General features: G+C 50.1%; 46 protein-coding genes and 10 pseudogenes. 34 read left to right on the top strand and 22 right to left on the bottom strand.

The window, feature by feature from the left end; all coding sequences use genetic code 11:
- Nucleotides 1-167 precede the first annotated feature (167 nt).
- Complete coding sequence (locus KIU71_RS17340; RefSeq protein ID WP_156087399.1) at nucleotides 168-1187, top strand: IS110 family transposase; 1020 nt, start codon at nucleotides 168-170, stop codon at nucleotides 1185-1187.
- A 410-nt stretch (nucleotides 1188-1597) separates the two neighbouring features.
- Here the strand turns inward: KIU71_RS17340 and KIU71_RS17335 are convergent.
- From KIU71_RS17335 to KIU71_RS17300, 10 genes and pseudogenes are all read right to left on the bottom strand, one after another.
- Nucleotides 1598-2578 (bottom strand): annotated as a pseudogene (locus KIU71_RS17335) (IS5 family transposase).
- A gap of 63 nt (nucleotides 2579-2641) precedes the next feature.
- Nucleotides 2642-2728 (bottom strand): annotated as a pseudogene (locus KIU71_RS18185) (hypothetical protein); the annotation flags it as partial.
- 148 nt (nucleotides 2729-2876) lie between these two features.
- Nucleotides 2877-3221: an IS66 family insertion sequence element accessory protein TnpB gene (gene tnpB, locus KIU71_RS17325; RefSeq protein WP_156087400.1), complete on the bottom strand. Its 345-nt coding sequence runs from the start codon at nucleotides 3219-3221 to the stop codon at nucleotides 2877-2879.
- Nucleotides 3218-3508, bottom strand: coding sequence for an IS66 family insertion sequence element accessory protein TnpA (tnpA, locus tag KIU71_RS17320; RefSeq protein ID WP_156087401.1), 291 nt, complete (start codon nucleotides 3506-3508; stop codon nucleotides 3218-3220). The genes tnpB (KIU71_RS17325) and tnpA overlap by 4 nt, the downstream gene beginning before the upstream one ends.
- Before the next feature lie 364 nt (nucleotides 3509-3872).
- Complete coding sequence (locus tag KIU71_RS17315) at nucleotides 3873-4847, bottom strand: AraC family transcriptional regulator (protein WP_214132575.1); 975 nt, start codon at nucleotides 4845-4847, stop codon at nucleotides 3873-3875.
- Nucleotides 4848-5037: 190 nt separating this feature from the next.
- Complete coding sequence (locus KIU71_RS18165) at nucleotides 5038-5259, bottom strand: ATP-binding protein (protein ID WP_390881945.1); 222 nt, start codon at nucleotides 5257-5259, stop codon at nucleotides 5038-5040.
- Nucleotides 5256-5840: an ATP-binding protein gene (locus KIU71_RS17310; protein WP_390881944.1), complete on the bottom strand. Its 585-nt coding sequence runs from the start codon at nucleotides 5838-5840 to the stop codon at nucleotides 5256-5258. Before KIU71_RS17310 ends, KIU71_RS18165 begins: the two co-directional genes overlap by 4 nt.
- The gene (locus KIU71_RS17305) at nucleotides 5837-6661 is read right to left on the bottom strand and encodes a Mu transposase domain-containing protein (RefSeq protein WP_231506617.1); all 825 of its coding nucleotides are present in this window, start codon (nucleotides 6659-6661) and stop codon (nucleotides 5837-5839) included. Before KIU71_RS17305 ends, KIU71_RS17310 begins: the two co-directional genes overlap by 4 nt.
- Nucleotides 6642-7037 (bottom strand): hypothetical protein, encoded by a 396-nt coding sequence (locus KIU71_RS17915; protein WP_231506618.1) that lies wholly within the window; start codon nucleotides 7035-7037, stop codon nucleotides 6642-6644. Before KIU71_RS17915 ends, KIU71_RS17305 begins: the two co-directional genes overlap by 20 nt.
- A 177-nt stretch (nucleotides 7038-7214) precedes the next feature.
- Nucleotides 7215-7454 (bottom strand): phage integrase N-terminal SAM-like domain-containing protein, encoded by a 240-nt coding sequence (locus KIU71_RS17300; protein ID WP_231506619.1) that lies wholly within the window; start codon nucleotides 7452-7454, stop codon nucleotides 7215-7217.
- Between the two features lie 218 nt (nucleotides 7455-7672).
- Here KIU71_RS17300 and benA point away from each other — a divergent pair, with 218 nt between their 5' ends.
- The 14 genes from benA to KIU71_RS17230 all read left to right on the top strand — a co-directional run bounded on the left by benA (nucleotide 7673) and on the right by KIU71_RS17230 (nucleotide 19761).
- The gene (gene benA, locus KIU71_RS17295; protein WP_156087404.1) at nucleotides 7673-9013 is read left to right on the top strand and encodes a benzoate 1,2-dioxygenase large subunit; all 1341 of its coding nucleotides are present in this window, start codon (nucleotides 7673-7675) and stop codon (nucleotides 9011-9013) included.
- A 2-nt stretch (nucleotides 9014-9015) separates the two neighbouring features.
- Complete coding sequence (locus tag KIU71_RS17290) at nucleotides 9016-9510, top strand: aromatic-ring-hydroxylating dioxygenase subunit beta (RefSeq protein ID WP_156087405.1); 495 nt, start codon at nucleotides 9016-9018, stop codon at nucleotides 9508-9510.
- A 155-nt stretch (nucleotides 9511-9665) separates the two neighbouring features.
- Nucleotides 9666-10679: a benzoate 1,2-dioxygenase electron transfer component BenC gene (gene benC, locus KIU71_RS17285; RefSeq protein WP_231506620.1), complete on the top strand. Its 1014-nt coding sequence runs from the start codon at nucleotides 9666-9668 to the stop codon at nucleotides 10677-10679.
- Between the two features lie 10 nt (nucleotides 10680-10689).
- Entirely contained in the window at nucleotides 10690-11475 is a 786-nt protein-coding gene (locus KIU71_RS17280; RefSeq protein ID WP_156087406.1) for a 1,6-dihydroxycyclohexa-2,4-diene-1-carboxylate dehydrogenase, read from the top strand.
- Nucleotides 11476-11604: 129 nt separating this feature from the next.
- Nucleotides 11605-11934, top strand: coding sequence for a 2Fe-2S iron-sulfur cluster-binding protein (locus KIU71_RS18160; RefSeq protein ID WP_156087407.1), 330 nt, complete (start codon nucleotides 11605-11607; stop codon nucleotides 11932-11934).
- A 5-nt stretch (nucleotides 11935-11939) separates the two neighbouring features.
- A complete protein-coding gene (locus KIU71_RS17270) occupies nucleotides 11940-12863 on the top strand; it encodes a catechol 2,3-dioxygenase (protein ID WP_156087408.1) in 924 nt (307 codons plus the stop codon).
- Nucleotides 12864-12909: 46 nt separating this feature from the next.
- Nucleotides 12910-14370, top strand: coding sequence for a 2-hydroxymuconic semialdehyde dehydrogenase (locus tag KIU71_RS17265; RefSeq protein ID WP_156087409.1), 1461 nt, complete (start codon nucleotides 12910-12912; stop codon nucleotides 14368-14370).
- A 7-nt stretch (nucleotides 14371-14377) separates the two neighbouring features.
- Nucleotides 14378-15250 (top strand): alpha/beta fold hydrolase, encoded by an 873-nt coding sequence (locus KIU71_RS17260; RefSeq protein ID WP_156087410.1) that lies wholly within the window; start codon nucleotides 14378-14380, stop codon nucleotides 15248-15250.
- Nucleotides 15250-16035, top strand: coding sequence for a 2-oxopent-4-enoate hydratase (gene dmpE / locus KIU71_RS17255; protein ID WP_156087411.1), 786 nt, complete (start codon nucleotides 15250-15252; stop codon nucleotides 16033-16035). Before KIU71_RS17260 ends, dmpE begins: the two co-directional genes overlap by 1 nt.
- Before the next feature lie 23 nt (nucleotides 16036-16058).
- Nucleotides 16059-16994, top strand: coding sequence for an acetaldehyde dehydrogenase (acetylating) (locus KIU71_RS17250; protein WP_156087412.1), 936 nt, complete (start codon nucleotides 16059-16061; stop codon nucleotides 16992-16994).
- Nucleotides 16995-17007: 13 nt separating this feature from the next.
- Nucleotides 17008-18045, top strand: coding sequence for a 4-hydroxy-2-oxovalerate aldolase (dmpG, locus tag KIU71_RS17245; protein WP_156087413.1), 1038 nt, complete (start codon nucleotides 17008-17010; stop codon nucleotides 18043-18045).
- Nucleotides 18042-18836 carry a 2-oxo-3-hexenedioate decarboxylase gene (gene dmpH, locus KIU71_RS17240; RefSeq protein ID WP_156087414.1) on the top strand — a complete coding sequence of 265 codons (795 nt, stop codon included), beginning with the start codon at nucleotides 18042-18044 and terminating at the stop codon, nucleotides 18834-18836. Before dmpG ends, dmpH begins: the two co-directional genes overlap by 4 nt.
- 9 nt (nucleotides 18837-18845) lie before the next feature.
- The gene (locus tag KIU71_RS17235) at nucleotides 18846-19037 is read left to right on the top strand and encodes a 2-hydroxymuconate tautomerase (protein WP_156087415.1); all 192 of its coding nucleotides are present in this window, start codon (nucleotides 18846-18848) and stop codon (nucleotides 19035-19037) included.
- A 37-nt stretch (nucleotides 19038-19074) separates the two neighbouring features.
- Nucleotides 19075-19761 carry a hypothetical protein gene (locus KIU71_RS17230; protein WP_156087416.1) on the top strand — a complete coding sequence of 229 codons (687 nt, stop codon included), beginning with the start codon at nucleotides 19075-19077 and terminating at the stop codon, nucleotides 19759-19761.
- A gap of 398 nt (nucleotides 19762-20159) precedes the next feature.
- On the opposite strand, the gene KIU71_RS17225 is transcribed toward KIU71_RS17230, so the two are convergent.
- Entirely contained in the window at nucleotides 20160-21140 is a 981-nt protein-coding gene (locus KIU71_RS17225; RefSeq protein ID WP_197044463.1) for a DNA-binding protein, read from the bottom strand.
- Nucleotides 21141-21355: 215 nt separating this feature from the next.
- Between KIU71_RS17225 and KIU71_RS17220 the strand changes: the two genes are divergently transcribed.
- The 6 genes and pseudogenes from KIU71_RS17220 to KIU71_RS17200 form a co-directional block, all read left to right on the top strand.
- A complete protein-coding gene (locus KIU71_RS17220) occupies nucleotides 21356-21535 on the top strand; it encodes a hypothetical protein (protein WP_156087418.1) in 180 nt (59 codons plus the stop codon).
- Nucleotides 21525-22253: a tyrosine-type recombinase/integrase gene (locus tag KIU71_RS17215; protein ID WP_231506621.1), complete on the top strand. Its 729-nt coding sequence runs from the start codon at nucleotides 21525-21527 to the stop codon at nucleotides 22251-22253. Before KIU71_RS17220 ends, KIU71_RS17215 begins: the two co-directional genes overlap by 11 nt.
- Before the next feature lie 176 nt (nucleotides 22254-22429).
- Nucleotides 22430-22603: a hypothetical protein gene (locus tag KIU71_RS17910; RefSeq protein WP_250207616.1), complete on the top strand. Its 174-nt coding sequence runs from the start codon at nucleotides 22430-22432 to the stop codon at nucleotides 22601-22603.
- Between the two features lie 7 nt (nucleotides 22604-22610).
- A pseudogene (locus tag KIU71_RS17210) lies at nucleotides 22611-22850 on the top strand (DUF4158 domain-containing protein); the annotation flags it as partial.
- A gap of 325 nt (nucleotides 22851-23175) precedes the next feature.
- A pseudogene (locus KIU71_RS17205) lies at nucleotides 23176-23304 on the top strand (IS66 family transposase); the annotation flags it as partial.
- A 57-nt stretch (nucleotides 23305-23361) separates the two neighbouring features.
- Nucleotides 23362-24171, top strand: a pseudogene (locus tag KIU71_RS17200) (IS3 family transposase); the annotation flags it as partial.
- Between the two features lie 9 nt (nucleotides 24172-24180).
- On the opposite strand, the pseudogene tnpC (KIU71_RS17195) reads toward KIU71_RS17200, so the two are convergent.
- A pseudogene (gene tnpC / locus KIU71_RS17195) lies at nucleotides 24181-24738 on the bottom strand (IS66 family transposase); the annotation flags it as partial.
- A 601-nt stretch (nucleotides 24739-25339) separates the two neighbouring features.
- Here tnpC (KIU71_RS17195) and ltrA (KIU71_RS17190) point away from each other — a divergent pair.
- Nucleotides 25340-26635: a group II intron reverse transcriptase/maturase gene (gene ltrA, locus KIU71_RS17190; protein ID WP_156087420.1), complete on the top strand. Its 1296-nt coding sequence runs from the start codon at nucleotides 25340-25342 to the stop codon at nucleotides 26633-26635.
- Between the two features lie 103 nt (nucleotides 26636-26738).
- Here the strand turns inward: ltrA (KIU71_RS17190) and tnpC (KIU71_RS17185) are convergent.
- The 4 genes and pseudogenes from tnpC (KIU71_RS17185) to KIU71_RS17170 all read right to left on the bottom strand — a co-directional run.
- A pseudogene (gene tnpC / locus KIU71_RS17185) lies at nucleotides 26739-27683 on the bottom strand (IS66 family transposase); the annotation flags it as partial.
- A gap of 281 nt (nucleotides 27684-27964) precedes the next feature.
- Nucleotides 27965-29644 carry a group II intron reverse transcriptase/maturase gene (gene ltrA / locus KIU71_RS17180; RefSeq protein ID WP_156087421.1) on the bottom strand — a complete coding sequence of 560 codons (1680 nt, stop codon included), beginning with the start codon at nucleotides 29642-29644 and terminating at the stop codon, nucleotides 27965-27967.
- Nucleotides 29645-30191: 547 nt separating this feature from the next.
- Nucleotides 30192-30515, bottom strand: a complete 324-nt coding sequence (gene tnpB, locus KIU71_RS17175; RefSeq protein ID WP_156087422.1) for an IS66 family insertion sequence element accessory protein TnpB — start codon at nucleotides 30513-30515, stop codon at nucleotides 30192-30194.
- A gap of 170 nt (nucleotides 30516-30685) precedes the next feature.
- Nucleotides 30686-31198, bottom strand: coding sequence for a hypothetical protein (locus KIU71_RS17170; RefSeq protein WP_214132574.1), 513 nt, complete (start codon nucleotides 31196-31198; stop codon nucleotides 30686-30688).
- 167 nt (nucleotides 31199-31365) lie between these two features.
- Here KIU71_RS17170 and KIU71_RS17165 point away from each other — a divergent pair.
- Nucleotides 31366-31605, top strand: a pseudogene (locus tag KIU71_RS17165) (transposase); the annotation flags it as partial.
- Here the strand turns inward: KIU71_RS17165 and KIU71_RS17160 are convergent.
- Complete coding sequence (locus KIU71_RS17160; protein WP_156087424.1) at nucleotides 31521-31850, bottom strand: transposase; 330 nt, start codon at nucleotides 31848-31850, stop codon at nucleotides 31521-31523. The pseudogene KIU71_RS17165 and the gene KIU71_RS17160 overlap by 85 nt on opposite strands.
- On the bottom strand, nucleotides 31807-32718 hold the full coding sequence (locus KIU71_RS17155) for an IS1380 family transposase (RefSeq protein ID WP_336132191.1): 912 nt from the start codon (nucleotides 32716-32718) through the stop codon (nucleotides 31807-31809). The genes KIU71_RS17160 and KIU71_RS17155 overlap by 44 nt, the downstream gene beginning before the upstream one ends.
- Nucleotides 32719-33371: 653 nt before the next feature.
- Here KIU71_RS17155 and KIU71_RS17150 point away from each other — a divergent pair.
- From KIU71_RS17150 to KIU71_RS17125, 6 genes are all read left to right on the top strand, one after another.
- The gene (locus tag KIU71_RS17150; protein ID WP_214132573.1) at nucleotides 33372-34817 is read left to right on the top strand and encodes a benzaldehyde dehydrogenase; all 1446 of its coding nucleotides are present in this window, start codon (nucleotides 33372-33374) and stop codon (nucleotides 34815-34817) included.
- Nucleotides 34818-34911: 94 nt separating this feature from the next.
- Complete coding sequence (locus KIU71_RS17145; RefSeq protein WP_156087426.1) at nucleotides 34912-36003, top strand: alkane 1-monooxygenase; 1092 nt, start codon at nucleotides 34912-34914, stop codon at nucleotides 36001-36003.
- Between the two features lie 296 nt (nucleotides 36004-36299).
- Nucleotides 36300-37352, top strand: a complete 1053-nt coding sequence (locus tag KIU71_RS17140; protein WP_156087427.1) for a 2Fe-2S iron-sulfur cluster-binding protein — start codon at nucleotides 36300-36302, stop codon at nucleotides 37350-37352.
- 122 nt (nucleotides 37353-37474) lie between these two features.
- Nucleotides 37475-38575, top strand: a complete 1101-nt coding sequence (locus KIU71_RS17135) for an NAD(P)-dependent alcohol dehydrogenase (RefSeq protein WP_156087428.1) — start codon at nucleotides 37475-37477, stop codon at nucleotides 38573-38575.
- 179 nt (nucleotides 38576-38754) lie between these two features.
- Entirely contained in the window at nucleotides 38755-40149 is a 1395-nt protein-coding gene (locus KIU71_RS17130; RefSeq protein WP_156087429.1) for an OmpP1/FadL family transporter, read from the top strand.
- Nucleotides 40150-40188: 39 nt separating this feature from the next.
- Nucleotides 40189-40542 (top strand): hypothetical protein, encoded by a 354-nt coding sequence (locus KIU71_RS17125; RefSeq protein WP_156087430.1) that lies wholly within the window; start codon nucleotides 40189-40191, stop codon nucleotides 40540-40542.
- A gap of 97 nt (nucleotides 40543-40639) precedes the next feature.
- Here KIU71_RS17125 and KIU71_RS17120 read toward each other — a convergent pair.
- Nucleotides 40640-40747: pseudogene (locus KIU71_RS17120) on the bottom strand (transposase); the annotation flags it as partial.
- A 239-nt stretch (nucleotides 40748-40986) separates the two neighbouring features.
- Between KIU71_RS17120 and KIU71_RS17115 the strand changes: the two are divergent.
- Nucleotides 40987-42201 carry a PAS domain S-box protein gene (locus KIU71_RS17115; protein ID WP_197044465.1) on the top strand — a complete coding sequence of 405 codons (1215 nt, stop codon included), beginning with the start codon at nucleotides 40987-40989 and terminating at the stop codon, nucleotides 42199-42201.
- On the opposite strand, the pseudogene KIU71_RS17905 reads toward KIU71_RS17115, so the two are convergent.
- Both KIU71_RS17905 and KIU71_RS18155 read right to left on the bottom strand, forming a co-directional pair.
- Nucleotides 42198-42836, bottom strand: a pseudogene (locus KIU71_RS17905) (IS3 family transposase); the annotation flags it as partial. The gene KIU71_RS17115 and the pseudogene KIU71_RS17905 overlap by 4 nt on opposite strands.
- Nucleotides 42815-43036: a J517_1871 family lipoprotein gene (locus KIU71_RS18155; protein WP_156087434.1), complete on the bottom strand. Its 222-nt coding sequence runs from the start codon at nucleotides 43034-43036 to the stop codon at nucleotides 42815-42817. The pseudogene KIU71_RS17905 and the gene KIU71_RS18155, both read right to left, overlap by 22 nt.
- A gap of 856 nt (nucleotides 43037-43892) precedes the next feature.
- On the opposite strand from KIU71_RS18155, the gene KIU71_RS17100 reads away from it, so the two are divergent.
- The 3 genes from KIU71_RS17100 (at nucleotide 43893) to KIU71_RS17090 (ending at nucleotide 48640) form a co-directional block, all read left to right on the top strand.
- Nucleotides 43893-44306, top strand: a complete 414-nt coding sequence (locus KIU71_RS17100) for a hypothetical protein (RefSeq protein ID WP_156087435.1) — start codon at nucleotides 43893-43895, stop codon at nucleotides 44304-44306.
- Nucleotides 44307-44346: 40 nt separating this feature from the next.
- The gene (locus tag KIU71_RS17095; RefSeq protein ID WP_156087436.1) at nucleotides 44347-45531 is read left to right on the top strand and encodes a KAP family P-loop NTPase fold protein; all 1185 of its coding nucleotides are present in this window, start codon (nucleotides 44347-44349) and stop codon (nucleotides 45529-45531) included.
- 130 nt (nucleotides 45532-45661) lie between these two features.
- A complete protein-coding gene (locus KIU71_RS17090) occupies nucleotides 45662-48640 on the top strand; it encodes a Tn3 family transposase (RefSeq protein WP_214132572.1) in 2979 nt (992 codons plus the stop codon).
- Between the two features lie 68 nt (nucleotides 48641-48708).
- Here the strand turns inward: KIU71_RS17090 and KIU71_RS17085 are convergent, their stop codons facing one another.
- Nucleotides 48709-49386 (bottom strand): PIN-like domain-containing protein, encoded by a 678-nt coding sequence (locus tag KIU71_RS17085; protein ID WP_156087439.1) that lies wholly within the window; start codon nucleotides 49384-49386, stop codon nucleotides 48709-48711.
- Between the two features lie 543 nt (nucleotides 49387-49929).
- On the opposite strand from KIU71_RS17085, the gene KIU71_RS17080 reads away from it, so the two are divergent.
- Nucleotides 49930-50097, top strand: a complete 168-nt coding sequence (locus tag KIU71_RS17080; protein WP_250207615.1) for a hypothetical protein — start codon at nucleotides 49930-49932, stop codon at nucleotides 50095-50097.
- The last annotated feature ends 42 nt before the right edge of the window (nucleotides 50098-50139 follow it).

Raw genomic sequence — 50139 nt, 5'->3', positions numbered from 1 at the left:
AGGATAGAATCAATGATTGCGGGTCGGAATGTGCGGATAAAGTCGGGTCAGGCGATATAAGAAGTCAGGCCGCTACAGGTACTAGGGAAATGGGATGGACTCCCCTCATAATCGGCATCGATGTGCCATGATTAAGGTGAATATCGTTAATCAATGAGGAGAGTCCTATGACTATTATGCGTATTGGGTTGGATTTAGCCAAGAATGTTTTTGATGTGCATGGTGTTGATGAGCAAGAAAAACCAGCACTTCGAAAGACGATTAAACGTTGCGACCTTTTACCGTTTTTTGTTCATTTGCCGCCTTGTATTGTCGCAATGGAAAGTTGCGGCAGTGCCCATTACTGGGCCAGAGAATTAATAAAATTAGGCCATAAGGTGAAGTTGATAGCCCCACAGTTTGTTGCACCGTATCGCAAAGGTAATAAGAATGACCAGAATGATGCTCAGGCAATATGTGAGGCTGCTTCCCGGCCTGATATGAGGTTTGTAGCGATAAAAAACGAAGAGCAACAAGCCATATTGGCGATGCACCGAATTCGCGCCCTTCTGGTGTCCGAACGCACAGCGTTGGTCAACCAGATACGGGGGCTATTGATGGAATTTGGCGAAGTGCTGCCTCTGGGACGTGAAAAGCTACGCATGCTACTGCCCGAGTTGCTGGAGGATGCAGAAAATGGATTGCCACACCTGCTTCGAACATTGATCCACAGACAATATAGACGCCTGTGTGACCTGGACCGTGAAATTGCACAGTATGAGCGTGATATTACAATACAGGTGCAACAAGATGAGGACGCAAGACGCTTGATGGAAATTGAAGGTGTGGGACCGCTGACTGCATCTGCGTTGTTAGCCAGCGTGGGTGATATTGGGCAATTTAAAAACGCCAGACAGTTTACCGCATGGTTAGGATTGGTTCCCCGGCAATGGTCTTCAGGAGGAAAAAATCGTTTAGGCAGAATTACAAAACGAGGCGATGTTTATTTGCGAACCTTGCTGGTACATGGAGCTCGTGCTGTTATGCGATTTGTGGAGAAGAAAAGTGATCGAAAGAGCTTATGGGTCAAAGCAGTTAAAGAACGACGTGGTTTTAACAAGGCAGCCGTAGCGCTGGCTGCTAAACATGCAAGGATAATTTGGTCAATATTGTCGAATGGCACCGCATACCGCGTTATGCCAGCGTGATAAACACAAGTTAAAGCAGTCGATGCGGGGTATAGAGTAAAGAGTTGCAAAGAGTATGACATGATGGCACAACAGGTTGAACCGACGACAGCTAAACCAGCGTTCGCAGCGGGCCATAATAGGCCGTTAGGGAAATTAGGCGCTGTCGAGCGGATCTCCATCAGGGTCCCTGTCGAGAAAAGACAGATTATGAGGCCGGATACAAGCAAGCAGTTAAACCGATAGTGCCAGCAGTTATCTCTTGCAAAACGAGGGGAGTCCATACAAAACTGCGAATAAGTCCTGCAATTTAGTTCTTGAACCAGTCTTTGCACTTACCGTCTAATTTTTGAACGCTAAATTTTCAATTTCGGCAAATATACTGCCGTTTTAGGCCTGATTTCGGCCTTATTCCGGGTTATTCCAGGATTTCAGATAGTTCTTGGCTGTCGCCTTAACATCTGGTCTACTTTAAACAGGTTCGCCAAGGTGAATAACATGGCTAACTGTGAGTCATTTTTCATCAGTCCTTTATAGCGTGCTTTGATAAAGCCAAACTGACATTTGATGATCCGAAACGGATGCTCCACTTTTGCTCTGATGCTGGCTTTTAAGTATTCGATGTTAATGGCCGTTTTGTTTTTGCGAGGATGCTTTTTCAGTGCCCGGACTTTTCCGGGGCGTTCAGCAATCAGTTATTCCACATTCGTATCTTGCAACTCTTCCCGTTTCTCTGCGCCCTGATAACCGGCATCGCCGGAAACGAATTCTTCTTCGCCATGCAACAGGTTCTTCAACTGGTTCAGGTCATGCTCGTTTGCGGCGGTGGTCACCAGCGTATGGGTGAGGCCACTCTTGGCATCCACACCAATATGGGCTTTCATACCGAAGTGCCATTCATTGCCTTTCTTAGTCTGATGCATCTCCGGGTCACGTTCATTCTTTTTGTTTTTAGTGGAGCTGGGCGCTTCAATAATCGTCGCATCCACCAATGTTCCTTGCGTCATCATCACACCGCAGTCAGACAGCCATTGGTTGACCGTTTTGAATAATTTGCGAGTCAGCTTGTGCTTTTCCAGCAAGTGCCGGAAGTTCATAATGGTAGTGCGGTCTGGAATGGCTTTATCCAATGACAGTTGCGCAAACTGACGCATCGAAGCAATTTCATATAACGCATCTTCCATCGCTTCATCACCAAGGCTATACCATTGCTGCATACAATGAATGCGAAACATGGTCTCAAGCGCATACGGACGTCTGCCATTGCCTGCTTTAGGATAAAAGGGTTCAATCACTTCCAGCAGTTGAGACCACGGCAGCAGGTTATCCATTCTGGATAAGAATATCTCTTTAAGGGTCTGACGGCGCTTACTGGAAAACTCGCTATCAGCAAAGGTTAACTGTTGGCTTATGGGCGGTAACGTTTATGATTTACTATGCAGCTATGCTCTCACATCGGGGACTTAATCGCATCTTCCCAAGCTGTCCTGTTCTGGTAGGTCATAAACCTGCTTCTCGGATTTGGGGCCGAACAGCTGCTTCTTGAACCAGTCCAACTGATGGGTCAGTTGGCGAATGGACTCCGCCTGAGCGCCCAACTGCTCCCGCAACACGGCATTCTCCTCGGCCAGGGCCGAGTAAGAAGGTGCGTTGGAAGAAGGAGTGGAAGCCGTTGAATTCATGGCCGTTATTATACCCGAAGTCCACTCTCTATACCCCTCGAAAACGCTTGAACTGCCGGCATTTTTGCACTTCGATACCATCGATCAGCAGTTGCAGATCCGTCAGGGTCAGGGCCCGCTGACCAGAGGCAGATAACGGCACCCGGAACTGTCCCTGCTCCAGGCGCTTGGCCCACAGGCAATAACCGGTGGCGGTAAAGTACAGCATCTTCATCTGAGTCTTTCGACGGTTGACGAAGACAAAATACTGGCCGCTAAGTGGGTCGTGCTTCAACTGATTCCGGACCAGGGCGCTCAAGCCCCCGAATGATTTGCGCATGCCGGTGGGCTCGGTGCACAGCCAGATGCGCGCCTGGCTATCGAGCCCGATCATCCGTTCTGGCTCAGCCGCAGTTCCACGCCGTTGCCGAGGCTAAGCACAATGTTCCAGCCTGGGCCGGAGGATGGAGAGTTGCTCATCAACGACGAGAGATCCAGAAAACCGGCTTCACCGGGACCTGACGACTCATCAGTCGACGGATCGGACAGGCGCTTGCGCCAGTTACAGAAGCTGGCGCAACCGATCTCCTCCTGTTTACAAAACTGCGGCGCTGACAAGCCGCAGGCGCGCTGCTGATCAACCAGGGTCTGCCACTGTTCTGGAGTACGGTGCTTTCTCATAAGGGTAACCTCGTGCTGGGAAATGTGAGGTTACTGTAGGGCGAAATTTACTGGGGTGGCAGGACGTCGCGGAATGAACGTGTATGGACAACCTGTGTTGTTTCTACTGTGACTACTTACCGTACCTGAACGTGGCGGGGAGCGCCGTTTACGATATCAACGTCCACATCTCATCGGCCGCCAGCCTGATAGGGATGGCCTGCGATACTGACATCACCCCGGGTTCACCGCCACGGCAACAGCAGATAGGCTTGCGTAAAAACGGTCACGGATAAGATCTGCGGTCAGTCACAACTGAAACGGCACGTCTGAATCATTCGTGCCGCTCAGATTAACCAACTGAGCTACCACTTGGTCGGATCCATTAGCTTCGGCGACTGCGCTGCAACGTTTCCGACGGCAGCTCACCAAACATCTTACGATAGTCGGATGAAAAACGCCCAAGATGGGTAAAGCCGTAGTTCAAAGCGCCTTCCGTCACATTCCGAATAGCCTTGCCACCAGCCAGTTCTTTACGCAGGCTTTGCAGCTTGGCTTGCTTGATGAACAGCTTCGGCGTCACACTGAAATACTTGGCAAACAGGTTGTAGACGGTGCGGGTACTTACATTTCCCACCTGCGCCAGCTCTTCAATGCTCAGGTCAGCGCGGATATTGGCCTCAATGTAAGCCAAGAGGCTGGAAAAACTGCAATCATTGGCGTGTAGGTCACGCTCTGAGGCAACATTGCTGCTGAACTGTTGCAGCAGCTTGCGGATCAGAATTTCACGGTAGGGCCGCTCCACATGCTCCGGACCCAACAACTCGCTGCCATCGGCCTCAGTTAACAGCGCATCCAGCAACTTCATGAGACATGTCGATTCACTCAAGTTTATAATGTCAGATGAAAACATGACCCCTTCACGAGGCAATGAGCCTACCTGATCAAGGCATATTTCGTTGATCAGCGCTTGAGGCACTGCAATAATAACTTTTTCACAATCAGCAGAATACGTTAGCGACACTTGCTCATAGGCATTAACCATAAGTGCTTGACCAGGCAACATCCGAATGTGCTTGTCCTGGAAGCGCCAACAACACTCACCTCGGACCACAAGCTGAAAGTGGTAGATCTCTCGAGGTTCGGAGCAACGAATATTCACCTGATCACCGTAGCGGATGAGTGACAGCCCGAGGCCAGCAAAATCACGGTAATTGAGGTAAGCGGCTTGGGTGAGACTGCGTACCCGATCTGCAGGTTCCAGCATGTGGTGTCCGACATGACGCTTGAAGTATTCGGATACTTCAAGCGGGTCTGCCTGAGCAAAAATCACGGAATTAATGAGCACATTTGATAACATGGTTTGCATCGTATGATATAATTTTTATAGTTAAACTAAGATTAGTTAATATTTTGTAAGATTAGTTAATATTTTGTAAGATTAGTTGATATTTTGTAAGATTAGTTGATACTTGGGGGGAATTCAACCGCTTTCTTTGGTTCATCGCGGGTTAGAGTGAAAAAGTAAGAGACGGGCTTTCTGGCGTCAACTACCTTGTCCGGTCCGCGACAATTATGATGGCCGGTTGGGTGGTCTTACTTTTTACTCTTTCCAGCCTGCTTAAGCTGTTGCTGTGTCGTCGGTAGCTTTCCCCCTCTAATTCGATAATCGTCGCGTGGTGTATGAGTCGGTCTACGGCGGCTACGGTCATCATGCTGTCCGGGAAGATTTGATCCCACTCGCTGAATGGCTGGTTGGCAGTGACGATCAAGCTGCCACTCTCATAGCGGTGAGCGATGAACTCGAACAGTACCTGGGTTTCTGCATCCGTTTTTTAACGTAGCCAATATCGTCAATGATGATGACCCGGTACTTGTCCAGTCGTGTCATGGCGGTCATCAGATCAAGGTCGCGCTTGGCTTGCTGCAAGTGCTGAACCAGGGCTATCGCCGGGAACAGTTTGCAGCGCACGCCCTGTTCGGTGAGTTGATGGCCCAGGGCATTGGCAATGTGGGTTTTGCCAGTGCCGCTAGGGCCGATCAAGAGCACATTGTCGGCATGGTGTGCCCAGTCATTGTCTTGTTGCAGCTTGGCCAGTGCGGCGTTGCAGGGGCGACTAAAACGGCTTTGATCCAGCGCAGAGAAGGTTTTGTTGGCCGCAAGCTTAGCCTCTCGTAGCCACTTCTGAGTTCGACGCTGGTAGCGATCTGAGAGTTCGTATTCACACAAGGCTGCCAGGTAATCCGTATGTGACCAGTTCTTTTCAATGGCCGTTTCCCAGAGCGATTGATAGTGACGGTGGAAGGCCGGCAGACGGAGTTCTTTAAGCAGTAAGGCGACGGAGTCAGTCATATCGACGCCTCTTGGCTGCGGATCGAAGTCAGCAAGTCGTCATAACTGACCAGGGTGTGTTGATTTGAAGCTGAGAATTCGAGGTCGGGATTGCCACGAAGGTAGCGTGACTGGATCTCGGTAATTGACGCGAACCGGCCGACCCGGGCTTCTATCAACAGGTCTTCCCCCAGCGACTGTTCATCATCATATTCACTGGCCAGCCGAAGGACGGTCACGATCCACTTGCAGGCTTCACGGGGGTCAAGATGCTCATCCGCGAGTTGCCAGAGTTCGCGGTAGTTGTCGTCTGGAAGCAGGTCATCACGCAACTGAGAGTAGCGGAAGGCCTGTGGCTTTGAGGCCAGCGAGCAGATCACGTGCCGGTAATTGACGCTGCGGGCACGGTTCTCACTCGTCTTGGGATAAACGCGTGGCAATGTCACAGCCGGTTGCTGACCAACGAACAGCACCAGCTTGTCGTGGTGCAGGCGGATTTGGACCGACTCTCCAATCAGTCGCGATGGCACGGTGTAGACAACGCGGCGGACTTCGATCGTTGAGCTGCGCGTCACCTTGAGATGGAGGGTCTGATACTCGGCGGCTGTAAACTCCGACAGTGGCTGCAAGGCGGTCTGCTCTTCAAGCACACGGGACCGGTTGCGCCGATTGAGTTTGTCAGCAGCGCAATCGATAAACTCCTGGTACTGCTCGATACTCTCGAAGTCATTGTGGCCGCGCAGTAACAGCTGTTGTGCCAGGCGCTTCTTGAGCGAGCCATTGGCACACTCCACCACACCGTTCTCATGGGACTGCCCCAGATTATTTCGGGTGGGCGTCATGCGGTAATGCTGGCACAGCTCGCTGTAGGGCTCGCTGCAATCCCGTCGCCAGAGCCGCATAACTCTCACCGCCCTGAACCACGGTAACCGAGCGCCAGCCACTGTAGGCCAGACGGAACTGATAGAGCAGATGTGGAAAAGCCTTGGACTGAATCGTCACAGGGTTATCTGGGTGGGTAAAATCCGAAAATCCCTGCTGTGCCAAAACGGCCTGTTGGCGAAAAATGACCTCGCGTTCCGGCCCATACAGTGCTCGCCATTGCTTCACCCGACATTGCAGAGTGCGCAAAATGGTCTGGTCGTAGTGCTCAGGGTATTGCTCTTGCAAATAATCCAGCAGGGTTGTTCCGGTCAAGTCAGGCTTGGCTTCTAGCAAAGGGAGTAACTCTGTCTCCCAAACGGCTTCCAGTGGATCTTCTCGGGTGCGCCACTTTGTCGGTGCTGCATGTACAGCTCCTCTTGTCAGTTGGTTATGTGTTGGCCTGGCACCCTTTGCTCCACCATGGAAAACAAGGGGCCAATTGTTACACCCAACCGGCCAAGATAGTTGTCGCTAACCGGTCATCCTAATTGTCGCCGAACACTTCCAGGAGCGGTGCTCGACCAGGTGCATGAAATACTGCCTGAGCTGATCGGTGCTAAGCTGGTCGGGAGAGGTGTCGAAGAAGTCGCCGACCTGCCGCAGGCAGCGGGCGTACATATCGATGGTCTTGGGGCTTTTGCCCCGCAGGGTGAGTTCGGTGAGGTAGCGTTGGTGCAGGGATTGGAAGCGAGCGTGTTCGTTGGCGTTCATGGGGTGTCTCCTCTGGTCCCCTTCCGGGCTGGAAGGGATCAGAGAAGTACAGACGAATTACGCCTCTGCCGCGTAGCGGCTTCGTTCAACTACTCAATTGAACATAAGATGCAATGCAAAACCGAGTCTTTGCAGCCCTAGGATAAAGAGTGCACTCACTGGATAGTTATTCCTAGGGCTGCCCTTCAATATGTATAAAAAAAAAAGGAGGGTAGTCTGTGCATAATAATCTGATAGCAAAAGTAGGCGGTCTGATTGAAACCGATGAAAAAAAAGGCCTGTATCGTAGTCGACGCGACATGTTCACTGATCCTGAGCTGTTCGAGATGGAGATGAAGTACATTTTCGAAGGAAACTGGGTTTATTTGGCGCATGAAAGCCAGGTTGCAAATGCAAACGACTATTTTACCGGTTATATCGGACGCCAGCCCATTGTTATTACCCGCAATAAAAATGGCGAGCTGAACTGCTTTATCAATACCTGCACCCACCGTGGCGCTATTCTTTGTCGCAAAAAGAAGGGTAGCAAGGCAGTTTTAACCTGTCCTTTCCACGGCTGGAGCTTCAATAACTCCGGAAAGTTGATCAAGGTCAAAGATCCCGACGATGCTGGCTATCCGGATTCCTTTGACTGCAGAGGCTCTCATGACCTAAAAAAGGTGCGCATGGAAAGCTACAAAGGCTTCCTTTTTGGCTCGCTGAATGATGATGTCAAGCCGCTGACTAAACATTTGGGCGAAGCAGCCAAAATCATCGACATGATTGTCGATCAGTCACCGGAAGGTCTGGAAGTGTTGCGTGGCTCATCGACTTACATCTTTGACGGCAACTGGAAATTGCAGGCCGAGAATGGAGCCGATGGGTACCACGCATCTGCTACTCATTGGAACTACGTTGCCACTGTGGCTCGTCGTAAGGCCGGCATGTCCGCTGATGATGTTAAGGCGATGGACCTGTCCACTTTTAACAAGCAAACAGGTGGATTCTATGCATTTGAACATGGCCACATTCTGCTGTGGATGGAGTGGCCTAATCCGGAGGATCGCCCACTGTACGAGCGCCGAAACGAGCTGGTCGAAAAATTTGGCGCTCATCGTGCCGACTGGATGATAGGGAAGTTGCGTAACCTTTGCCTGTACCCGAACGTATTCCTGATGGATCAGATGAGCTCCCAGATTCGTCACTTCCGTCCAATCTCCGTGGACAAGACCGAAGTCACCATTTATTGCATCGCGCCCAAGGGAGAAAATGCTGAAGCGCGTACCCACCGCATCCGTCAGTACGAAGACTTCTTTAACGCTTCCGGCATGGCGACCCCGGATGACCTTGAAGAGTTTCGCGCATGCCAGCAAGGTTTTAAGGCCATGAAACTGCCTTGGAATGACCTGAGTCGTGGTGCTGCTCACTGGATCGATGGGCAGGATGAAGAGGCGATGACTATCGATTTGCACCCTGTGATGAGTGGTAAGAAGACTGAAGATGAGGGTCTGTTCATTGTTCAGCACCATTACTGGCAACAAATGATTGCCGAAGCGGCGCGCAAGGAAAAGGGAGAGTAACCATGACAATCAGTTACGACGAGATTCGTGATTTTCTGCATTCTGAGCAGCGTGCGCTGGACGATAAGGATTATAGCCATTGGCTTGAGCACTATGATAAGAACTCTGAATTCTGGGTGCCGTGTTGGGATGTGGACGGCGAGCTGACGGACGATCCGCAGTCAGAGATGTCATTGATTTATTATGATAAACGGGATGGAATTGAGGATCGTGTTTTCCGCATCCAGACAGAGCGCTCCAGCGTCAGTTCAATGCCGGAGCCGCGTACCCAGCACATGCTGAGCAACCTGGAGGTGCTCGCTGTATCGTCCAGTGATGCAAAAGTGCGCTACAGCTGGATGACCCACAGCGTACGTTATGACAATGTAGATACCTATTTCGGTACCGCGTTTGTCAAGCTGATTCGTGGTGAAGACGGCAAGCTGAAAATCAAGAGCAAGAAGGCTGTGCTGAAGAACGACTACATCCACCACGTTGTGGATATCTATCACCTTTGAATTCGTCCGGATATATAAGCCTAATGGCTTCCCTGTCAGTCAGGAATAGCCACGAGGCTTCCATCCGGATTCCCGGATCTGAATTAACCAGTTTAATAACAAGTGCCTCTCGGTGTGTCGTCGGCACCCTTGAAATGGGCCTGAGGTATCAACCAGTGTATAAAGTAGCGCTCAATTTTGAAGATGATGTAACTCGATTTATTACCACGTTACCGATGGAGACGGTGGCCGACGCCGCTTATCGTTCGGGAATCAATATTCCGCTCGACTGCCGTGATGGTGCCTGTGGTACCTGTAAGTGTCACTGCGAATCGGGCAGCTATAAGATGGATGGTTATATAGAGGATGCGCTGTCCGTTCGGGAAGCCGAACAGCGCTATGTTCTGACTTGCAGCATGATTCCGGAGTCGGATTGTGTCGTTACCGTGCCGGCCACGTCAGAAGTCTGTGTGCGTAGCCAGCAAGCCGACGTACATGCCAGGTTGACTGAGATTAACCATCTGTCTGACTCCACCCTGTCCTTTGCCGTTTCCGGTGATCAAGTGCGGGCCATGCATTTTCTGCCGGGGCAGTATGTCAATGTACAGGTACCGGGGACTGACCAATGGCGCGCCTATTCCTTCAGCTCCATAGTTAACCAGGCGAACGAATCGGTATCTTTCCTGATCCGTGCGGTTCCCGGCGGGCTGATGAGTACCTATATGGCAAACAAGGCGAGCGTAGGTGACAGTATAACCCTGCGAGGTCCCTTTGGCAGCTTTTACCTGCGTGAAGTGAGGCGCCCGGTACTGATGCTGGCTGGGGGAACGGGGCTGGCGCCCTTCCTGGCGATGTTGGAAAAGATTCAGCAGGACGGAAGCGCTCATCCGATCCACCTAATCTACGGCGTTACGCACGATATTGATCTTGTCGAGCTGGACAAGCTTAAAGCCTTCGCCGTGGCCATCGATAATTTCACATTTGATGTCTGCGTGGCCTCAGAAAATAGCAGTTGGCCGCAGAAGGGTTACGTCACAGATTATATTGAACCTAGTGATTTGAATGATGGTGATGTTGATATCTATCTGTGTGGTCCGCCGCCGATGGTCGAAGCTGTTAGCAGCTTTATGCAGGAAGTGGGTATTCAACCGGTCAGCCTCCACTACGAGAAATTTACGACCAGCAAGTGAGGAATTCTAAATGAGAGTCGAACGTTTTGAAAACCGCGTCGCTATTGTGACTGGTGCTGCCCAGGGCATCGGTCGTGCCGTTGCCCTACAGATGGCTGCTGAAAAAGCCAGCCTGCTGCTGGTGGATCGCTCCGATATTGTCAAAGAGGTGGCAGAGGAGGCCCTGGCCGCCGGCGCGGCAAGCGTCCAGATCAGCGTCGTTGATCTGGAGCGGTATGCGGATGCCTGCAAGGCAGTCAATTTGGCGGTAAGTCATTTTGGCCGCATCGACATTTTGGTTAATAACGTTGGCGGTACGATCTGGGTCCAGCCTTATGAAGTCTACGAGGAAGAGCAGATCGAAGCCGAGATTCGTCGCTCCTTGTTTCCGACCCTTTGGTGTTCCCATTCAGTTTTGGCACAGATGCAAAAACAACAAAGTGGAGTGATCGTGAATGTGTCATCTCTAGCAACCCGAGGTTCTAACCGTGTGCCCTATTCGGCGGCCAAGGGGGGTGTAAACGCTTTGACCGTGTGTATGGCGTTAGAAAATGCCAAATATGGGATCCGTGTCAACGCAGTAGCTCCTGGTGGTACTGATGTTGGCCAGCGGCGGATTCCGCGTAATAGTAAAGCCATGAGTCAATTGGAGAAGGGGTGGTATCAGGCTATCGTTGATGAGGCTACCGAAATGAGCTTCATGAAGCGCTACTGCTCACCGGAAGAGCAGGCCAATGCCATACTTTTTTTGGCGTCTGACGAGGCTTCCTATATCACAGGTACGGTGCTGCCGGTGGGTGGCGGGTATCAGGGGTAACCCTCTTGCTCCAATTAAGAGCTTTACACGGAGTACTCCGGTGGTTGAGTAGAATGATTGGCACCGGCTGACGTCGCGCTTGAAATGTAACGTTGGGATCTTCAAGGAAATCTTAAGGGGAGAGGAGGTATGGCTCGATTTCAGGTGTATAATTGCACAACGGGCGACGATTTTACCTGCCAAGAAGGCCAGAGCGTCCTCAAGGCCATGGAGCAATGGGGCCTGAAGTGCGTGCCTGTCGGTTGCCGAGGCGGTGGCTGTGGCATCTGCAAGGTCCGCGTGATTGAGGGTGAATACAGGTGCGGAAAGATGAGCCGCGTACATGCCCCGCCCGAAGCCATTGAACAGGGGGAGGTCCTGGCCTGCCGGATCTATCCAGTCACCGATCTGACTATTGAGTGCCTGGAGCCATCGGCTCCGGGCGATACGAGCGAGCAAACAACAAGAGCGTTGAGGTAACTGTTATGAAAAAAGGTGTAATGCGTCCCGGCCACGTACAGATCCGGGTTCTCGATATGGGCGAAGCCGTCAAACACTACACCGAGCTGCTGGGCATGATCGAAACCGATCGTGACGACCAGGGCCGGGTGTATCTCAAAGCCTGGACCGAGGTGGACAAGTTCTCCCTGGTGCTGCGTGAAGCAGACGAGCCCGGCTGCGATTTTATGGGCTTCAAGGTAGTGGACGAAGACACTCTGGTTCAGCTGGAAAAAGACCTGGTGGCCTACGGTGTTGAGGTGGAACAGGTGCCGGCCGAAGATCTGAAGGATTGCGGTCGCCGCGTCCGCTTTACCGTGCCCTCCGGCCATGCCTTCGAGCTATATGCCGACAAGAAGTACACCGGCAAGTGGGGCGTTTCCAGCGTGAACCCGGAAGCCTGGCCCCGTGGCCTGCAAGGCATGAAAGCCGTCCGCTTTGACCACTGCCTGTTCTACGGCCCTGAGTTGGCTGCTACCTATGACATTTTCGTGAACGTGCTGGGCTTCCATCTGGCCGAACAGGTACTGGACCCCGAAGGCACCCGCGTAGCGCAGTTCCTGACGGTCTCCATGAAGGAGCACGACGTGGCCTTCATTCATCACGAAGAGAAAGGCAAGTTCCACCACGCGTCCTTCTTCCTGGATACCTGGGAAGCGGTCCTCCGGGCGGCGGATCTGATCTCCATGACCGATACCTCCATCGATATCGGCCCGACCCGTCACGGCCTGACCCACGGCCAGACCATCTATTTCTTTGACCCGTCCGGCAACCGCAATGAAGTGTTCTGTGGCGGCGATTACTTCTACCCGGATCACAAGCCGGTGACCTGGCAAGCGGAGCAGCTTGGCAAGGCGATTTTCTACCACGATCGCCAGGTGAACGAACGCTTCATGACGGTATTGACCTGATTTTTCAACCGTTCGACAGGCCTATCTATAACAGGATTAGTCAGCAATGAAAGACATCAAGCACTACATCAACGGGCAGTACGTTGGCTCCGCCAGCGGCAAGCTGTTCGACAACGTCAACCCGGCCAACGGCAAGGTGATCAGCAAGGTTCACGAAGCCGGTCGGGACGAGGTGGACGCCGCCGTTAAGGCCGCAAAAGCGGCCCTGCGCGGCCCCTGGGGAAAGATGACGCTGGAGGAACGCACCAGCATCCTGCATAAGGTGGCGGACGGCATCAATGCCCGTTTCGACGAGTTCCTGGAGGCGGAATGCCTCGATACCGGCAAGCCGAAATCCATGGCGAGCCACATCGACATCCCCCGGGGTGCGGCCAACTTCAAGGTATTCGCGGACATGATCAAGAACGTGCCCACGGAGTCCTTTGAAATGCCCACGCCGGATGGCACCGGCGCGCTGAACTACGCCGTACGCCGCCCCAAAGGCGTGATTGGTGTAATCAGCCCCTGGAACCTGCCCCTGCTGCTGATGACCTGGAAGGTCGGCCCCGCCCTGGCGTGCGGCAACACCGTAGTGGTTAAACCTTCCGAGGAAACCCCCACGACCACAGCGCTATTGGGCGAGGTGATGAAAGAGGCCGGTGTGCCGGATGGTGTTTACAACGTGGTGCATGGCTTTGGCGGTGATTCCGCTGGTGCCTTTCTGACTGAACACCCGGACGTTGATGGTTTCACCTTTACCGGCGAAACCGGCACCGGCGAAATCATCATGAAAGCAGCTGCCAAAGGCATCCGGGACATCTCCCTGGAGCTTGGCGGCAAGAACGCCGGCCTGGTGTTTGCCGACTGCGACATGGACAAGGCCATCGAAGGCACCATGCGCTCGGCCTTTGTGAACTGTGGCCAGGTGTGCCTGGGCACCGAGCGCGTCTATGTCGAACGGCCCATCTTTGACGAGTTTGTGGCCCGTCTCAAAGAGGCAGCTGAGGGGCTAAAAATCGGTCCGCCAGACGATGCTGAAGCCAACCTGGGACCACTGGTCAGCCTCAAACATCGTGAAAAAGTCCTTTCCTATTATCAGAAAGCCGTGGATGACGGCGCCACTGTGGTTACCGGTGGTGGCGTTCCAGAGATGCCGGACGAACTGGCCGGTGGTGCCTGGGTTGAACCCACCATCTTTACCGGGTTGTCGGAAGATTCCGCGGTGATTACGGATGAGATCTTCGGCCCCTGTGTCCACCTGTGCCCGTTCGACACCGAAGAGGAAGCCATCGAGCTGGCCAACAGTCTTCCCTACGGACTGGCGTCGGCAATCTGGAGCGAGAACATCACTCGTGCCCACCGTGTGGCGGGCCAGGTCGAAGCTGGCATTATCTGGGTCAACAGCTGGTTCCTTCGTGACTTGCGCACACCCTTCGGGGGTAGCAAGCAGTCCGGCATTGGCCGCGAGGGCGGTGTGCACTCCCTGGAGTTCTACACCGAGATTAAAAACATCTGCGTAAAATTGTGAGACGATCATGACAGCATCTGAAAAAAGCCCCGAAATCGGGCGTGAGATAACCGCTGCCGGGTACCGCACTAACGTGCATGACCATGGTGGCGACAATGGAAAGAGTGATGTCCCGGTGATGATGATCCACGGCTCCGGCCCCGGCGTGACGGCCTGGGCCAACTGGCGCCTGGTGATTCCGGAACTGGCAAAGCACCGTCGTGTGGTGGCGCCGGACATGCTCGGCTTCGGTTACACCGAACGCCCGGGAGACAACACCTACAACCGTGAACGCTGGGTGGCCCATGCCATCGGCGTTATGGACTCGCTGGATCTGGAGAAAGTGGATCTGATAGGCAACTCCTTCGGGGGTGGCCTGGCCCTGGCCTTGGCGATCGAACACCCGGAGCGGGTTCGTCGCCTGGTGCTGATGGGGTCTGTAGGTGTCAGCTTCCCGATCACCAAGGGCCTGGACGAAGTCTGGGGTTACCAGCCCTCGCTGGAAACCATGCGTCGGTTGATGGATGTATTTGCCTTCAACAAGGGGCTGTTGACCGACGAACTGGCAGAAATGCGTTACCAGGCCAGCATTCGCCCCGGTTTCCAGGAGTCTTTCGCGGCCATGTTCCCGGCACCTCGCCAGCGTTGGGTTGATAACCTGGCCAGCCGGGAAGAGGACATCCGCGCGCTGCCCCACGAAACCCTGCTCCTGCACGGCCGTGAAGACGAAGTGATTCCGCTGGAGGCTTCCCTGAAGCTGGCGGAGCTGATTGACCGCGCCCAGTTACACGTGTTTGGCCGTTGTGGCCACTGGACCCAGATTGAACATGCTGGCCGCTTTGCCCGGTTGGTTAACGACTTTTTTGATGAGGCCGACAAAGCGGCTTCCGGAGACGCCTGATGGAACCGCAAAAGATCCAGATGCTCGGCGACGAGCTGTACCAAGCCATGATCGCTCGGGAAGCGGTATCCCCACTCACCAGCCGTGGCGAAGACATCAGCATTGACGACGCCTATCACATTTCCCTGCGCATGCTGGAACGCCGGCTGGCGGATGGAGCCTCCATCATCGGCAAGAAGATTGGCGTCACCAGCAAGGCCGTGCAGAACATGCTGAATGTACATCAACCGGACTTCGGGTACCTGACCGACGACATGGTGTTCAACAGTGGCGAAATCATGCCCATCAGCGACCGACTGATTGCGCCTCGCGCCGAGGGCGAAATCGCCTTCATCCTGAAAAAAGACCTGATCGGTCCCGGCATCACCAATGCTGATGTACTGGCGGCGACCGAGTGTGTCATGCCGTGCTTCGAGATTGTCGATTCCCGCATTCAGGACTGGAAGATCGCCATCCAGGACACGGTGGCCGACAACGCCTCCTGTGGACTTTTTGTATTGGGCGACCAGGCCGTGTCTCCCCGCAAGGTGGACCTGGTGACCTGCGGCATGGTGGTGGAGAAGAACGGCAGCGTGCTGAGTGCTGGCGCCGGCGCTGCTGCTTTGGGTTCCCCGGTGAACTGCGTGACTTGGCTGGCCAACACCCTGGGCGAGTTCGGCATCACCCTGAAGGCCGGCGAAGTCATCCTGTCCGGCTCCCTGGTTCCGCTGGAGCCGGTCAAGGCCGGTGATTACATGCGCGTGGATATTGGTGGCATCGGTAGCGCCTCCGTGCGCTTCGCCTGATCCGGATCAGAGAGGACAACATTATGAGCAAGAAAATCAAAGCAGCCATCATCGGCTCGGGCAACATCGGCACCGACCTGATGATCAAGATCCTGCGCAATGGCCAGCACATCGAAATGGGCGTGATGGTCGGGATTGATCCCGAGTCTGACGGCCTGGCCCGTGCCGCCCGCATGGGCGTGGCCACCACCCACGAGGGTGTGGACGGCCTGGTGAAAATGCCGGAATTCGCCGACATCGACATCGTCTTTGACGCCACCTCCGCCAAGGCCCACATGCACAACGAGGTGTTCCTGCGCGGTCACAAGGAAAACATCAAGATCGTCGACCTGACCCCGGCGGCCATCGGTCCTTACTGCGTGCCGGTGGTGAACCTGGAACAGAACCTTCAGGAAGGCAACGTCAACATGGTCACTTGCGGTGGCCAGGCCACCATCCCGATGGTAGCGGCGGTCTCCCGGGTCGCCAAGGTGCATTACGCCGAAATCGTGGCGTCGATCTCCAGTAAATCCGCCGGCCCCGGTACCCGCGCCAACATCGATGAGTTTACCGAAACCACCTCCAAGGCTATCGAGATGGTCGGCGGTGCCCAGAAGGGCAAGGCCATCATCATCCTGAACCCGGCCGAGCCGCCCCTGCTGATGCGCGACACTGTCTACGTGCTCTCCGACGCCGCCGACAAGGTGGAAGTGGAAGCCTCAGTCGAGGAGATGGTCCAGGCCGTGTCGTCCTACGTGCCGGGCTACCGCCTGAAACAGAAGGTGCAGTTCGACGACATCCCCGAAGATCAGCCCATGAACGTCCCGGGCCTGGGCCGCTTCAGCGGCCTGAAGACCTCCATCTTCCTGGAAGTGGAAGGCGCCGCCCATTACCTGCCGGCCTACGCCGGCAATCTGGACATCATGACCTCCGCGGCACTCGGTACCGCCGAGCGCATCGCTGAATCGCTGGTCAACTGAGGAGGAACAAATCATGACCTTTAATCCCGGCAAGAAACTCTACATCTCCGACGTGACACTGCGCGACGGCAGCCACGCCATCCGCCACCAGTACTCCATCAAGAACGTGCAGGACATTGCACGGGCCCTGGACAAGGCCAAGGTCGACAGTATTGAAGTGGCCCACGGCGATGGCCTGCAGGGCTCCAGCTTCAACTACGGCTTCGGCGCCCACACCGACCTGGAGTGGATCGAAGCGGTCGCCGAAGTCACCGAACACGCCAAAATCGCCACCCTGCTGCTGCCCGGCATCGGCACCGTCCACGACCTGGACAATGCCTACAGCGCTGGCGCACGCATCGTACGAGTGGCCACCCACTGCACCGAGGCGGATGTCTCCAGGCAGCACATCGAGCATGCCAGAAAGCTGGGCATGGACACCGTGGGCTTCCTGATGATGAGCCACATGCAGACCCCACAAGGGTTGGCGGAACAGGCCAAGCTGATGGAAGACTACGGCGCCACCTGCCTCTATGTCGTTGACTCCGGCGGTGCCATGAACATGAACGACATCCGCGACCGCTTCCGGGCCCTGAAAGATGTGCTCAAGCCGGAAACCGAAACCGGCATCCACGCCCACCACAACCTGGCCCTCGGTGTGGCCAACTCCATCGTGGCGGTAGAAGAAGGCTGTGACCGTGTTGATGCCTCCCTGGCCGGCATGGGCGCCGGTGCGGGCAACGCGCCGCTGGAAGTGTGCATCGCCGCCTTCGACAAGATGGGCTGGGAGCATGGTACCGATGTGTACGCCCTGATGGACGCCGCTGACGATATCGTTCGGCCGCTGCAGGACCGTCCCGTCAGAGTGGACCGCGAAACCCTGGCCCTGGGCTACGCCGGTGTCTACTCGAGCTTCCTGCGCCACTCCGAAGTGGCGGCGCAGAAATACGGCCTGAAGACCGTGGACATTCTGGTAGAGCTTGGCAAACGCCGCATGGTGGGTGGCCAGGAAGACATGATTGTGGATGTGGCGCTGGATCTGCTGGCGGCACAGAAGGAGCAAAACGCATGAGCAAGACATTAAGTCGCGAACAAATGCTGGCCCTGGCTGAACACGTGGAAAACGCCGAACTGCAGGCCCACGACATCACCAAGGTCACCAACGACTTTCCGGATATGACCTTCGAGGACGCCTACGACGTGCAGTGGGAAATCCGCCGCCGCAAGGAAGAACGGGGCAACAAGATCGTGGGCATGAAAATGGGCCTGACCTCCTGGGCCAAGATGGCCCAGATGGGTGTGGAAACACCGATCTACGGCTTTCTGGCGGATTATTTCAGTGTGCCGGACGGTGGTGTGGTCAACACCAAGGAACTGATCCACCCGAAGATTGAAGCCGAAATCGCTTTTGTTACCAAGGCACCGCTTAAAGGGCCTGGCTGCCATATCGGCCAGGTACTGGCAGCAACGGACTTCGTGATCCCCGCCGTGGAGATCATCGACTCCCGCTACGAGAACTTCAAGTTTGACCTGGTGAACGTGGTCGCCGATAACGCCTCGTCGACCCGCTTTATCACTGGTGGGCAGATGGCCGAAGTGGCGGATGTGGACCTGAAAACCCTGGGTGTGGTGGTCGAGAAGAACGGCGAAGTGGTGGACGTGGGTGCTGGCGCGGCTGTGCTGGGTCATCCAGCCTCAAGCGTCGCCATGCTGGCGAACTTGCTGGCGGAGCGGGGCGAACACATCCCGGCAGGCACCTTCATCATGACCGGGGGTATCACCGCGGCCATCACCGTCGAACCCGGTGACAACATCAGCGTTCGCTACCAGGGCCTGGGAACGGTCACGGCCCGGTTCGTATAAGGAGGTTTTATGCCCGTTGCCCAAATCAACATTCTGGAAGGTCGCACCGACGAGCAAAAAGAGATGCTGATCCACGAGGTAACAGACGCTATTGTCCGCTCCCTCGGAGCGCCGGTTGAAAGTGTTCGCGTCATTCTCAACGAGATGCCCAAGCAACATTTTGGCATCGGCGGGCAGTCAGCAAAAAGACTGGGGCGGTAAGCCCCGGCAATATTGCCGGATTATTTGGATAAGACACATGACAAAACTTCCGGCGTTATTTGTCTCCTGTGACGCTGACAACATTCAGTCCAGTGGACAAGCCTGTTCCGGGCCAGCGCGGATGATCTGGGGCAAGCACTACAAAAGCGTGGTAATAATCAGCTCACGGTGTGATCACAAAACCCCGGAAATCCTTCAGCTTAAAGGTGACGGTGGCACTGCTGGCAGGATAAAGGCACTGCTCTCAGGCCATGGCTTTGAACCGGAAGTGTGTTCACGGGATGTATCGAGCCGGCACCAGCTGTTCCGGGTGCTTTTGGCAGAAGAACCCGGGGAGTTAACGGAGCTCATCCTCAATACCGGTATGAGTGAGTTGGAGTACCGTCCAGTCGGGCGGTGTCTGGAGGTGTTGCGGAAGCAGGATGTTCTTGTGATCTGTCTCGATGACAAGGCATGCCATAGGGAAGCTGATGGTATCTCCCTGCATGACCGGCATTTAAGGGAGTTGCTCAGTGCCTGGGCGCAGGATCAGCGGTGGGGTACAGCGATGTCGTTCAAGGGTGATGCTGCCGGCCCAGCCCAAAATACTCGTCTGGATGACCCGACGGTGTGCCTGCTCAATACCGCGTTTACCCTTGGGGGCTCGCAGTTTCCGCAAAGGATGTTCAGTAGTGGGATGAACAATGTTGCACAGAAGGTCACTGGTTTTGGATGGTTGCAATAATCATGGCAGACGATAACCAGAAACCGCTTGTTCAACGGGGGTTTTTATTGACTGAAACCGCCGCATTGCGCCTGTTGACATTCGTAAAAATTGGCAGAGCTGATTTTTTGTCCAAACGAATTTGCAAAACGATACATGTTTCATTAAATGGATGCGTTTTGGTAAGAACTTGTCCCTAGACGATGAAAAAGCAGGGCAACACGCCGCCCTAAATCCGTCATCCAAACCACTCGGGCTCCCCCAATGAGAAACACCTGAGACTTGAACCACAATAGAACTGCAGTAGGCTCTAAAGCATAGTCAGGAGGATTTCAAGAAACGGGGTATCTTAATTTTGTGTCGCGGTCAAGAGCAATATGCTCCTTTTCGTCAACAGGCCGTGTGACTTTTCGAATGCATTAAGGGGTCTTTCTGATCGTCTCGTCGGAATCGTTGTCAGCGCTCAAGCGATCCAACAGCTCATTCTTCACGCTCAGGTCGGTTTCAAGCTGCTGCACCTTCGCTTTCAGTTGGTCGTTCACGCGCTGCTGCTTTTCAAAGGCAGCCTTTCGTTGGCGTAACGCTACTGTTTGCTGCTCTAGCCGCACCGTTTTGTCGGCCAGACGACGATTTTCGCGATCCCGCTCGTCCAGTTGCTGGATCAACTGATCCGACTGCTTTCGAGCTTCAGTCACCTCCGTGAACACCCGGGTGATCTCCCGGGTGGCCTGGGTCTGTTCGTCGCGTTTCACGGCCAGGGCTTGTTGCAGGTGGCGTTGCTCTTCCTGGACCTGCTGCTCATGCCGACGCTGATCCTGTTCGCGCTGCTCTTTCACGGAGCCGCGATAGTGCTCCAGCGCCTGCCGAGCATGCTTGTGCTTTTCTTCGAGTGAGTTCACCTGGCGTTGCTTGTCCTGAACCTGCTCAGTCAAACTTTCAATGCGCTGGGCCTGTGCGCGGTTATCGCCTTCGAGTTTCGAGAGCGCCTCACGCAGCCCATGGATCTGCGCCTGTAAATCATCCCGCGCCGGAGCCAACACGGTATTTTGCGCCTGGTTTTGCCTGGTCTCAGCGGTCTGTGCCGTCAAGGCTTCCTGTAAGCTGACCACCTCGGCCTGATGGCGGTATCCCGCCTGCTCAATGGTCTCCTGCGCGTCCTGGCGTAATTGCCGAGCCAGTTGGCCTACCAAGTCGGTTACGTGGTTGCTCAGAAGCGCTTCGTCGTCCAGACGGGTGCTTTCACGCGCCTCGATCGCTTTCAGGTGGTTGCTGATGGTGGTCTTTGAGGCGGTGTTGCCCATCTCGGCTCGTATGGCGTCGATGGAGGGGTAAACATTGCGAGCCAGAAGACGTTTACGGGCGTTCTCGACCAGGGGTTGGGTGATGCCACCTCGGGCCATGATCGTGTCCTCATGTTTATTTCGTACTGTAGTACGTATTATGTTATTACGTACTATATACACCAGAAAGATAGTTGGAAAGCACCTCTGTAAAGACATGTGATAATCCAGAGTTATCCATTGTGATACCCATTTCGATAACGATACTAACCAAAGCTCGGTACGATATGACTCGATTTACCGCCCCGGATCAAGGCCGCACCAGGAGATCAAGAATGCACAAACAAGCCGAACCACTCGATCAACCCGTGCGCGATGCAATGGCTAAGACGTCCAAAAAGATGGTTTCAAAGGCAGACAATGAGGCCGTGTGCGAAGCGGCCGAACGCTGGATAAGAGAAGCGACAAGAGCATTGCCGAAATCGGACGACGCTGGTGGACCCAATGACGGTTGATCGGTACGTTCGGGCTGCTACCCGCGACAATACCCGACGAAGCTACCGATCCGCAGTCGAGCATTTTGAGGTGAACTGGGGCGGTTTCTCGCCCGCAACCGCCGACAGCGTCGCTCGCTATCTGGTCTATCATTCCGAAAGGCTTTCTGCCGCCACTCTGAAGCAGCGTCTGGCGGCGCTGGCACGCTGGCACCGGGACCAAGGTTTTCCAGATCCGACGAAAGCTCCTTTAGTACGCACGGTTCTGAAGGGCATTCGCGAAGAGCATCCCTACCGGCAAAAACAAGCAAAGCCGCTGGCCCCCGCTGCCGGTATGTCCTTGTACTTACGGAGGAGCAAGGGGGATCGTCAGGCCGAAGGTCGCCTATACAAGGTGCCAGCTCTGAGGCAGTGCTGTCCCGTGGAGGCCTGTCAGGATTGGTTGGACTTTTTGAACCAGCCCAGCGGTGCGCTATTCAGGGCGATTGATCGCTGGGGAAATATTTCCAATACTTCATTGCACCCGAACAGCATCGTGCCGCTACTGCGCCAGCTTCTGGCCGACGCAGACATTGACGCTGTGGAAGCGTTCAGCAGCCATTCGCTGCGACGCGGTTTTGCCACCTGGGCCAGTGCGTCCGGCTGGGAAATCAAAGCGCTTATGGAGTACGTCGGTTGGCAGGATGCCCAGACTGCCTTGCGATACATGAAGCTAAATCGCCGTTCGAGCAGGCCCTGATGCAAATCCCAACCGAAGTGGCGTCTTCTGTCGGCCAGCCACGCCTGGCGAGCGTATCCGAACCGCGACACCGGGCATTAACCGTCCAGCTCACCCTGGAGCCGCAACGCCCTCGCAGCCGGAAACCCCACCAGGCCCGCACGGTAATCGAAGCCCACTGCCTGAAACCGTTCGAGATGGAACAGCAGAACAATGGAGACTACCACATTGAGGTGCCTGCAACGTCGGATGAGCAGCTGGACGAAATGATGGACGACTTGATCGATGAGACACACCGCATTGCGTCCGACAAAGCCTGCTGGGTGGAGACACTGATCACGGACCCGGCCACCGGGCAAGCATGGGATTGAGCCGGTTATGAGTGCTATTCAGGGAACAGCCTATCCACGGTTTCGGACGGATATCCCGCAACAGGAGCTTGATGCGGTTTACACGCCCACGTCCGGTGAACAGCGCTGGGCTCGTCGGCGCACCAGACAGATCCTGGAGCGCTTCTTTTTACTGCTTCACCTGAAGGCGTATCAGAAACAGGGGTTCTTTTCCTCGTCGGTCGATTTGCCGGGCGATTTGCGCCGTCACATTGCGCAGTGCCTTGGTCTCGACAAACAGCCGACCATACCTGCATCAACTTCTTTTAACACCCCTATGATTTGACATTCTGTATAGCGTGATTTTTTCATAGTCGTCTCCTACATTAATCATTGCAGAAAACTCCAATTAAGTCTGTCTCAGTTTAGGGGAAGTGGACAATGTGGATTGATGAATGTTTAACTTAAAACTATGGGATAGAGCAAAATCGAGCCCAATAGTTGAATCTGAAAAAGCCAACAGCTATATGTGGCTGTACGCGAGTGGCGCTGACTCGCTTAACGGTAATATACCCGATTCAGTGATACCTAATATCGTGCTTTACGACTATCACAATAGTCGCGCTGAGCGCGCGATTAAACCGTTCGTCATCGGCAGAAAAAATTGGCTGTTTAGCCAAACCGCCACGGGCGCAAATGCCAGTGCGGTGCTTTATAGCATCATTGAAACCGCAAAATCCAACTGTAAACCTCCCCTAAAATAGCGGCATACCTTTTTAGAGTTCTTCGGCGTAAACTGAGCCAAGAATGGTGGTATGGAAGCGTCTGATATCAAAAGACTGAAGGATCTTGAAGACGAAAACCGCATGCTTAAAGCGATGTTCGCTGACTTAAGTCTAGAACACCGGATCCTCAAAGATATCGTCGAAAAAAAGCTGTAAAGCCAGCGATAAGGCGTGAGCTTGTTAATTATGCGCGAGAGCAGCATGGTGCCAGTTTACGTCTTGCATGTCGCGCTGTTGGCATCAGTGATTCAGTTTATCGTTACCAGCCTGATCAAACGCGGGATGATAAGGTCATCGCCAAACTAATTGAAACCGCTGAGCGCTATCCGGCCTACGGATTCAGCAAGCTGTACAAAATCCTGTGTTGTTGGGGCCATGGCTGGAATCATAAGCGTGTTCACCGGATTTACTGCAAGCTCAAGCTGAATAAGCGACGCCGTGGAAAGAGCCGTCTGCCAGCCAGAAACCCCGAACCACTGGCCGTTCCGGTTCAGGCTAATCATTGCTGGTCAATGGATTTTATGTGCGACAGCCTGCAATGCGGCAGACGCTTCAGAACGTTCAATCTGGTAGACGATTTCAACCGTGAAGCACTGGCCATCGAAATTGACCTGAATCTGCCATCGCAGCGCGTAGTCAGAGTGTTGGAGCGTATCGTTACCTTTGCGGGGTTATCCCAATAAACTTAGCATGGACAACGGGCCGGAATTCATCTCTGTCACTCTGGCAAGTTGGGCAGAAGAACATGGTATTGATCTGGAATTTATTAAACCCGGTAAACCTACTCAGAATTCCTTTATCGAGAGATTCAACGTAAGCGTCCGGTAATCCCACCTAGCGCTTAGCAAACTGCCATAGTAGTAGCTGCTCGATATCGGCTTCAGGTTTGCTGAGCTGCTCCAAGCTGTCCATGACATACTCGAACACATTGAGGTCGTTAGCTTTCGCCGTTTCAATAATGCTGTAGAGGTTGGCGCTGGCATTGGCACCGGTTGCAGTCTGGCTGAACAGCCAGTTCTTTCTGCCGATGACGAACGGTTTGATTACGCGTTCTGTACGGTTATTGTCGATGGTAAGGTATCCATCGAGTGTGTAACGAACCAACTTATGCCATTGATTGAGGCAGTATTGTATTGCCTCACCCAGTTTGGTTTTCGGTAACACCTGTTGAGCTGATTTTGTCAGCCAGGTTTCAAGCTGATTAAGCAGCGGCAGGCTCTTTTCCTGACGTTGCGCATAGCGGTTTGCCGCGGTTTCTTCTTTTAACTGTGTTTCTACACGGTAGAGTTTCTGGATGTGGTTCAGTGCCCAGTCTGCTTTGCCACTGCCCTTACTGCCCGCGCCTTTTTTCGCCTCCATAAACTTGCGTCTGGCATGGGCCCAGCTTGCGACAGGCTAAGCCTGAGAATAAAGGAGGTAACTATGCTGTAACCAAAATTATTCGTTGAATTCCAGAGGGTTCAACTCCCTCCCGGTAAAAGCTAACCACTGGCCGGAAGCGAGTCTTGCATGGACAACGGTAACGTTATTCGTGAAGCGTAGACAGCAGGTGCTAAAGCCGCGGGATTGAGTCTCGATATCATGTTCACGTTGGAGGCTTCATTTTGTTGGGAATGGGGTCAGTACAGTACATATCGTAATGGTAAGAGATGTATTGTCCGACCGGGATCTATGGCCGGGGCAAAGGTACAGGATGGAATTCTCAGGAACCTGTGAGATCCAGTATTGACCTGAGTATTAATAAGCGTTTGGCTTTAGCTATTAACAAAGCCGGGCTGTCTGGTAACGGCTTCTAATCAGACAGAGCGAACATGAAGCACGCTCAGGAGCTTAAAAGCGAATCCATAAGTGATTAGGTAGTAGATGCTGGAAGTCTTAGTGCGCCATAGTACTGTTGACTTGGGGGAACTCTGCTCAGGAGGACCCTAACGAGGAAAGGGCGCACCATAACTTTTTAACTGTTGATGGGAAACATAAAGGTGCTCAGAAACCGATGATTGTGTCAACGAAACAACAACAGATAGCCAAATTGGCTAAAGAGAAACCGAAACTAGTATTCACATCACTCAATCATCAGCTGGATATTGAGTGGCTATATGAAGCGTATCGGCTCACACGTAAAGATGGCGCAGTTGGCATAGATGGTGAAACAGCACGTGACTATGAACAGCACTTGGATGCAAATCTGCAATCATTGCTTGAACGAGTCAAGTCTGGACGCTATCGAGCGCCTGCTATTCGTCGCGTGTTTATTCCCAAGGGCGATGGCAAGCTGCGTCCACTTGGGATCCCCACATTTGAAGACAAGCTTGTTCAACGTGCTGTTGTAATGCTACTGGAGCCAATATACGAACAGACGTTCTATGACTGTTCATTTGGTTTTCGACCGGGCTACTCTGCGCACCAAGCGCTACAAAGTCTTCGTAATCACATCATGGATGACGGGGGGAAGTGGGTACTAGACGTGGATATACAGCAGTATTTCGATACCATTGAACATACTCAGTTGAGAAACTTTTTAGACCAACGAGTGACGGATGGCGTTATTCGTAAAATGATAGACAAATGGTTAAAAGCCGGTGTGATGGATGGGAGTAAACTAAAGAAGTCTGTAATCGGGACGCCACAAGGCGGTGTTATTTCTCCTTTGCTAGCAAATATATACTTGCACTATGTATTGGATGAATGGTTTGCCAATACGGTTAAACCTCGCATGCGTGGGCGTTCAAGTTTGACTCGGTTTGCGGACGATTTTGTTATGGTGTTCGAACATTACGAGGATTGTTATCGTGTTCAACAAGTCTTAACCAAACGCTTTACGCGTTATGGGCTGACACTGCACCCTGACAAAACTCGCCGCGTAGATTTTCGATTTCGGTATCGAAAAACGAATATCCAACGCGGTAAGTGCGTTAATTTTGATTTTCTAGGCTTTACCCATTACTGGGGGCGGTCTCGACGTGGTCACTTTGTTGTTTGTCAAAAGACAGCGAAGAATAGGCTCGCTCGAACACTAAAGGCATTTAATGTGCTGTGCCAAAAGATGCGCCATAAACCGCTGGATTTGCAGTGGGAATGGTTAAATCGAAGGCTAGTGGGACACTTTGTCTACTTTGGGATCACTGGAAACATAAAATCACTTAAACGTCTCCACCATAAAGTGGAGCGTCTGTGGCATAAGTGGCTAGGTCGCCGTTCTAGGAAAAGTTACATTCCTTGGGTACGATTCACGCTATTGCTTAAACGCTTCCCATTGGCGATTCCAAGGATCTATCATCGTTATGTTTAATGAGCTACGCAGCGAATAAACTGTTATGAAGAACCGGATGCGTTAATTGCGCTCGTCCGGGTCTGTGAGGGGTGAGGGCAGTAATGTCCTCATCTACTCGGAAGCCCACTAAGGTGGCTTGTGTTTGTTCATAGCCCTGATAGCCATCCACTTGCAGGTAACCGTGATAACCGCCAAGGAAGTCCACGGCACATTGTCCGGCACGACTATTGTGATAATCGTACAGCACGATATTATGTATCGCTGAACCGGTAATGGTCGCTTGCGGTGAATCTACACCAGTAGCATACAGCCACATGTAGCTCGTCGATTTACCGGAATCGACAACCTTCAGCGTGGTTTCATCCGCCTGGATAACCGGTTGTTGTATCAGGTGTTGATGAAGCCAGTCGTAGAGCGGTTTAAATAGCTCAGCACAACGGATTATCCAGTCCGCCATGGTCTTGCGGCTTATTTCGATACCGTGTTGTTTGAACATGGCTTCCTGCCGGTAGAGCGGCAGACCATACTGGTATTTGCTGGTGATTATCTGACTTAACAGGCTTGTTGCATAGCCTTTGGGAATAACACAGTGTGGCACTTGCGCTTGCTTTAGCGTGTTGCTGATACCCTCTTTTTCGCAGGAGCGACACGCATACTTCGGACGTACATGCTCAATCACCTTCACCTGAGCAGGGATAAACTGAAGCTTCTCAGATTTATCTTTGCCGATGCAGTGCAATGTACCTGCGCAGCAATCGCAGACTTTATCTTCATCGGGAATATCATGGATGATAACTTCACGCGGCAAGTCTTCAGGCAACGGGTTGCGCTTAGGTTTACTGCGTGTGTAGCTGATAGTTTCCTGCTCTGCCGACACATTCTCAGCAGCCAGTTCCTCCACCTCATTAAACAGTTCGCCCTGACCAGGGTGGCCTTCGGTGCTTTTACCGATCTGTTTATTCTGGGCAATGCGGAACTGCTCTTCCAAATAAGCAATTCTAGCGTCTCTTTCTTCAAGAAGCGCCTCTAATTCAGCGATGCGGTGTTGATAATCATCGGTAGTCATACAGATATTATCGCGCATTAAAGCACTGATTACATGACATTATTCAGATTGTTTTGTGATCGATAATCGCTGCTTATGGTCACCGGTTATAAGCCGGATATCGTTTAATTCAAAGCCTGAAAATAACCACTGCAACTGTTGTTCACTCAGGTGCATGTGCTGTAATTCAGCATCACTTGGCCATTTAAAGCGGTGCTTTTGTCGAGTAGCCAGACCCGATTACTCGAGCCCAGCCCTCTAAGAACGGTACGTGCGAGTTTCCCCGCATACCGCTCAAGTCGTTATAACGCCATGTAGGATGGCGCAGCAGTATTTTTACTTTTATGAATGCTGTTATGGCAAGAAGGGTGTACAACCACGGTATTACTCGTCTTATTATCACCACCTAAATATAAAGGCACTAGGCGGTGAATATTCCAACCAGTTTTAGCCGTTATTTTCCTTTTGCAATACAAACACTCACCATTTTGACGTGATAATAATCTATGCAGGCGTTCTTTGTTGCGAGAATTTATTAACACATCAAGCCGAGATTCAAAGTAAGTTTCATGTGTCGGATCGTAAGGGTTTGCATCGGAATTGATTTTTGGATGTCGCACAATCGGTATTGCTGCTAACCGAAATAAGGCTATTTGTTTATCACCGGTGCAGAATGTCCAATTACGCGCACCAACAGAGTGGAAGTATCTAGCCCTAATCCAGTGTTTTCCTTTTCTAGGATGTCTACGACATGCCCATTTCCAGAGTAGCAACCATATATCAGAGTCAATCTTGCAAAATACTTCCTTTGCGACACTGTGTCGGTGATAATTACACCAACCTCTTAATATTGGATTAAGCTGAAAGATTAGCCTGTCTTGTCGAGTAGAGCGATATTTGGTGATCGTAAGTCTCAACTTATTCATCAAATGTAGAACGCTTTTGCTACTGGGTTTGACCAGTAATTTGCCATTATACTTTCTGAGATTTTGACCAAGAAAATCAAAACCCTCTGATATATGCCTAACGTGCGTTTTTTCTGGCGATAATGCCAAACCACGTTGGGACATAAATTCATTAATACAAGGCAATATTGTATCTACCAAAAACGCTTGAGAATGAGCCGTTACAACAAAATCATCAGCATATCTGATTACAGAGACTCTCTTAACATTAGAACGAATTTCACGGTGCTTACCTCTTTTAACACCTGAAGCTTCTTCAATTGTTCCTTGCAGTTGATTCAATACCATATTCATTAACGTCGGCGAGATTATCCCTCCTTGCGGTGTTCCTGCAAGTGTTGGATATACCTTGCCAGACTCCATGAAGCCGGCATTCAACCACTGTGAAAGGATTGGTTTGTCAATGTTTAAGTGCTTTAGCATCCATTCATGGCTGATATTATCGAAGCATCCTTTAATATCTGCATCAAGCACCCATTCTCCCGCACCTTTGCGACACAATACTTTGAAGCATTGTTCGATCGCATCAGCGCAAGATCTTTGTTTTCGAAAACCAAAAGAATTGCCGTCACTGTTTGTCTCCACTTCTGGCTCAACGGCTAGCAAATACAGTGCTTGCATCCCACGATCCAGCATTGTGGGGATACCGAGAGGTCTTCTCTGCCCATTCGACTTTGGAATAAAGACTCGCCTTAATGGACTTGCCTTGTATCCAGAGCGTTTGAGCGATGAGATTGCTCGCCATTTTTTAGTAGCACTTTGCCATGTTTCGCCATCAATACCAGACGTTTTACGCCCTTTGTTCTCCGTTACTTGTTTAACCGCAAGGGCTTTCGCATAAAAGGAATGAGTCAATAACCATTGCAGACTTTTAACTTTCCCTTTTCTCCCTTGCTTTACTGCTTTCACAATACGCGCTTGCAATGATCCTACGTAGCGCTTTGCAGCCTTCCAATCGATGTTAGACCAGCATTGCGCTTCGTTTATAGGTGCACATTGTTCATAAGAGCAATTCATTTGCATTCCTAAGCTAAAATCTTATTACAAATTTCTTGTGATTAACCACTCGATGGAAGTGGGCTATGCTTTCGCATGATGTCACGTTCAATACATCTATCCTTGCCATTACAGCAAGGCATTCGCTTTCTCCATCGTCCTTTACCCGCATGCCCGTCATTCATTCTTACGAAGAAACTACCTCAACGAGGGAGCATACGGGCTTACCAAGTTCCACTTTATTCACATAATGGGTTAGTGTCAGTCAATCCGCCGGGGGCACATTAAATTGCGTAACATGAGACTAGAGCATGTTAACTTGTCCACCACACCTTTTGGTTCAAGCTTGTCAGCATCTTTAGCTTGTTTATAATGACGACAGTTAAAACTGTTCAGTTAATTACACATACCATTAATTCCTAGGGCCCAACCGCATGATGCTTGCAGTTTGTTCAACATCACTGTTGAACTTAAGGCTACATTGTCTTTCGAGCTTCACACCTCACCATTGCTAGTAACGCATGTCGAAATAGGAAACCTTCGGCAATACGAAGGGTTGAATCAAAGTTCAACAGTAAACAAAGCGACTTCTTGTCGCACCAAGACGCTTATACCACAGGGCAAAGCCGGTTTTATCCCAGTACAACACCTTCAGTTTATCCCGCTTTTTATTACAGAAGACAAACAGTGCATCTCGGAACGGATTGAGTTCCATCTGTTGCTCAACCACCACAATCAGAACGTTAATAGATTTACGGAAGTCGACATTATCCAGATAAAGATAAATGTCAGAAGGCTCGACGAACATCCTCATTCGTTCAGCGCCTTCATCAGGCTGGCCAGCCAGTGGGGGCTGACATTGACGGGTAGACGCAATGTCGAAGAGGCGCATTCCAGCGTTAGCGCCTGAAGGTCATCTTCGACACGGGACTCATAGGTGGTGACTTCGCGCTTAACGCGAACAAACTTATTGTTGGTTACCCACACTCACGGTTTAATTCACTAATACCACAGGCCTAAAGAAATAATAAACGTATTAATTATTTAAACGTTTCTACGCGCCTACCGGACATATCTGTGGGGGGAATATATAGAAGCGGACCTAATTGCCGGATGACCAATAACCTCTGTCCAATAACGTCGAACCGTTCTCTCGCTCCGGCCACAAATCGCAGCTACAGATACTTGAGTAGGGGTGACATTTTGAGTTAGAAGCTCCCTAGCAGCGCGTAGGATTCGACTTAGAGTTGATTCAGCTTTCTTCTTGGCCGTTGACTCAGCCGCAGCTTGTCTAGCGGCCTTAACTTCTTCAGGATTGAGTTTGGCTTTGTCCTGGTATAGAAATGAAACATCCATACCCAGTTGGCGTTCCAGATAGTCTGCTATCGAGTCCTTTTTGTATTTGTACAGCGTTGTTTTCGCCGTCTTCAGGTACTTATTGAGCTCTTCATCCGTTAGGCCAATATGACGTTCATTGAGTTGTCTCACGCGCTGATATGCAGCTTCCTCATCCTGAATGTGTCTTAGCGCCACAAATAATATAAATGCCGTACTATCGCGCATACCCTCTTTCACAGGGTTCGCATTTATATGTTGAAGAATGTGCGTATATATCTTGAACCACCACTGTCCAATAGTATGTTTACCGCTATTAGGCCTCTTATATTCATTAAGGTCTTTGTGACGTGCTCCAATAGATTCACACACCCAGTTAAGAGATAATTCTCACAACTGGAGTGTATATGAAAACGCGAAAAAGCTATTCAAAAGAATTCAAATTAGACGCCGTGAGTTTGGTCACTGACCAAAACTACAAAATTGCTGAGGCAGCACGAAGCCTAGGGATCAGTGCCAATATGCTTGGTCGTTGGGTTAAAGAGCAGGATTCTGAAGGAGCTCACGCTTTCCGCGGAAATGGCAGGCTTACACCTGAGCAAGAGGAGATCCGCCGTCTCAGGGAAGAAAACAAACGCCTGAAAATTTCTTTCTCCATGCGCAGGGTTTTGACTTCCTGACGAAGCCGCTTCAGCTCTTCAAGCTCTGTTTCTGTAGGCTTCGACTCACTGGCTGATTGCTCCTGTTTTTCCTTCCACCGGTAGAGCAGGTTGGTGGCAATACCCAGAGACTTCGCAGCCTCTGGTACTGTGTAACCTTGCTCGGTTACGAGCGCAACGGCTTCTTCCTTAAATTCTGGCGGATACTGCTTGTAACTGCGTTTCTGACTCATGGTTAGCACCTCTGTTATTGAAGAGTTTATCTCTTCTTGAGGTGTCCGGGATATTCAACCAGAACAGTTTCTTCAGGCGGCTGTTGCCGGTCAGGCCGAACAGAAAATCCGTGTACGGATCGTCAAGCGCCAGCTGCATCAATTCCACGTTGGCAAAATGAGCGTCACCACGCAGCAGGATGCGGGTCTCGTGCCAGTGCTGGCGCAGCCGCTTGAGCACCCGCTTAAGGATCATCGCGTTTTCTGCCCCCTTCGGGCGCTTGCCGGGGCGCAGTGCAGCGGTAATGAACTTGCCCGACAGGCCTTCGAACAGAAACAGCGGCAAGTAGCAGTGGCTCTGGTAATGGTGATTGTAAAACGCCAACTCCTGCTGGCCATGAGTCCGGTCTTCGGAGTGATCCATGTCTAGCACGATCATCTCTGGGGGCTTGCCGTAGCTGGCGACAAACTGCTCTACAAAGGCCTCGGCCAGGCGGTAAAGGTCGCGGGTGTTAACGGCATTTTCCAGACGCGAGAACGTGGGTGCGCTGGCCAGGTCCTGCTCTGCCTCAAGCGGTTTGCGCTCGGCGCCGAGCTTGAACATCGGGTCACGGCGCAGCGCGTTGGCGTCATTGGCATCGGCATAGCCGCAAGCGATCTGGAAGATCCGCTGGGTCAGCAGATCATCAAGCGAGTGGTCGATGTAAGAGGCGTGACGGCGGTCGTCGATGGCCTGGGCCAGTCGATGAACCAGGCCGATCTGCTGGTCCACCCCGCGCAGCAGCAGGGGGCCAAAGTCGGATGACAACGCTCCGCCCTCAAAATCAGCGCGTATGGTAAAGCCGGCAAAGGGAGGAAAGCGCAGTTGAGTTGGGATAGAATTGGACATGGGCGAACCTTGTTTAGCTTCTTCCGAAGCGTTATTGGCGTAACTCCCATTATATCAATGGGTTAAGCAAGGTTCGCCTTTTTTATGAATTTTTCGGGCTAGGAAATTTTACTGAATGACAACCTGACTTGGTCACTTTCCGCCATACATCGCTCATTTCATTGAATTCTTATCCGGGCCTCAGGGAGCAGTTCAGGCTCTTGCCTGGATGCCGTAGATAGTCCTATGCTTTCGAAAATATGGACGTTGCAGTATCCGGACAAACGATGCACTGTCCGGATAGTCATCCCCTGGGAACTTGCACCACAATCAAGACAAATAAAGAACCCACGCAAGGCAATCCAATAGCAAAAGCAGGCAGCGTTATCGAAGGCTACGACGAAAAACACCTTTGTTGTGACCGTTGGGGCATGGCCGATGGCCCTGAGTTGTTGGAGTAGAGGCGTATACGGAAAGTCTGTCCGGCGCATGGAAGCTGGGAGCGCAATTCCAGTGGTTAGTTACAAGTTAGTCCAAGGCGCCTATCTGGTTATAAGGCTAGGCAGTGGTGCGTTCTATTACTCCGGGTTCGAAATATATTCGGTGCGGGCGCAATAAATAATAATTATTTTATGTCGAGGAGAAGACTGATGCAGCAAGAAAGAAAAAAAGAGGTGCCTATTTGGTCTGGAAAAGTGTTCAGCTCTGGGTGGGTAGAAGCGCGGGGTGGTGCCTCTGACGTTACCGATCCATCTAATGGTGATCTGCTTGGTGTTGTGGGCATTGCAAATGGTGAAGATGTCGCAGCTGCTGCACAGTCAGCCAGGCGAGCTCAAAAGGAGTGGGCTGCAATACCCTTCAGTGAAAGAGCCGAGATTGTCCGAAAGGCTGCGGAAAAACTGAAAGAGCGCGAAAATGAGTTCGCCGATTGGAACGTGCGGGAATGTGGCGCGATTCGGCAGAAAGGCTTGTGGGAGGCCGGGATTACCTATCAGCAAATGCATCAGGCTGCGAGCCTAGCGTTCTTGCCTGACGGTACGTCATTGCCATCGACTGTTGCAGGGCGCCTGAATCTTTGTCATCGAGTTCCTGTTGGCGTGGTCGGCGTGATTGCTCCGTGGAACTTCCCACTGTTTCTGGCGATGCGTTCGGTAGCGCCAGCGTTGGTGTTGGGGAATGCAGTAATTCTAAAACCCGACCCTCAGACTGCGGTCACTGGAGGCGCGCTCATTGCTGAGATTTTCTCCGAGGCTGGTATACCAGATGGCGTTATTCATGTCCTTCCTGGAGGGGCAGAAGCAGGCGAATCAATGGTGACGAATCCGGGCATCGACATGATTTCCTTTACTGGATCAACCGAGGTGGGCCGGCTAATTGGAGAGAAGTGCGGAAGAATGTTGAAAAAGGTTGCGCTTGAGCTCGGTGGAAATAATGTCCACATCATTTTGCCTGATGCAGATCTTGATGGGGCCGCCAGTTGTGCAGCATGGGGTACGTTCCTGCACCAGGGCCAGGTGTGTATGGCCGCCGGGCGTCACTTGGTTCATCGTGATATTGCGCAAGAATACGCAGAGAAGCTTGCGCTGCGTGCTCGGAATTTGGTGGTTGGAGATCCGAAAACGGATCAAGTACACCTCGGTCCTCTTGTCAACGATAAACAAGTGGCCCACGTCCATGCGCTCGTAGAATCTGCGCAAAAGGCCGGCGCAAAGATCTTGGCGGGAGGTACCTATCAGGATCGCTACTACCAAGCTACCGTGCTCATGGACGTAACGCCGAAAATGGATATTTTCGAGTTGGAAACTTTCGGCCCGGTGGCGCCAATCACTATCGTTGACAGCGTAGAGGAAGCCATCGGATTGGCAAACAGTTCGGAATATGGCTTGGCTGCGTCTATTCACACTAAGGACTTAGCGGCGGGTCTGGAGATTGCGAGGAATTTAAAGACAGGGATGGTTCATATCAATGACCAGCCGATCAACTGTGAGCCACATGTTCCTTTTGGAGGCATGGGAGCCTCAGGTAGCAGTGGAAGGTTTGGCGGGCTTGCAAGCATTGATGCATTTACTCAGTCTCAATGGATCAGCATGGTTGGGAAGCCAGCTACTTACCCATTCTGATCTAATTAGATAGATTAGTTTCAATGATACCCTTGATGATTAATATCTTTGAGATATCTGTAATCAAAATAAGTAATAAGATGAGGAAAATAATATGGATGCCATTCGTTACTACCTGATTCCACTAGTGACTGTTTGCGGGGCATTGGGGTTTTATTATGGCGGAAATTGGGTTTGGCTCGGGGCTGCAACCTTTCCCGTGCTGATGGTGCTAGATATCGCTTTGCCCAAGGATTTTTCAGAGAGAAAGGTAAATTCTTTTTTTGCAGACCTTACTCAATACCTGCAATTACCATTAATGATTGCTATGTATGGGTTTTTTATTTTCGGCGTGAGGGAAGGCCTGATAGACCTTGGTGAACCCATGCTGTTTTGGGGAAGCATTCTTTCTTTGGCTTGGCTTAGTGGAGTACCTACGCTTCCAGTTTCGCACGAATTGATGCACCGCCGGCACTGGTTTCCGAGGAGAATGGCGCAATTACTGGCAACATTTTATGGTGACCCAAACCGAGATATTGCTCATGTCAATACGCACCATCTAGAACTCGACACGCCTCTCGATAGCGATACCCCAATCCGCGGCCAGACAATGTACAGTTTCGTGGTCAGTGCAACTGTTGGTTCCGTCAAAGATGCAGTAAAAATTGAAGCTGAGACCTTACGTCGAAAAGGAAAGTCGCCGTGGCATTTGTCTAACAAAACGTATCAGTATGTCATGCTTCTGATCGCTCTGCCTGCCGTGGTAACTTATTTTGGAGGGGCGGATGCGGGGCTAGTTACAATTATTTCAATGCTGATTGCGAAAGCGCTTGTTGAGGGGTTCAATTATTTTCAACACTATGGGTTAATACGCGAAATCGGTCAGCCTATCCTCTTGCACCACGCCTGGAACCACATGGGGATGATCGTCCGCCCGCTGGGATGCGAGATCACGAACCATATTAACCATCACATTGACGGCTATATACCGTTCTACGATTTGCGCCCGGAAAAGGAGGCTCCTCAGATGCCCTCACTCTTCCTGTGCTTTCTGCTTGGACTTGTTCCGCCTCTTTGGGAGAGTCTCGTTGCAAAGCCGAAATTGAAGGATTGGGATCTGCACTATGCCACCCCCGGTGAGCGAAAGTTGGCCGTTGAGGCTAATAAAAATGCCGGATGGTCACAGTGGATACCGCAGGCAGATTGATGACTACATTAAACTGGTGGCATTTCACGTTTGGCAATCTCAACTGAAAACATTGGGATTTCTGGGCCCTGATAGTGAGGAAGGGCCATTAGAACCTAATAGCAGTCAACGTGTTGAATTTTTGATGTTGGCCGGAAGCATATAGAGAAAATTGGCTCTACGGCCTTTTTTATCAGGAGAATTTGTGTGCCGACTGACGTGTCATTTTCCTGCTGCCATAAACGCCTGGAGCAAAGGTGTCGTTCTGGAATTTACACAAGTAAAGACCAATAAATTTTAATGATGGACGTTTGAATATGTTTAAGAAAATCTTTGGCCTATTTGCTCCTCCTCGGGAACTAACTGTTTCTGTGAGAGGGCAAGGAGTGGAATTTAAAGTTCCACGAGGTCAGACGATTCTGGAAAGTGCGCTGCATCAAGGGCTGGCGTTTCCACATGAGTGTAAAGTCGGAACCTGTGGTGCGTGTAAATATAAACTAATCTCGGGAAAGATAAGCGAACTGGCATCATCTGCTATGGGGCTAAGTGGTGGTTTATATCAGTCTGGATATCGGTTGGGTTGTCAGTGTATACCTAAAGAAGACCTTGAAATTGAACTGGATGCCAAACTCGGAAGGGCCATTGTTCCTAAAGAGACCACAGCCGTGATCAGTGAACAGAAACCTCTGGCACACGATGTAATCGGATTGACTCTAATGCCAGAAAAACTAATAACTTTTAATCCTGGTCAGTATGCTGATATTGAATTTACAGAACTGTCGGCTGTAAGAAGCTATTCGTTTTCGACTATAGGCCAAGCGGACGGCAGCCTGAACTTTCATGTCCGCCTAGTCCCAGGAGGGGTTTTCAGTGGTTGGCTATTTGGTGGTGATAGAACTGGGACCACCGTTACGTTGCGAGGCCCGTATGGACAGTTTGGGTTTAATGAGAGCGATGACGTGATGGTCTGCGTGGCTGGAGGAACGGGGCTCGCACCCATTAAATGCATTTTGGAGAGCATGACCGGAACCCAACGCGAGCGTGATGTTTTCTTATTTTTTGGGGTGCGGCAGCAGCGTGATTTATATTGCCTTGAAGAAATGCAAGCGCTTCAACGGGATTGGGGTGGAAACTTCGAGCTTATTCCAGTGTTGTCCGAAGAACCGGCAACGTCCTCCTGGAAAGGAAAGCGAGGCTTGGTGACTGAATGTTTTCAAGAATACCTGCAGGGGCGGTCGTGTGAAGCATACCTCTGCGGGCCACCACCGATGGTTGATGCTGCTGAAACCGAACTTCTTCGACTTGGTGTGGCGCACGGATCTATATATGCAGATCGTTTTTATAATCGAACCTCTGCGACCACGCCGTAATGCTGGGAGTGAAGGGATAGAATTTCTTTTTTGGTTAAGCTCACCCGAAAAAATTTGTTGAGCCTAGCGAGAAATGATTAGTGTTTATTAAACTGTGTGACGATTCAAAAACGGAGACAAAAATGAAAATAAAAGCAGCAGTTGTTCGTCAAAAAAATGGTCCATTTGGACTCGAAAATGTAGTCCTTAATGAGCCCGCTGAAGATCAAATTCTTGTTCGAGTAGTTGCGACTGGAATGTGTCATACCGATCTGATTTGTCGTGATCAGCATTACCCGGTTCCGCTTCCGATGGTGTTTGGGCATGAGGGAGCTGGCGTGGTTGAGAAGGTTGGATCTTCTGTCAAAAAAGTACAGCCGGGCGATCATGTTGTTTTGACTTTTTATACTTGTGGTGGTTGTGAAGCATGCCTTTCCGGTGATCCCACAAGTTGTGCCAACTCTTTCGTTCCCAATTTTATGGGGCGCTCAGTTGCCGGTGAGTGCACCATTCATGAACACGATGGCCAGGAAGTTGGGGCGAGTTTTTTCGGGCAGTCTTCCTTTGCGACTTATGCTTTGTCTTACGAACGCAACACAGTGAAGGTCACTAAAGACGTCCCGCTTGAACTCCTTGGGCCGCTTGGCTGCGGCATTCAAACTGGCGCAGGGTCTGTTCTCAATGCACTGAAACCTCCTGCGGGCTCGGCTATCGTGATCTTCGGTGCTGGGGCCGTAGGTCTTTCAGCAGTGATGGCTTCCGCCGTGGCCGGATGTACGAAAATCATTGCTGTCGATGTCAAGGAAAATCGACTGAAATTAGCTCGTGAGGTTGGAGCGACCCATGTGATTGATGCAACCAATACTGATCCAGTTGAGGAGATCAAGAAATTGTGCGCTGATGGGGCTCCGTATGTTCTGGAAACCAGCGGTTTGCCTTCTGTGCTTTCGCAAGCGATCTTGAGCTCCTCCATAGGCGGTGAGATTGGTATTGTTGGTGCGCCACCAATGGGGACTACAGTCCCTGTTGATGTTAATTTTTTACTATTTAACCGTAAGCTCCGAGGAATTATTGAGGGTCAAGCTGTTTCGGATATCTTTATTCCACGATTGATTGATTTGTATCGCCAAGGAAAGTTTCCCTTTGATAAATTAATTAAATTTTACTCATTCGATGAAATTGATCGAGCCGCTGAAGATTCGGAAAAAGGGATAACACTTAAGCCGGTAATTCGTATCGCTTAATAAGGTATAAGAGAACCTTTAGGTTTCGGTGCGCTGTTCTTGCGGACGGCGTACAACCTCCTCATAAGCTGAAAAGCTTATAAATATAAATTTTGCTATTTATGCCAAAAGGAAGCATAAGAGGATTGATTATCTGAAATGCTGGGCCATTAATAAAACAAAAAAGAAGGTGAGAGAGAATGCAATTTAAAAAATTAAATAAATGCATTATTGGTCTGTTCTTGTATATGATCTCATTCTATACGGTAGCGACTTACGGGTTGTTCCTAGAAGGTTTTGGATCGATTTCGAGGGGTATGGGAGGAACGGCCGTATCTCATTATGTTGGGCCTGCGTCAATGATGGTTAATCCGGCGACGATGAGTTTGTCTGATACGACAGGTGAAGTGTTGCTAGGGTTCGACCTGATTACTACGGATATTAGCGCGACGAATCTTGGCACAGGAGAAAAGGTGTCATCGAGTACGCGCTCAAATAATCGAGGGCCATATGTAGCTCCTCAGTTTGCTTTTACCAGTAAAGTTTCAGATTGGACTTTTGGGGTGGGCATGTTTGCTCAAGCCGGAGTGGGCGTTGAATATGGTAGGTCTAGCTTTTTGTCGCGCGGAGATATTGGTGAGACGGGCTATGCTGCCGGTGCTGATACGGGGCTCGAGAATGCAAGTCGTCTGTTTATTCTCGACATACCGTTTTCTGCGAGTTTTAAGGTTAATGACGATCTCTCCGTCGGTGCTACCCTGGATGCAAAGTGGACGGGTTTAAATCTTGATTATTTGTTTGGGAATAAACAGTTGGCTAGTCTCGGTGGGGATGGGCGGGCGTCCGGGTCGCTACTGGGATTGCTCGGGACATTACCTGATCCACGGGGAGTACACATAAGCGTTAGCGAAAACAAAGAAATCTCAAGTGGTGTTGATGGTTGGGGATACTCGGGTAGATTAGGTATGTTGTACAAGATGGCGCCCAAAACAAATTTGGGCATTTCCTACATGTTCGAGAGTAAAATGAATGATTTGAAAGGGAACGGAACAGTCACTGCGGTTGACGGTATCGCCGGAAACATACCTATTGAAGGACAAATACGAGTTTTGAATTTTAATACTCCTGCCAAATTGGATGTAGGAGTGAGTCATCAATTCAGTGACAAATTACTGCTCGCTTTAGATGTGTCTCGGGTTTTCTGGAAAGATGCCCTGAAGGATATTAAGGTGGGGTTTACCAGTGACGCCGGAGATGTTGATCTAAGGCTTCCTCAGAATACGAAGGATCAAACGATAGTGGCGATTGGGGCTTCGTATGCCGCGACCCAAAATGTAACGTTGCGGGCAGGATACAGTCAGGCTACTCAGCCATTCAATGATGAGGGGTTGTTGGCCCTGATTCCAGCAGTTCTGAAGAGGCATGCAACCATAGGCATTAGCTACCAAGTTTCAAAATCAGGTAGGTTTGATGCTGCATACTCTCGAGCCCTTGAGAATAGTATGACCAACCAGTCGGCTTTTAACACCTCATCAGCTGTCAGGTCGTCCATTGCGCAAGATAATTTTGTTTTTGCCTATACTCATTCATTCTAGACATGATGTCTAGAAACTTAACAAATTGAGGATGAATCGATGGAACTTATACAGTGGGCATTTTGGGTGCTGGCGGCGACGGCTGCGGGCGGGTTGCTGTTCGGGCTTCTGTTGGCAATGAGGGCGCGTTATCCCTCTTGGTTCGGCTTGGCGCATGGCGTGCTGGGATTCGCCGGTCTCATAATGCTGGGCTATACCTTGTATACTGCTGGGCCCGACACCGCGATCCCGCAGACCGGATACTGGGCGATGGCCCTGCTGGGCGCGGCGTTTCTGGGTGGGGCGCTGTTTTTTGGCGTGGTGTTCCGTCAGGCCAAACCCCGATGGGTGATCATGACTCACGGCGGCTTGGCGCTGGCCGGTGTTGCCATGCTTTATTTTTCCGCCTATTGAGGCGCACGGTTCCCGGGCTTGGCTCCAGCATCTTTTGGAGAAAGCGCGCCAGCAGATTGCTGAACTGGAAAACCTTTGCGAACATGCTCCCCTTGCTTACGCTGTTCAGAGATTCAATGGCGTTGGTGGTGTAAACTGCCCTGCGGATGTCTTCAGGGTAATTAAACAAGGTGTTGAGATTATGCCAGTGCGTACGCCATGATTTAGGGAAATGGGATGGACTCCCCTCGTACGGTTCTTATTTCATTATATTTTGAACCGCCTCGCGTGTATAAATTTTTTAGCCCATTACCTCAACGGCACGTGGAAAGATGCACCGCTGGAAACTTATTGTCGATAATTTAGCTCGGCTTTAAAAAATAGTAAGTTGATTAATTGCTTTTACTTTATCTGTGATTACACTACATAAAACCATTATAGATGTTTTAAAGGATTATGCGTTCAATGGATAGTTATAGTGAGGAAGCAACTAAATTAGAGAATGCTGCATTAAAGCGTGAGTTATCCGACCTCAAACGTGAACGAGATAAGTATAAAACGCTTTTTGACACCTCGGCTGACGCACTTTCAATCATCGATTTAGCCACTGGAAAGTTCATCGAATGCAATACCTCCGCACTCGCAATGCACAACGTTCAAAGCGAGCAAGACTTTTTAGCGCTTAGCCCCGCCGATTTGTCTCCGGAATATCAACCATGTGGCTCTCGCTCTGCTGAACTCGCAAAAATCTATCTATCTAAAACAGTCAGCGAAGGACCCCAAACATTTCGTTGGGAACACGAAAACTTTGGCGGAGTTAAATTTGAGTGTCTAGTGTCTCTCAGCGCTTTCAAGATGCCTGAATCAATGCTCGTATTGGCTGCAGTGCGTGACATATCAGATATCATTAAGTCAAAAGAGGCAGTGGTAAAAGCACATACAGAAATCGAAAAATATGAATCCGCAATACAACTCCAACAAGAAAGATTCAGAGCGTTTGTAGAACAGGCTCCGGTAGGGATTGCAATTAATCGATTTGCTGATGGCGCATTTGTGTCAGTCAACAAAGAGTTTACTGAGTTTTCAGGGTACGAACTCGATGAAATGAGTAAGCTCAGCTATTGGGAGTTGACACCATCGAAATACGAGGATGAGGAAACAAAACAGCTTTCACTTTTAAATTCTACTGGCCGCTATGGTCCTTACAGAAAAGAATATATCCATAAAGATGGACATTGCTATCCCGTATTACTTTCTGGTGTGAAAATCATAGACGAGGAAGGCGTCCCTCTAATTTGGTCTGTTGTTCAAGATGTCACTGAGCAGGAAGAAGCAGAAAAAGAACTCCGTAAGGCAAAAGCGCAAGCAGAAAACGCTAATGAAGCCAAAAGTCTTTTTTTGTCTAACATGAGCCACGAAATTAGAACGCCAATGAACGGCGTCCTTGGTATGCTTCAATTATTAGAGAAAGAGCCACTCTCGGAAAAAACCAAGAAGCTTGTTTCCACTGCCGTTTATTCGGCCAAAACACTGCTACGCATTTTGAACGATATTTTAGATTACTCAAAAATTGAATCCAATTCGCTCAGCCTTGAAACAACAGAGTTTTCTATCGAAAAGACAATGGAATCGATTTTGTCGTACGAATTTCCTAAGGCTGAATCGACCAGACTTTACTAGACAGACTTTCTTTTGAATTCTTCTAGCTTTTCATAAGCCAGTGGAGGCATATTATTCGCTTCACCATGCTTGCGTCTAGAGTTATAAAACATTTCGATATAATCGAATATGTCGGCTCTTGCATGTTCACGTGTTTTATAAATTGTTCTCTTGATTCGCTCTCGCTTAAGTAGTTGGAAGAAGCTCTCTGCAGCGGCATTATCATGACAGTTTCCTCGACGGCTCATGCTGGCCTTGAGATTATGCTCTGTTAAGAAGTCACTCTATTCATAGCCTGTAAATAGACTACTTTGATCTGAGTGTATGAGCACCTGCTTTTTGGGCTTTCTTCGCCATACTGCTGCTAGTAGCGCTTGAGTAACAAGCTCAGATTCGATGCGAGAACTCATCGACCAACCAACAACAGCGCGAGAGTATAAGTCTAAAACGACGGCAAGGTAGAGCCAGCCTTCATGAGTGCGGATGTAGGTAATGTCAGTGACCCAGTATCTGTTCGGTGTAGCTACTGTAAATTGCCTATCAAGTACGTTATCGGCAACAACAGCAGGTTTGCCGCTGAAGTGTCCTGTATGCTTTTTATAACCGACTTGTGCCTGTATATCTTCTAGCCTCATTAACTTAGCCTCACGATGTTTACGGTACTGCCAAAGTAATTTGATGAGACTTTTAGGCCATCAGAAGAAACGGCGTCGAGCGTTAACCTGGTTCCATCTTGGATAAAGATAGTGTCTTCAGCGTATTTGACCTTTTGAATAACGTCTGCTGTTCCGTAGGAATAGCAAAAGTACCCGTTACCCGACTTATCGAAACTGAGGCTCGCGAGGTAAGGGCCCATGTTACCCGTCTAGAACCCAATGACGTGTGAGGGTGCCGTCTCAGCCTTTACCTGCACAAAATTGTTGTTAAGCATATCATCAACGGGAGACTGGCATCCGGCTAAAGCTAACGAGCCTAAAACCAGATATTTGCGTACATTCATAATCGTCCTTAATGTGAATAGGTGTGGTAGGTACCAGTGTAGTACGGAATAACCATAGTACGCGTGATTTTGCAGAAAAAACACAACCACATGCTAATCACTACGGCAACATACCCCTATACCGTCTTGCTAAACTTCCCGCAGCTTCGCTGCGGCGGCGGCGCGCTCCGCGCAGTTGGGCAGGGAGAACGTGAGAAATTGGTGAGTGAGTAGGGGAGGTAAACGAAAGTGGGTCACAGGTAGTGGACAAGTAACGCACGTTTACTATGGGGCAGGTTGGTGGATGTATAGTGGTGTGTGAGGTGAATTCTTTGTTGTGGGTGAGTCGTCCTCGTTTGTGCTTTAGTCAATGAGTCCGGTTAGGGTTCTTATGCTGGGTTGGTGAGAAAAGGGTTTATTGGTTAAGGCGGTTCTAGGGTATGTTGCCGTAGTGGTTACCCTTTTCCAGTTATCAACAAGGCTGTGGATGGTTTATTCGTTGGATTTGCTGCTGTTTGATGAGTTATTCACTTTTTCGTTGGTAGTAGGGCGCCTGGTTACGCGCCCCTTTATAACGCACTTTGTGTTGAATAGAACGTGTTGATTCTCAATAAGTCGGGTTTGTTTGTCTGTTGTGGAACTTTTTTGCTACCTAAACCTAGTCAGTTATTCGTTGATTTTTTGAGCAGGTGGAGGAATAGTAGCTAAAGATAAAAGTAATCACGGAGGATTTATGTCTACTCCTTCTCGAATGCAATCATTCACAGTTAAGATAAAGAGTTGGTGGAAAAGAAACGTAGCATATAATAATGGCTGGCGACTGTTCCGCGCATACATTTACTTGGTGCTCGCCGCTCTTGCTGCGTTTGCTGGCTACTTTGGTTGGGGGTATTTTGGCGAGGACAGCGCAGGCTGGTTTGGGCGTAGTGGCGCCATTACCGCATTAACAGCCAGTATGGCCGAAGCGCTCCTTGCAGCTTTCGGTGTCGGCAATCTCTTCCAAGGGATTGCGGAAGTTGGTACTACCAAATTCATAGCGAAATATAAGAAGCCCATCGGCCTTGGCCAATACTTGGGAGCCTTCCTTATTGCAATGGGGACTTTAATTTGGGCTTACGGTGACTTGTTTTACCACGCTACTAACTAAGGGTAATATAGTTGCTATAGACAGTTAGTGATGGATTATCATGGACGAAATAAAACCAAAATACAGTGAATGGCTTAGCGAATACACATTTGACAATTGCGCGGTCGGTAGGAAAGCCTATGGCGAATTCTTAGCGTCATTTCTTGCCGAAGAAAAAGACGGATTTGTGCTTAACCTCAACGGAAAGTGGGGAACGGGTAAGACAGAGTTTTTAAAGCGCCTCTACACTCATTTTCACAACGCTAATCATCCTGTTATCTATATAGATGCTTGGGAAAGCGACTTTACCGATAATCCCCTCTTAGTAGTGGCAAGTGAGTTACTGACTCAGTTGAAAGCGCTATTACCACTTCATGGTAACGACTTAGATAAACTAAAAAAGCACCTTGGAAAGTTGTTAAAAGGAAGTGCAATCGTTGCAGGAAGCTACATTGGTGAAAAATTCATTGGTGACGCCGCTGCCGGAAGAGAGTTTGTTAAAACTTTTATGGAGTCGTCCCCAAAAGAATACCTCGATAGCATGAAGAAAGGCTACTCAGAACAGGTCGAGGCTGTAAAAGAGGTTCGTAAACACCTGGAGCAGCTAGCTGTTGCATTAAATGAGGTTCACAAGCGACAACTGCCTGTAATGGTACTAGTAGACGAACTCGACCGATGTAGACCCAATTACGCCATTGAAATGCTCGAAGTGATCAAGCATTTCTTCAGTACTAAAGACTTTGTTTTCGTGGTGGCTACTGATACAGAACAGTTACAAAACTCGATTAATGCTGTCTATGGCGAAAAATTTGAATCAGAAGCCTACCTAAGGCGCTTTTTCGATAGGAAATCTGTGCTTTCCCCTCCAGACGTTGATAAATTTTTAGGCCATTACGAGTTTGACCACCATGAAAACGTGCAGCTGTATCCCGACAACTCGCATTTTGATAGAGACCCAATCGAGATTGTTAATTTCAAAATGTTGGCAAGAGCATATTCACTGGGATTGAGAGATATTGATCAACTTGTAGCAAAGTACAAAGCCTGTATACGGTCGATAGCGTCAAATAGAGAGCAAACACATCTTGTAAACATCTTTACTTTGTTAGTCGCTCTCATCGAATTTGATAGACGCCCCGATAAATTCGAAAATCGAGACACAGACAACCCCTTGTCTAACTGGGATGGAGAAGACTTTACTATCTCGACGCGAGACGAAAGCAGAAAAACCACATTGGGGTTCTAGGGATTTTCCCCTCTAAAAAGACATAATCCTCTGTACATGCCGCCAATAGGAGACTGTGGAGGTGGGTTACTGTTAAAAAATGTGCCAAATTAGGTGAATAACGTACATCTTCATACGGAACAGCCCTGGTATGGCCATTAAAAACGAAATTTCTATTCTCACGAGTGCAGAACAGCTAGATCTTTATTCCCCACCCATCTTTTCAGTTGAAGAACAACGTCTATATTTTACTCTGAATGATGCTGAATTGGCAGTTTGCAGGTCAATTCGCCTCAGAGCTCATCAGTGTTACTTTGTCGCAATTTTGGGATACTTCAAATCAAAGCCCGTCATCCTTGATGTCGCTTACTCGCAGGTTACTGACGATTTAACGTTCATCAGTAAAGCGTTGTCTGGCGGCAAGGGTCTCAGGCCATTCACACCTTCACAAAAACAAAAAGATCGGCTCTACGCAAAGGTATTAGACCTTTCTGGTTATGGTAAATGGGAGGAGAGTCAGCACTTCAAATCTTTGTTCGACCACCTTGTGCAGATTGGCAACGCCTGGCTGGAGCCACGTCATCTCTTTGATGCAGCCATCGAATACCTGGCCACTCATCACATAGCCATTCCTAAGTACACTGTACTTCAGAGACTGATAAGCCGCATAAGGCAACAGGTCAGAAAAGACCTGAAGATCCAACTGAATCAACTTACCAGTAACGAACTCAACATCTTTCTGGACAGCATCACCGCCAATGGTGACGGGCTGAGTCTGAGCCATCTAAGGGGCGGTGCCAAAAATCTGACCGTGCCTGAGCTTAAAAAAGAGCTTGCCATTTACCACCGGTTAGCACCATGGCACACGCAAATCAATGATGTTGTGGACAGGCTCAATCTGTCGCTAAAAAATCGTCAACACTTCAGCGAACTTATTAATTACTACGGCAGTAAAGTGCGGCGCTTTAAACGCTCACAGCAGCATCTGTGGTTGCTGTGTCATCTGACAGAGCGCATACAACTTGCATTGGAGCGCCTGACGGACGGGTTTGTTTACCAGATCCGAAAACAACAGGAAGCCGCCAACGCCTTTGCACAACAAGCAGTGTTCTTGTCCTGGCAGTCAGCTGCGGACAATGTCACGAAAGCGGCAGAGCTGCTTCACCTGTTTGTGGACGAGAATATTGATGACAATCAACCCTTCTCGGAGGTCAGGAAACAGGCACTGAAAGTGATGGATGATCGGGATATTCAGACTCTTTGCCTTTATCTGAAAAAACAAAAACGGACCGTGGAAGAGTACCAGTGGCAATATTATGACGAACAACACAACCTTCTGGAACAGCTATTAAGGCCGGTGTTCCTGTGCCTTGAATGTGAGGCCGGTAACGGCTCAGAAGATGTTGTAGCCCAACTTCAAAAGATGCAAACGGAAATCGCATCCGGTGAACCACTGACGACAATGGATACGTCGCTTATCCCCAAAAAGCACCTCCCATGGCTGGTGAAACAGGATAACGTTAACCCGCAACGTTATGAATGGCTGCTCTACCGGCAGTTAACTTCACGACTGAACGGACGTATTTATCTGTCAAATGTCACCAAATACCGGGCACTGGAAGATGACCTGATCCCGCAAACATCGCAAGATACACTGCTGGAGTCATCAACGCTGGACAGACTAAAACAACCTGTTGACGCATTGTTACAGGAGAAACAACACCAGCTGGAAAGCTCACTAAACGAAGTGGCGCGCCATATTGATGAGGGAGATAATCGCAATGTGATCATGAAAAATCGTTCGGGCACCCGCTGGCGCCTGCCAACAAAAGGCGCTACATCTCTGGTCAACAATCCCTTCTTTAAGCGAATGCAGCCAGTCGGTATCGCGGATGTCCTGCGGTATGTTGAGCGCGAAACCGGGTTCATGCGATGCCTGACACATGTGCTGCCAATACAAAAACAGGGGCTCACACATCTGGATGATTTACTGGCCATTCTGATTGCCAACGCCACTCACCGTGGTGTGTATGGCATGGCGCAGATCTCCGACCGCAGTTATGAACACCTGAGTACGATACAGGCCAACTATATCCGACCTGAAACGCTGAATGATGCCAGCGACATCATCAATAATGCGGTTGCCGCGCTCCCCATCTTCCGCCACTACCATATTCAGGAAGACCAACTGCACGCCAGTGCGGATGGTCAGAAATTCGAAACGCATCTGGAAACGTTTAAAACCCGGTATTCCTCGAAGTACTTCGGTACCAATAAAGGGATCACGGCCATGACCCTGGTCGCCAATCACAGCGCGCTGAATGCACGGATAATCGGCTCCAACGAGCATGAATCACACTATATCTATGATCTGTTGCAATCCAACAGCAGTGATGTCAAACCAGATGTGCTCTCGACAGATACGCACGGTGTCAATCACGTTAACTTCGCCTTACTGGATCTATGTGGTTACAGTTTTGCACCGCGATACGCGCAATTTAACAGCGTCATCAACGATCTGTTTGAGGTGACTGAAAATGAACAAGGTAGCACCATACTTACCTTGAAGAAGCCCATCAGGAATAATGTTATTGCAACGGGATGGCAGGATGTCAGGCGTATTGTTCTGTCACTTCAGACAAAGCGGACGACACAGTCTATGCTGGTGAGAAAGCTGTCTGGTTACCCTTCTGGACACCCGATATTGCAGGCGCTGACAGAGTATAATCGATTGATAAAAGCGCAATATTTACTGGATTACATCGACAATGCCAGTTTGCGCCAATACGTGCAACGAGCCCTGAACCGGGGAGAAGCATGGCACTTCCTGAGAAGAGCCATTGCGTCGGTGAACGGTGATCAATTCCGAGGGAAAAACGAGTCTGAAATCGCTATCTGGAATGAATGCGCAAGATTGATTGCCAACGCGATCATCTATTTCAACTCCGCGATACTGAGCCATCTTCTGGGGCACTTTGAAGCGACAGGAGATGAAGAAAAAGCGGCGATCACTCGTGCCGTTTCTCCCGTTGCATGGCAAAATATCAACTTAAGTGGCACGTATAACTTCACCAATACAGGGAAATTACCTGATATGAGTGAAATTACGAGGCCAATAGTGGATAATTAGGCTATAAATAAAAAGTAATACTCCTCCACAGTCTCCTATTGGCGGCATGTACAGAGGATTATGTCTTATTAGAGGGGAAAATCCCTAGAACCCCCATAAGCAATGATTTGCTTCCACATTATCAGGTCACCATACCTACGCTGCTGGCCAACCAAGTTTCTCTCATTTTCATTCTTGTGGGCATCTTCATAGCCGGGTGGGATTTTACTCTGATACCGAGCTTTACCTTCTTCAAAGAGCCTCTTCAAATCCTCACTAGCAAAGGGCTGACCGACTCTTTTCCCAATTATCTCGGTGATTTTCCCCTGTATCTCGTCATCATTCAGTCGTTTTATATGTGATTTCTTGGAATTTTCGAGATGCTCGTTCAGCTTTTCAAATAACTCTTCAACCTCTCTCAACAACCCCGGAGGTAAGAAAGGGTGGCGATTTTTCTGGTTGAATGAATTATATAACTCATTGATATCATTCAATGTCGCGTCGTAGTTTTTAGATTGTTCATTAATTACAGAGGGTCGGTTCTGAAAGTATTCCAGAGCAGCTTGGTGGGGTAACCAAACACGTGAACTATGATTGTTTAGTAGATTAAGAAATGCATCACGGGCATCGTCAGAATATCGATAGAGATCAAGCAGAACATTTGCGTCTGGAATAATTTGACCATCCCGCCATATGGTTTCAACTGCTTTTTCGTTAGCTCGGTAATAGCCTTTAAATAACACTTCTAAATCAGCTTTATCTTCCATAACAGTTCCTGAAAAACTTTGTATTCCAACCTAACAAGAACAAATAAAGAGTTTATTTTCCGTAGGCAGGATATCACATCATATCATTGATATTGGGCGAGTTTATTAGAGCCCAGTTTTTCCTTGATGTCTTTACGCCTAACAGAGTCAAAGGCACCTTGAGACAGACAGCAGACGTTCAACGCCCGAAGCATGGGCAAACCTGAAGAGCAGCGGAAGATTTGTCCCTGTGCCTGCTTTTGTTATGCCTAGACCCACGATGAGGTTAAATCACCATGGCAAATAGGGGTTTTGCGCCCATCCCCTCGAAATCGGCATCAGAATGATGACGGCCAAATGAACGCGCTTTTTGTGAATTCTTCGAAAAACTGCCAAATAATTAAAAATAGGCATAGATAACTAAAATGATAAAAGCTTCTGCTGTGAGAATGACCCTCATGCTTGTTCAAGCAATAACTGCGCGTACAGTGAAATAGTCTTTTGACTAATGGTAGACATCGCCAAGACTATTACTACTAGTAGACAAAGTTGTGAGGTGTCCACATGTCTAAAGATGTAAATAAGCTACTCGCAGGTCAACTTCTGATTGTTGAAGATGACGCCATTACTTCTGAACTTATATCAAACAACCTCACAGCATTAAAGAAAATCCGTATTGTTGCAAACGGTAAAAGTGTGACGTGGTCAAGCCAAATCGACCAACCCAGTTAAGCTACTTTTCTCTCATTTCTTACATCTAATTCGTATTGGTTT

It is taken from the genome of Alteromonas oceanisediminis, assembly GCF_018474025.1.
In the GTDB taxonomy this organism is placed as follows: domain Bacteria; phylum Pseudomonadota; class Gammaproteobacteria; order Enterobacterales; family Alteromonadaceae; genus Alteromonas_E; species Alteromonas_E oceanisediminis.
The sequence above is the reverse complement of the archived record's forward strand: the minus strand, read 5'-3'. Positions and strand labels throughout refer to the sequence as shown.

Excerpts from the sequence above, each read along its gene's own strand:
- KIU71_RS17340 (WP_156087399.1), top strand. The coding sequence starts at position 168 with ATGACTATTATGCGTATTGGGTTGGATTTAGCCAAGAATGTTTTTGAT.
- tnpB (WP_156087400.1), bottom strand. The coding sequence starts at position 3,221 with ATGATCGGGCTCGATAGCCAGGCGCGCATCTGGCTGTGCACCGAGCCC.
- tnpA (WP_156087401.1), bottom strand. The coding sequence starts at position 3,508 with ATGAGAAAGCACCGTACTCCAGAACAGTGGCAGACCCTGGTTGATCAG.
- KIU71_RS17315 (WP_214132575.1), bottom strand. The coding sequence starts at position 4,847 with ATGTTATCAAATGTGCTCATTAATTCCGTGATTTTTGCTCAGGCAGAC.
- KIU71_RS17310 (WP_390881944.1), bottom strand. The coding sequence starts at position 5,840 with ATGACTGACTCCGTCGCCTTACTGCTTAAAGAACTCCGTCTGCCGGCC.
- KIU71_RS17305 (WP_231506617.1), bottom strand. The coding sequence starts at position 6,661 with ATGACGCCCACCCGAAATAATCTGGGGCAGTCCCATGAGAACGGTGTG.
- KIU71_RS17300 (WP_231506619.1), bottom strand. The coding sequence starts at position 7,454 with ATGAACGCCAACGAACACGCTCGCTTCCAATCCCTGCACCAACGCTAC.
- KIU71_RS17290 (WP_156087405.1), top strand. The coding sequence starts at position 9,016 with ATGACAATCAGTTACGACGAGATTCGTGATTTTCTGCATTCTGAGCAG.
- KIU71_RS17280 (WP_156087406.1), top strand. The coding sequence starts at position 10,690 with ATGAGAGTCGAACGTTTTGAAAACCGCGTCGCTATTGTGACTGGTGCT.
- KIU71_RS18160 (WP_156087407.1), top strand. The coding sequence starts at position 11,605 with ATGGCTCGATTTCAGGTGTATAATTGCACAACGGGCGACGATTTTACC.
- KIU71_RS17270 (WP_156087408.1), top strand. The coding sequence starts at position 11,940 with ATGAAAAAAGGTGTAATGCGTCCCGGCCACGTACAGATCCGGGTTCTC.
- KIU71_RS17265 (WP_156087409.1), top strand. The coding sequence starts at position 12,910 with ATGAAAGACATCAAGCACTACATCAACGGGCAGTACGTTGGCTCCGCC.
- KIU71_RS17260 (WP_156087410.1), top strand. The coding sequence starts at position 14,378 with ATGACAGCATCTGAAAAAAGCCCCGAAATCGGGCGTGAGATAACCGCT.
- dmpE (WP_156087411.1), top strand. The coding sequence starts at position 15,250 with ATGGAACCGCAAAAGATCCAGATGCTCGGCGACGAGCTGTACCAAGCC.
- KIU71_RS17250 (WP_156087412.1), top strand. The coding sequence starts at position 16,059 with ATGAGCAAGAAAATCAAAGCAGCCATCATCGGCTCGGGCAACATCGGC.
- dmpG (WP_156087413.1), top strand. The coding sequence starts at position 17,008 with ATGACCTTTAATCCCGGCAAGAAACTCTACATCTCCGACGTGACACTG.
- dmpH (WP_156087414.1), top strand. The coding sequence starts at position 18,042 with ATGAGCAAGACATTAAGTCGCGAACAAATGCTGGCCCTGGCTGAACAC.
- KIU71_RS17235 (WP_156087415.1), top strand. The coding sequence starts at position 18,846 with ATGCCCGTTGCCCAAATCAACATTCTGGAAGGTCGCACCGACGAGCAA.
- KIU71_RS17230 (WP_156087416.1), top strand. The coding sequence starts at position 19,075 with ATGACAAAACTTCCGGCGTTATTTGTCTCCTGTGACGCTGACAACATT.
- KIU71_RS17225 (WP_197044463.1), bottom strand. The coding sequence starts at position 21,140 with ATGGCCCGAGGTGGCATCACCCAACCCCTGGTCGAGAACGCCCGTAAA.
- KIU71_RS17220 (WP_156087418.1), top strand. The coding sequence starts at position 21,356 with ATGCACAAACAAGCCGAACCACTCGATCAACCCGTGCGCGATGCAATG.
- KIU71_RS17215 (WP_231506621.1), top strand. The coding sequence starts at position 21,525 with ATGACGGTTGATCGGTACGTTCGGGCTGCTACCCGCGACAATACCCGA.
- KIU71_RS17910 (WP_250207616.1), top strand. The coding sequence starts at position 22,430 with ATGGAACAGCAGAACAATGGAGACTACCACATTGAGGTGCCTGCAACG.
- ltrA (WP_156087420.1), top strand. The coding sequence starts at position 25,340 with ATGATTGTGTCAACGAAACAACAACAGATAGCCAAATTGGCTAAAGAG.
- ltrA (WP_156087421.1), bottom strand. The coding sequence starts at position 29,644 with ATGAATTGCTCTTATGAACAATGTGCACCTATAAACGAAGCGCAATGC.
- tnpB (WP_156087422.1), bottom strand. The coding sequence starts at position 30,515 with ATGCGCCTCTTCGACATTGCGTCTACCCGTCAATGTCAGCCCCCACTG.
- KIU71_RS17160 (WP_156087424.1), bottom strand. The coding sequence starts at position 31,850 with ATGAGTCAGAAACGCAGTTACAAGCAGTATCCGCCAGAATTTAAGGAA.
- KIU71_RS17155 (WP_336132191.1), bottom strand. The coding sequence starts at position 32,718 with ATGTCCAATTCTATCCCAACTCAACTGCGCTTTCCTCCCTTTGCCGGC.
- KIU71_RS17145 (WP_156087426.1), top strand. The coding sequence starts at position 34,912 with ATGGATGCCATTCGTTACTACCTGATTCCACTAGTGACTGTTTGCGGG.
- KIU71_RS17140 (WP_156087427.1), top strand. The coding sequence starts at position 36,300 with ATGTTTAAGAAAATCTTTGGCCTATTTGCTCCTCCTCGGGAACTAACT.
- KIU71_RS17135 (WP_156087428.1), top strand. The coding sequence starts at position 37,475 with ATGAAAATAAAAGCAGCAGTTGTTCGTCAAAAAAATGGTCCATTTGGA.
- KIU71_RS17130 (WP_156087429.1), top strand. The coding sequence starts at position 38,755 with ATGCAATTTAAAAAATTAAATAAATGCATTATTGGTCTGTTCTTGTAT.
- KIU71_RS17125 (WP_156087430.1), top strand. The coding sequence starts at position 40,189 with ATGGAACTTATACAGTGGGCATTTTGGGTGCTGGCGGCGACGGCTGCG.
- KIU71_RS17115 (WP_197044465.1), top strand. The coding sequence starts at position 40,987 with ATGGATAGTTATAGTGAGGAAGCAACTAAATTAGAGAATGCTGCATTA.
- KIU71_RS18155 (WP_156087434.1), bottom strand. The coding sequence starts at position 43,036 with ATGGGCCCTTACCTCGCGAGCCTCAGTTTCGATAAGTCGGGTAACGGG.
- KIU71_RS17100 (WP_156087435.1), top strand. The coding sequence starts at position 43,893 with ATGTCTACTCCTTCTCGAATGCAATCATTCACAGTTAAGATAAAGAGT.
- KIU71_RS17095 (WP_156087436.1), top strand. The coding sequence starts at position 44,347 with ATGGACGAAATAAAACCAAAATACAGTGAATGGCTTAGCGAATACACA.
- KIU71_RS17090 (WP_214132572.1), top strand. The coding sequence starts at position 45,662 with ATGGCCATTAAAAACGAAATTTCTATTCTCACGAGTGCAGAACAGCTA.
- KIU71_RS17085 (WP_156087439.1), bottom strand. The coding sequence starts at position 49,386 with ATGGAAGATAAAGCTGATTTAGAAGTGTTATTTAAAGGCTATTACCGA.
- KIU71_RS17080 (WP_250207615.1), top strand. The coding sequence starts at position 49,930 with ATGTCTAAAGATGTAAATAAGCTACTCGCAGGTCAACTTCTGATTGTT.